This window comes from Micromonospora sp. NPDC049204, from assembly GCF_040647935.1.
GTDB lineage: Bacteria > Actinomycetota > Actinomycetes > Mycobacteriales > Micromonosporaceae > Micromonospora.
This window is the reverse complement of record NZ_JBEZDC010000027.1, coordinates 1-57,162: the sequence shown is the minus strand read 5'-3', so window position 1 is coordinate 57,162 and position 57,162 is coordinate 1. Positions and strand designations below refer to the sequence as shown.

Sequence of the window (57,162 nt, the reverse complement as noted above, 5' to 3'; positions counted from 1 at the left end):
CCGACGCCCGCCGAGCACCGGGCGCCACAGCCGTCGCCGGAGACGTCCGGGGCTCCACCGCGCCGCTTCGGGGAGCCACCGCAGCACTGGCTGGACCTGGTCGCCGCCCACGCGCCCGGCCTGCTGCACGACCTGGACCTCGACCGGCCCGCCGCCGCACCGACGGAGGGGCGCGATGACCCGACCGGCGGCTCCGGCTCCGGCTCCGGCTCCGACTCCGGCTTCGGCTTCGGCGATCGAGTCGATAGCGGCGGACCGGACCGGTGGACCGCGGTGACGCGACCACCTCGGGCCGCCGGGGAGGATGCCTGGTTGCCTGATGACCCGGCGGGTCGTCGTGCCCCTGGCATGGTGGACCGTCATGCGCCCGGCACGGGTGGTGGGCACGGCCGCGGAGCCAGCGTGAGCGGCCCGGACCCGGACGCGCACTCCTACCGGCGTGACCGCCCGGCGTTTGCCACACCGGGCACGGTGGGTGACGACGGCACGGTCGGGCACGACGGCACGGTGGACGTGGCGTACGGCGTCAACGGGCCGGAGGCGGTGAGCGGGGTGGCAAGGCCGGACGGGTCGCGGTCGACGGGCGCGACCGGGTCGACGGGCGCGTCGAGGGCAGACGACAGGTCCGGCGGCCCACGGATGGGTGGCACCAGGCCCCGGGGCGGCAACGATGCCTCCGCCGTCGCAGTGATCGCCAACGCGCCCCTCACACCGGGTGCGGGCCGACGTTCGCCAGGCCGGCTGCTGGACGCTTGGCGCCTGCGCACAGCCCGACGGGGCGCGGCGCCAGGACCGGCGCCGGATGACATTCCGGCCACCGACACGAAGGAGCGGCCCCGACTCGGAGAGCCAACCACCCCGGCCAATCCTCGCCTCCGCACCTACCCTGCCGAGATCTTGGAAGATTTCGGCCCCTCCAGGGGCACTTTCCTTCCAAGGTCTACAACCGACTCCGCCGATGTCGGCGGGGCGAGGCCGGACCGGGCGGCAGCTCGGGACGGGCGATCAGCCGTCGGCGGGACGGCTGACGGTGGGGCGGTAGCCCACGGTGGGGCGGCAGCCAGCGGTGGGACGACGGCTGGCGGCGGTCTCTGGCCGGCCCTGCCCGACGAGCGGGCACGGTCGGGGCAGCAGGTTGGTGATCGGGATGGTCAGCGCTCCGTAGCCCGCTACGGTCCGGCCGCCGGTGTGGCCTGGATCGGCTCGGCGCGCCGCGATCCGGGTGCGCAAGGGCTGGAGAGCGCCGCCGACGCGACGGCGTTCGACAGGTGGCCGGCGCTGCCCGACGACACCGCGCTGTGGACGGTCGCCGGTACGGCGCTGGACAACGCTCAGCTGACCCGGCTGGACCGGGAACAGGCGGGTGGCTGATGGAACGCGTCGCCTTCCTCATCGACTCCTCCGGCGAGCGCGTCGACTGCCTGCTGAATCCGGAGACGGTGCAGGTGACCCGGCTCGCCGGCGTACGCCAGCGGGGTGCCGGCGACGGGCAGCTCACCGGGTCCGGGCTGGCCGACGACCCGCTGGTCTTCACCGGCGGCGGCCGGACCGAACTGGTGCTCGACCTGCTCTTCGACGTCGACTTCGTCCAGGCGCCGACCCGTCCGGCCGACGTACGGGTGCTCACCCGTCCCCTGTGGATGCTCGCGGAGAACTCGGCCGCCGAGCATGGCTGGCTGCGTCCGCCGCTGGTCCGGCTGGTGTGGGGAAAGACCTGGAACGTGCCCGGTGTGATCATCGCGGTGGCGGAGCGGTTCGACGCGTTCACCGGCACCGGCTCGCCCCGGCGTTCCTGGCTGCGGCTGAAGCTGGTCCGCGCCGCCGAGACGGCCGACCAGGCCGAGGCGGGATTCGCCGAGGAGTTGGCCGCGGCCAGCACCCCGACCGCCGCGCCGGGCAGCGCGGTGATCGCCGCCGGCGACGGCGCGGCCGAGCCGGGCCGTTCCGGTGTGCGCTTCGACCTGCTGGCCAACGACGCGCTCGGCTCGCCGCTGCGCTGGCGCCTGCTGGCCGAGCACAACCGGATCACCGACCCCCTCGCCGTACCGGCCGGCACCACGCTCGCCGTGCCCCCCGCGGCCGGCGTCCGCGCCGGCGGCGTCCCGGGAAGCGGATCGACGGTCGCCGGTGTGCTGGCCGGGATGGCGCAGGCGGTGGCCGGCGCGCTGAGCACCGGCCCCGGCAGCACCGCAGCTGTCGCCTCCGACGGGCGCGGCAACCCCGGGGGTACGCCGTGACAAGCGTCGCGCCCCGGGCCTTGCTCGTCCTGCTCGACGGCGCCGAGCTGACCGGCGCGGTTCGTCAGCGGATCCGCTCGCTGCGGGTGGCGGCACGGCTGGACCAGCCCACGCAGGCGGAGCTCGTGCTCGCCACCTCCGTCGGCGTCGGCGCGTTCGACCCGGCGGTACGCCCCGGCACGGCGCTCGACATCCGACTCGCCGACCACGCCGACGCCCTGTTCAGCGGGGAGGTCACCGCCGTGGAGGTCGAGTACGCCGCCGACGGTACGGCGGTGCTGCGGCTGCGGGCGTACGACCGGCTGCACCGGCTGCGCAAGCGGCAGGGGTTGCGGGTGTTCACCTCGGTGACCGCCGTCGACCTGGCCCGGGAACTGTGCGGCGCGGTGGGGCTCGAGGTGACCGCCGAGGTCGACGGGCCCCGGTTGGACCGGCTGTCGCAGCACCGGCACAGTGATCTGGAGTTGCTGTGCGAGGTGGCCGGCCGGGCCGGGCTGCACCTGGCCGCCGACGGTGACGGGGTCCGGTTGGTCACCCTCGCGGGCTACGGGGAGCCGGTCGCGCTGACCCTCGGCGCGGACGTGCACACCCTGCGCCTGTCCACGAACGCCGACCAGGCCAGCGGTGCCAGTGCCGCGTTGGGCTGGCACCCGCAGCGGGCCGAGGTGATCAGCCAGCAGGCCGACGAGGCACGGTGTGGCCGGCCGGCGTACGACCGACCGGACCCGGCCGACGTGGGTGCCGACGGGGTTCGCACCGCCGTCGACCAGCCGGGGCGCAGCGACGACGAGTTGGCGGCGCTGGCCCAGGCGCGACTGGACACCCGCGGGGCCACGCTGGTCACCGCCGAGGGGGTGGCCGAGGGTGATCCGGCGCTGCGACCGGGCCGACGGATCGACCTGAGCGGTGTGCCCGAGCCGGTCGCCGGGGCGTACGTGCTGACCGAGGTGGTGCACACCGTGGACGGCAACGGACACCTGACCCGGTTCTCCACCGTGCCGCCGGTCGCCCCACCGACCCCGGCCGGCGGTGCGGTCGTCACCCTGGGCACGGTCACCGACGTCGCCGACCCCGACGGGTTGGGCCGGGTCCGGCTGACCCTGCCGGCGTACGGGGACCTGGACGCCGGCTGGCTCGCCGTGCTCTGCCCCGGCGCGGGGCGGGGCAAGGGACTGGTGGCGCTGCCGGATCCGGACGACAGCGTGCTGGTGGTGCTGCCCGGTGGCGAGCCGGCCTCGGGGATCGTGCTCGGTTCGCTGTTCGGCGCCGTCGAGCCGTACGACGCGGGCATCGACGACGGGAAGGCGCGGCGCTGGACGCTGCGCACCGCCGGCGGGCAGTCGATCGTCGTCGACGACGTGCGGCGCAGCCTGCGGCTGGGCACCGAGGACGGCAGCTATCTGGAACTGACCCCCGACCTGGCCACGCTGCACGCGGCATCCGACCTGGTGATCTCCGCGCCCGGCCGGGCCATGGTGGTCCGCGCCCGCAGCGTGGACTTCCTGCGCGCCGAGTCGACCGAGGACCCGACCACCGCGGCGCGGCAGGCCCGAACGCTTGCCCGCGCCCACCACGAAGGAGGCGGCTGATGCGCTGGATCCACCGTGACTCCGTGATCACCTGCGATCACGACGGCCGCGTCGAGAACCGACCCTCGCAGCAGTGGGTGACCGTCACCGGCGTACCTGTGCTTGTCGACGACGACCCGCAGGGGCGCGACATCACGGCCTGTCCCAACTACGGCCCGACGATCAAGCCGTGCGGCAAGACCCTCAGCGTGCGGGTCGGCTACAGCGACTGGCTGCGGGTCGACGGGCACCGGGTGGTGCTGTCGCACCTGGAGGGGTTCACCGACGGCACCCCACCGGGGCTGGTCCACCACACGGTGCGTGACCCGGGTCAGGGGTTCCTCGGGGCGGACCGGTGAGGGCCTTCCGCTTCGTCGGGGCCGGCTTCGACGCCGGGCGCGGAGGCGGCCTGGCACTCACCGCGGCCGGCGGCCTGGCGATGACCGAGGGCGACGAGAGCGTACGGCAGGCGCTGTTCCTGCTCCTGTCGACCACGCCGGGCGAGCGGCTGATGCGACCCGGGTACGGGTCCCGGTTGCACCGACTCGTCTTCGCGCCCAACGACGACACCACGGCCGGCCTGGCCATCCACTACGTCCGGCAGGCCATCGCCCGGTGGGAGCCACGGGTCGAGGTGATCGACGTGGACGCCGGGCCGGATCCGGACGACGCGTGGCGGCTGGTGATCCGGCTGGACTACCGGGTGCGCGCCAGCCTGACGCCCGGGCAGCTGGTCCTGTCCGTGGACCTGCTTCCCGCCGACGAACCCGCGCAGGGAGGACCGTCATGACGTTGCCCGTGCCGCACCTGGACGATCGCGGTTTCCTCGACCTCGTCACCGAGGCCCGGGAACGGATCCGGCAGTCCTGCCCGGCGTGGACCGACCTGTCGGCGCACGACCCCGGGATGGCCCTGGTGGAGGCGTTCGCCCACCTGACCGAGGTGATGATCTACCGGTTGAACCAGTTGCCGGACAAGGCGTACGTCTCGTTTCTGAACCTGCTCGGGGTCACCCGGCACGCACCCACCGCGGCCTGGGCGGACGTCCGGTTCACCCGCAGCGGCAGCGACCGGGCGGCCATCCGGATCCCGGCGGGTCTGCGGGTCGCGGCGGCGCGCGGCGCGGATCCCCGGCCGGTCGTCTTCGTCACCACCGAGCCGACGCTGCTGCCCGCCGACGAGACGTCGGTGACGGTGCGGATGCACCACTGCGAACTCGTCGAGGCGGAGTTGCTCGGCGTGGGCACCGGCCAGCCGGGGCAGGTGCTGCGGGCCGCGCACGCGCCGTTGGCGCACACCGCCGAGACGCTGGACCTGCTGCTCGGCGTGGAGGTGCCGGCCGGCACCGTGGAGTTGGGCGCGGCGGCCCGGGAGCACGACGGCCGTACGTTCGAGATCTGGCGGCCGGTGGACAGCTTCGCCGGGCTCGGCCCGCAGGCCAAGGCGTACCTGGTGGACCGTTGCTCGGGCACCGTCACCTTCGCCCCGGCCCTGGACCTGCGACCGCCGGCCGCGCCCGGCGACCCCGCACCACCCGGCCCGGCGCCGGTGACGGTGGCGGCGGTGCCGCCGGCCGGGCGGCAGGTCCGGCTCTGGTACCGCGCCGGCGGCGGCCCCACCGGCAACGTGGCGGCGGGCACGCTGACCAGCCTGCGCGACCCGCTGCCCGGGGTACGCGTGGACAACCCCGCCCCGGCGGCCGGCGGCCGGGAGGTGGAGGCGTTGGAGTCGGTGCTGCTGCGCGGCCCGTACGAGTTCTTCGCCCAGCAACGGGCGGTCACCGCCCGCGACTTCGAGGTCCTCGCCACCAGCTCCGGGGCGGTGGCACGGGCGCGGGCGTTCACCCGCGCGGCGGTGTACAGCTTCGCCCGGCCCGGTGAGGTCGAGGTGGTGCTGGTGCCGTACGTGCCGCCGACGGCCCGCCCCGGTGGCCGGTTGCCGGTGACCGTGCTGCGCGAGCACGAGGTGCCCGAGGCGCGTCGCCGGGTGGAGGCGGACCTGGAGGAACGCCGGATGGTCGGCATCCGGTCCCGGGCCACCTGGGCCCGGTTCAAGGCGGTGTCGGTCCGGGCCCGGGTGGTGGTCCGCCGGGAGGAGGACGTGGACGCGGTACGCCGCCGGATCCACGACCGGCTGCACCAGACGTTGAGTCCGCTGCCGACCCCGCTCAACCCGACCGGCTGGCCGTTCGGTGAGCCGCTGCGGGCGTCGAACGTGTACCGACTGCTGGAGCACGCCGAGCCCGGTGTGCGCTACGTCGAGTCGGTCCGGTTCGTGGTCGACGAGGCCCCCGACGCGGGGGTACGCGCCCTCGCCGTCGACCAGTACCAGCCGCGCACCTGGTACGCCGGGCGCGGCCCGGTGCTGTTCCGCTCCAGCAACGGCGGCGCGGGCTGGGAGCCGGCCGGCCGGTTCGACGACGAGACGGTGCTGCGGGTGGCGCCCGCTCCCGCGCCGGTGCGGCCGGGCATCGTCGCGCGCCCCGGCTCGGTGGCCGTGGTGACGCTGCGGTCGTCCGGCGGCTCCCGGGTGCACCTGAGCACCGACCTGGGCGAGACCTGGTCGCTGCTCACCGACCTGGACGCGCGGATCTCCGACGTGGCCTGGCTGGACCGCGACGGCGCGGGCGCGCTCCTGGTGGCCACCGACACCGGCCTGTACGAGGTGTCGTTGCTGCCCGGGGCGGTGCCGTTGCAGATCCTGGTCGACCCGTCCGACGCCGACCGGGGGTTCTACGCGGTGCGCGCGTTCGTCTCGGAGCGGGGCGCGCCGGGGGTGGCGGTGGCCGCGCAGGCCAGCTTCGGGGTGTACCTGTCGACCGCCGGCGGCCGACCGGGCAGCTTCACGCACGTGGGCCTGGCCAACGTGGACAACCGGGTGCTCGCCGTGCAGTACGACGGCCCGGCGACCCTGCTGTGGAGCGGCGCGGGCGAGCCGGACCCGAAGAAGCCGGGACAGGGTTGCCACCGCACCCGGTTGTTCGAGTCCGACGTGAAGTGGCAGCCGGTGCAGTCCGGCTGGGTCGGCGGCACGTGCCGCGACCTGGCGTTCGCCGGCCAGCTCGCGGTTGCGGCGACGCAGAGCGGCGGGGTGCTGCGGCTGGACACCCTGGGCGCGCAGCCGCAGTGGCAGTCGGTGTCGGTCAACTGCGGGTTGCCGCTGCGCGACCGGACCCGGTTCGTGCCGGTGGACGCCATCGCGGTGGGCGGTGCGACGGGCGGCGGCCCCGCCGGCGGCGGAGCGGGCGGCCCGGCGGAGCGGCTGCTCCTGGCCGGCGGCGAACGCGGCGTGCACCGCAGCGCCAACGCGGTGGACTGGACGCCCAGCGCCAACCAGGCCACCGCCGACGTGGTGACCGTCCCGGATACCTGGCTGCTCTGCTCCGGCGAGCACGACATCGAGGTGGTGCGCCAGGATGCGACGTTCGGCGATTGAACGGCTGCTGCCCGCCGCCTACCAGCGGGCCTGTGTGCCCGGCAGTGTGCTCTGGGCGCTGCTGGACGTGATGGAGGGGCTGCACGCCCCGGACGAGGCGATCCTCGCCGAGGTGGACGCCCTGTTCGACCCGTACCGGGCGCCGGACGGGCTGGTCGTGCGGTTGACCCGCTGGGTGGCGATGGACCACGTGGTCGCCTCACCCCGGCCGGACGCGCCCCTGCCGCTGCCGGTGGGACGACTGCGCGACCTGGTGGCCAACGCCGCCCTGCTGGCCCGGTGGCGCGGCACCCCGTACGGCATGCGGCGGGCCCTGGAGCTGGCCACCGGTCTGCCGGGCTTCGCGATCGACGAGCCGACCGAACGGCCCTTCCACGTCGTGGTGCGGGTCCCGGCCGCCGCCGCCGGCCAACTCGCCGTGATCACCCGCATCGTCGAGGCGGAGAAACCCGCCTCGACCACCGTCGAGATCGTCCTGGAAGAGGAGTCGTCATGACCACCGAATGGGCGGTCGTCGCCGCCGCCGAGCAGTTCACCCTCGACCCGCGCAACAGCGGCGAGCTGACCTTCACCGTCTCCAACCCGGGCGCCGCACCGGACACGGTGGTGTTCGACGTGGCGCCCGGTGACGGCTCCCAGCGGGCGTGGTTCACCGTCGCCGAGCCACAGCGGGTGGTGCAGGGGCAGGGCTCGGTGTCGTTCCTGGTCACCCTCGCCGTGCCCGCGGGCACCCCACCTCGACGCTACGACATGACCGGGTTCGCGTACTCGGCGAACACCGCGCCGGAGGAGAGCTCCCGGTCCAGCGGTCGGGTCACCTACGAGGTACGGGCGGTCGCGCCACCTCGGCGTACTCCCTGGTTGTGGATCGCCGCAGCGGCGGCGTTGGTGCTGGTGGTGGTGGCCGTGGGGGTGGTCCTGCTGACCCGCGACGGCGCGCCGGATCCCGGCGAGCCGCGGGTGGTCACCGTCGAGGCGGAGAGCCTGGTGGACGCCGCGGTCATCACGTCGCCGCAGAAGACCAAGGCGGCCGTGGGCGCGCAGCCCAACTGCTGCGCGGTGACCTGGTCCGGGGACAAGCAGCTCTTCTTCACCGGGTTGGCGATCGGCGATCAGGTCACCGTGACGGTGCAGATCCCGGCCGACGGCACCTGGCGCTTCGCGACGGTGCGCACCACCTCGTTCGACTACGCCAACACCGTCTTCACCATCGACGGCAACCAGGTCGGCGGCACGTTCCTCGGCTTCACGCCGACGACGCAGAAGACGGAGTTCCTGGACGTCGGCACCGTCCAGCTCAGCAAGGGGGCACACCAGGTCACGCTGCTGGTGGTGGGCAAGACGCAGGGCACCAACCGCTACTTCGCGGGTGTCGACCTGATCCGGTTCAGCGAGGTCGTCGCACCGGCCGCCGCGCGATGAGTGGCCGGCAGAAGGCGCTGCTGGGGCTGCTCGCCGTGCTGCTCGTGGCGCTGTTCGTGGTCGCGGTCGGCGTGGGCGGCGACGACCGGGGTGATCCGGGTGCCCGGCACGGGTTGGTCGACCGGCTGGGCGTGCTGGGCGGGGAGCGCGCGGCGGTGGATCCGGCCACGGTCGACGCCGACTGCGCCGACCAGACGGGCCGGTTGACGTTCTCCGGCAGGTGCGTGGTGCGGGTCGCCGATCCGGGTGGGCTGCGCACCCTGGTGCTGCGCAGCGCGGCACGGTTCACGGTCGTCGCGCCGGCGCCCGGCGACGCCGACCTCACCATCCGCGACGAGGTCGAGCCGGCGCCCGACGGCACCGGCGCGGTGGCGAAGGTCGCTGTCGACGAGGCCACCGAGGTGGGCCTGATCTGCCCCGGCCTCGGTGGTTGCACGGTCGTCGTGGCCACGTCCTGACCCGGATCGTCCCGGTCGGGTCCTGACCCTGATCGTCGCGGCCACTGTTGATCCTGATCGTCGCGGCCACGTGTTGAGCTGAGAGGAAGGTGCCGCCGTGGGTGACCTGCGCAAGCCGTTCCTGCTGCTGGCGATGCTCGCCATCGTCCTGGCGATCGGTGTGGAGCTGGGCGCCGGGCTGCTGCTGGGCGGCGCCGACGCCGGCGCGGCCCTCGCCGACAGCGCCGGCGCGCTGGAGGTGGATCTCGACGACGTGTCCGGGGTCAGTGAGCCATCCGGCCGGGGCACCGGCTATCTGGCGTTGATCGACGCGGTGGCGGTCTGGAGCACCGGGCTGTTCTGCCTGGGCATGCTGCTGCCCGAACGCGTCCAGGGCCGGGTGCAGGGCGTCGCCAGCCTGATCTTCTCGATCATCCTGATCATCGTCGGACTGGTCGCGCTGGTCATCGCGTTCGTGGAGCTGTCCATCATGGTGTCGCTGTTTCTGGCGGTCCCGTTCGGGACGATCGCGTACCTGGCGCTGTGGGGGTTCTTCCCGGTCGGCGAGGCGGCGCTGCTGCTGGGGCTGGTGCTGCTGCTCAAGCTGGTGTGGGCCGGGCTGTTGGTGCTGGCCCAGCCGCGCTTCCTGCAGAACAAGGGCCTCGTCCTGCTGATCTTCACCACCCTGCTGTGCACTGTCGTCCTGGAGTTCCTGCACCACCTGGTGCCGGTGATCCTGGTCAGCATCGTCGACGACGTGGCGGCACTGGTCTTCGCGGTGATCGCGATCATCTGGGGGCTGGTGCTGCTGATCGGGTCGATCCCGGCGATCGTGAAGGCCATCCGGGTGACGGCCGCCCTGCCGGCCCGACGCCCACCCCGGTGATCCCAACGCCCACCCCGGCGTGTCGTGCCGCCAACTCCATGATCGACGAGGTGGCGCGGCGGCCGGTCACTCCACCTTGGTCAGGAGGGGCTTGCCCTTCTCCACCACGTAGGTGGCCAGCTCCACAGCGATGCCGTCGCCCACGTTGCGGGCCTGGTGGTGGACGCCGTACGGCACGGTCAGCGCATCACCGGCGTTGCACACCACCGGCGGCTGGCCTTCGAGCGTGTACTCCAGAGACCCCTGAAGAACGCAGATGATCTCCTCGCCGGGATGGAAGTGCTTGAACGGCGGCGAGTCCGGCGTGAACTCCACCCGACTCTGGACGACCTCCCGTCCGGGGATGCTGAGATCGTGTTTCTGCAGATCGACGCGCCACAGTCCGGGCGCCCCCTGCACCGCCGTCGGACTGATGCCCTCCGGTCGATCCTCTCCGCTCATCACGGCCCCCTGTACGCCGTCGTACCGACGGCACCCGCTCCGGTTGGCATGTCGGCTCGAGGATAAGGGGCCGCCGACAGGTCGGGGGCGAGGATGCCGAACGAGGGAGCTTCAGTGCGGTGAGCTGGGGTGATCCGTCGCGCCGGTCGGGATGCGCTGACCTGCGGGGCAGTGCGGGTCCGGGCCGTCCGGTACGGCCAGGGAACGTGCGGATCGGGCGTACGGCCCCGGACCGGTCGAGTCGCGGATGACCAGGTCGGTCGGGAGCATGACCCGCGCGGTGGTACGACGGACGCCGAGCGCCGGGCCGGCACCGGGTCCCCGCGCGCCGCGTGGTGACTCGACGCCCTGTTGCAACAGCATGTCGACGGCCGTCCGGCCGGCGGCCCCGGTGGGTGTGGCCACCGTCGTCAGTTTGGGGCGGGTGAGCCGGCTCAGGGTGATGTCGTCGACCCCGACGACGCTCACCTCCTGCGGCACCCGCACCCCGAGCGCGTCCAGCCCTTCGATGAGGCCGATCGCCATCAGGTCGTTGTAGGCGAGCACGGCCGACACTCCGCTGCGTCGCACCTGCTCGGCGACGGCGGCGCCGCCGACCTCGGTGGGCGCGTTCGGGCCGAGCACGGTCAGCTCCGCGCCGCCGGCGCGGGCGGCCGTACCGGCGGCGCGGCGCATCTCCCGGTTGGTCCACGAGTTGCGCGGGCCGCCGAGCAGCGCGATGCCGCGGTGCCCCAGGCCGACCAGGTGCTCGATCGCCGAGCGGGCGCCCTGCCCGATGTCCATCAGCACGCAGGGCAGGCCGGTCACCTGGCGGTTCACCACCACCATCGGCACCTCGCGGCTGAGCTGCTCGATCAGGCTGTTGCTCATCCGCGGGCTGCACAGCAGCACCCCGTCCACCTGCTTGGCCAGCGCGTGGACCAACTCCTCCTCGGCGGTCGGGTCCTCGTTGGTGTCGGCCACGAAGACGTGGTAGTCGCGGTGTCGGGCCTGAGACTCCGCCGCCTTGATCAGCGGCGGGAAGTACGGGTTCGCGATGTCCGCGATGATCAGCCCGAGGTTGTGCGTCCGCCCGGTGATCAGGGCTCGGGCGGCGCGGTTCGGCCGGTAACCCAGGTCCTCCGCGCAGGTCAGCACACGGACCCGGGTGTCCGGGTTGACCAGGTGCGGGGCGGAGAAGGTGCGGGACACGGTGGAGATGTGCACACCGGACGCCCGGGCGACGTCCCGGATGGTGACGGGCACGGCTGACCCTTCGTCCGAGGTGGCGGCGGTGCCGTGGGTGTGGCCATTAATGCAAACGGTTGCAGCATTGTCAATTGTCGATAGTCGCGGGGGTTGCGCAGCACGGACACGCCGATCCGTGATCCGCGGCCGTACGAAATCGGTGATCGCCGTCGGTTGACGCAGTCGCATTGATCGTGATTACTTCATTGCAAACCTTTGCAGGATCACCGGGAGGCGACCGCAGGTCACCGAGAGCCGGCGGCCGGGTGACCCGTCGCGTTCGACCACGCCAACCGGTCCAGGTCGCCGACCTGCTCACTCCCGCTGACCAGGAGACGAGGAGCCCCTCCCCGTGCCGACGTTCGACCACACCGACCTGCTCCTGCCGCCCGAACCGGGCCAACGCGCGCTGGCCCGGGAGCTGTACGTCCTGGCGGCGGAGCAGCCCATCATCTCGCCGCACGGGCACGTCGACCCGGCCCTGCTCGCCGAGGATCGGCCCTTCCCGGACCCGGCGCGGTTGCTCATCGTGCCCGACCACTACCTGACGAGGATGCTGCTCAGTCAGGGCGTCCCCCCGTCCGACCTGGGTGTGCCCACCCGCGACGGCAGCCCGGTGGAGACCGACGGGCGGGTGATCTGGCGGCGCTTCGCCGCACACTGGCACCTGTTCCGGGGCACCCCGTCGCGGCTCTGGTTGGAGCAGACCTTCCGCACCGTGTTCGGGGTGCACACCGCGTTCGGCCCGGCCACCGCCGACGAGATCTACGACGAGATCGCGGCCCGGCTCGCCGAGCCGGACTTCCGGCCCCGGGCGCTGTTCGAGCGGTTCGGCATCGAGGTCCTCGCCACCACCGAGTCGCCACTTGACGACCTGAGCCAGCACGCCACACTCGCCGCCGACGGCTGGGGCGGGCCGGGCGGCCGGGTGGTCACCACCTTCCGCCCGGACGACGTGGTGGACATGGAGTACGACGGCTGGGCGACGAACGTGGACCGGCTCGGCGAGCGGGCCGGCGAGGACACCGGCACGTACGCCGGCTACCTGGCCGCCCTGCGGACCCGACGGGCCGCGTTCATCGCCGCCGGGGCGACTTCCACCGACCACGGCCATCCCACCGCGCGCACCCTGAACCTGACGCCGACCGAGGCCGAGCGGCTCTACGACCGGGGCCGGCGCGGCGAGGCGAACGCCGCCAACGCGGAGGCGTTCCGGGCGCACATGCTGATGGAGTTCGCCCGGATGTCGCTCGACGATGGCCTGGTCATGCAGCTGCACCCCGGCGCGGTGCGCAACCACAACAGGTGGCTGCACGCCCGGCACGGTCGTGACGTGGGCGGCGACATCCCGCAGGCCACCGAGTACGTGCACGCGCTCGCCCCGCTGCTGGAGCGCTACGGCAACGACCCGCGGCTGCGGCTGGTGCTCTACACCCTCGACGAGGACACCTTCACCCGCGAGTTGGCGCCCCTCGCGGGCGGGTACGCCGCGGTGCTGCTCGGCGCGCCCTGGTGGTTCCTGGACTCCCCCGAGGTGCTGCGCCGGTTCCGGGAGACGGTCACCGAGACCGCCGGCTTCTACAACACCACCGGGTTCGTCGACGACACCCGGGCGTTCTGCTCCATCCCGGTCCGTCACGACGTGGCCCGTCGGGTGGACGCCGGCTTCCTGGCCCGGCTGGTCGCCGAGCACCGGCTGCCGATGGACGAGGCCGCCGAGACCATCGTCGACCTGGCGTACCGGCTGCCCAAGCGGGTCTTCAACTTCGGAAAGGTGGAGCGGTGAGCATCACCATCACCTCCGTCGAGGTGCACGACGTGCGGTTCCCGACCGCCGCGCGGGGCGACGGCTCCGACGCGGTCAACCGGGGCGACTACTCCGCGACGTACGTGGAGTTGGGCACCGACGCCGGCCCGACCGGCGCGGGGTTCACCTTCACCAACGGCCGGGGCAACGAGATCACCTGCGCGGCGGTCCGCGCCCTTGCCCACCACGTCCAGGGCCGCACCATCGAGGAGATCACGGCCGAGCCGGTCGCGTTCTGGCGCTCGCTCAGCGCCGACGTGCAACTGCGGTGGCTCGGTCCCGAGAAGGGCGTCATCCACATGGCGACCGGCGCGCTTGTCAACGCGGTGTGGGACCTGCGGGCCACCCTCGCCGGCAAGCCGATGTGGCGGTTCCTCGCCGAGCTGCCCACCGACGACCTCGTGGCCAGCGTCGACTTCAAGCACATCACCGACGCGCTCACCCCGGACGAGGCGGCCGCCATCCTGGACGAAGGACGCGACGGGCTGGCCGACCGGTTGGCCACCCTCGAACGCGACGGCTTCGCGTCGTACACCACCTCGGTCGGCTGGCTCGGCTACGCGGACGACAAGGTGCGGGCGCTGACCCGGCAGGCGTACGCCGACGGCTGGCGGGCGATGAAGATGAAGGTCGGCGGCCCGCTCGCCGACGACCTGCGGCGGGCCCGGATCATCCGGGAGGAGATCGGCCCGGACGCGCTGCTGATGATGGACGCCAACCAGGTCTGGGACGTGGACGAGGCGATCACCGCGATGGCCACCCTCGCGGAGGTGGATCCGTACTGGATCGAGGAGCCGACCCACGCCGACGACATCCTCGGCCACGCCCGGATCGCCCGCGCGGTCACCGAGCTGACCGGTGGCCGGTGCCGGGTCGCCACCGGCGAGGTGGCTGCCAACCGGGTGATCTTCAAGCAGTTGCTCCAGGCGGAGGCGATCGGCGTGATGCAGGTCGACGCCTGCCGGGTCGGCGGCGTCGACGAGGTCCTCGCCGAGTTGCTGCTGGCGGCGAAGTTCGGGGTGCCGGTCTGCCCGCACGCCGGTGGGGTCGGCCTCTGCGAGTACGTCCAACACCTGGCGATCTTCGACTACCTGCGGGTGGGCACCGGCCTGGAGGGGCGGATGATCGAGTACGTCGACCACCTGCACGAGCACTTCGTCGACCCGGTCCGCACCCGCGGTGGCCGCTATCTGCTGCCCGAGCGGCCCGGTTACAGCGCCACCATGAAGCCGGCGTCGATCGCCGAGTTCCGCTTCCCGGACGGCCCGGAATGGCGATGACCGTCGGCGCCCGACTCGGCCTGGGCGTGCTGCGCCGACTGCCCGCCGAGGCCCGCCCGCTGATTCGGCCGGGCACGGTCCCGACCGGCGTCGTCCACCTGGGTGTGGGCGCGTTCCACCGGGCGCACCAGGCCGTCTTCACCGAGGCGGCGGTCGGCGCGGCCGGCGGTGACTGGGGCATCGTGGCCGTCGCTCCGCGCAGCACCGCCGTGGTCGAGGCGCTCGCCGCGCAGGACAACCTGTTCAGTGTCAGCACCCTCTCCGCCGCGGGCAGCGGCACCCGGGTGGTGGGCGCTCTCAGCGGCGTACTCCACGCTCCCCGCGACCCGCAGGCGGTGGTCGCGCTGCTCGCCGACCCGGCGGTGCGGGTGGTGACGCTGACCGTCACCGAGAAGGCGTACCAGCTCGACCCGGTGACCGGCCAACTGTCCCCGGACGCGGCGCTCGCCGCCGACCTGGCCGGCGGCCGACCGCCGACCACCGTGCCGGGGTTGCTGCTGCGCGGGCTGGCCGCGCGGGCCGCCGCGGACGCCGGACCGGTGGCCCTGGTCAGCTGCGACAACCTGCCGGCCAACGGCCGACGCCTGCGCGGCATGCTCGACCAGACGGTCGGCCGAGCCGCTCAGGTGCCCGCCGGGCTGGTCGAGTGGGTGGCCGGCAACGTCACCTGCCCGGGCACCATGGTGGACCGGATCGTGCCGGCCAGCACGCCGGAGACGATCGAGGCGGCCCGCCGGGCGCTCGGCGTGACCGACCTGGCCGCGGTCGCCGCCGAGCCGTACGCGCAGTGGGTGATCGAGGACGACTTCCCCGGCGGTCGGCCGGGCTGGGAGCAGGCCGGCGCGGTCCTCACCGACGACGCCGGCTCGTGGGAGCGGCTGAAGCTGCGCACCCTCAACGGTGTGCACTCGGCCATCGCGTACCTGGGTGCGCTGGCCGGGCGGGAAACCATCGCCGACGCGCTGGAGATCCCGCACCTGGCCGACGTGCTGCGCCGGCTGATCGCCGAGGACGTCGCGGCCAGCCTCACCCCACCGGACGGCGTCCGGGTGGTCGACTACGGCGAGCAGGTCCTCGCCCGGTTCGGTAACCCGGCGATCCACCACCGCACCCTCCAGGTCGCGGTGGACGGCTCGCAGAAGCTGCCGCAACGGGTCCTGCACACCATCGCCGACCTGCGCGCGGCCGGCCGGTCCGCGCGCTGGAGCGCGCTGGTCGTGGCGTCCTGGTTGCGCTTCGCGCTGGGGTACGCCGACGACGGCCGACCGTTGCCGTTGCAGGACCCGCTGGCCGGGCCGATCCGGGCCGCCCTGGACGCCGGCGCGCACACCCCGGCCGGCGCGGTGGACGCCGTCTTCGCGCTCCGCGAGATCTTGCCAGCGGAGGTGGCCGACGACGACGAGGTCCGCGCCGAGGTGATCGCCTGGCTGACCGCGCTGGGACGCCACGGTGTCGAGGCGACCCTGGCCGGCGCCCGGTGAGGTGGCCGGTCGGCGAGCGCGCGCCAACCGGCCGTGGCGTTGTCGCGAGATGTCGGGTCGGGTCGGCGACGTACGGGCTCATCGACGTGGGGAAGATCGGCTATAAGTGACGCATGGACTTCCCGCCGCACCTGGGCAGCATGCCGATGCACGCGATCACCGAGATCCACGGCGAACCGGGCCTGCTGGAGCGCTTCCGGTTGGAGGTCCAGCAGTTCGACGACGCCGCCCGCGAGCGGTTGACCGCCGCGCTCGACCTCGCCGCCGAGTTGCACCGCGACGACCGGCGCGTCCGGGAGCCGTACCTCAACCACCTGCTGCGGGTGGCGATCCGGTTGATGCACCACTACCAGGTGCGCGACGTGGACGTGATCGTCGCCGGTCTGCTGCACGACGCGGTCGAGGACCATCCGGTCGAGCTGGCCGGCGGCGACGCGGGCGCCGACCCGACCGCGGCCGCGCTGGCCGCGCTCGCCGCGCGGTTCGGGACGCGCGTCGCGACGCTCGTCGCCGCCGTCACCAACCCGGTGTACGACCCCGAGCGGGACCGCAACACGCAGTACCGGGAGCACCTGGCGGTCAGCCTGGACCGCGAGCCCTGGGCCCGGGTGATCAAGGTGTCGGACTTCACCGACAACGGCGTCGGGGTGATCCACACGGTCGGGCCGAAGGTCGTGTCGTCGGCCCGGAAGTACCGGCCGCTGGTGCCGCTCTTCCGGGACCTGATCGGCCGGCCGGACACACCGTTGTCGGCGGTGGTGAAGAGGCACATCTTCGGCCAGCTCGACCTCGCCGAGGAGCGGTTCAGCGCCATCCTGGACCAGCCCGCGCGCCCCAACTGAGCTGCCGCTTCCTCACCCGACCGGGTTCTGTGACAACTTCTCGGATCTTTACCGCCGCCTGCGGCATTACGGTGGTTTTGCGTCAGTTGAGAGGCAAAAGTCCTCTCGATCGAAGTTCTGGCGTAACCCCGATCGAGAGGACTCGGACCATGCGCGACCTTTCTCGTCGCGACCTGCTCAAGGCGACGGCCGTCGGCGCCGGAGCGGTCGCCATCCCCGGAGTGATTGCCGGCAGTTCGGCGTTGGCGGCGGCGGACGGCCCGTCCTTTGGCGGGGAGAAGTTCCCGCCCGCCACGTTGACCGGCCGGATCGTCCGTCCCCAGAGCCCCAACTACGCGGAGGCGAGCCTCGGCTGGGACGAGTTGTTCGTGCGCTACCCGCTGGTGATCGTCTTCGCCCAGGAGACCCAGGACGTCGTCAACGCCCTCACCTGGGCCCGGCAGCACGACGTCGCGCTGCGGGTGCGCAGCGGCCGGCACAGCCTGGAAGGCTGGTCGAACGTCGACAACGGCATCGTGATCGACGTCAGTGAGCTGAAGGACGTCGACATCAACACCGCCAGCCGCACGGCGAAGCTCGGCGCGGGGCTCACCCAGTCCGAGGCGGTCGCCGCACTCGGGGAGTACGACCTCGCGGCGACGACCGGAGGCGAGGGGACCGTCGGCCTGTCCGGTGCGACCCTCGGGGGCGGTCTCGGTTTCCTCACCCGCTACATCGGCATGGCCTGCGACAACCTGATCGGCGTGGAGATCGTCGTCGCGGCGGGGGCCGACGGCGCGAAGGTGCTCCACGTGGACCCGTGGAACCACGCGGACCTGCTCTGGGCGCTGCGCGGCGCCGGAAACGGCAACTTCGGAATCGTCACGTCCCTGACCTACCAGGTGGCTCCGCTGGAGAGCGTCGCCTACCTGCAGGTGACCTGGCCGGGCCTCGACAACCTGCACGACGTCTTCGACACCTGGCAGCACACCGGACCGTTCGCCGACCCTCGTCTCGGCACCCAGGTCGAGGTCCACCCGGACGAGATCCTGCTGTTCGCGGTGCTCGCCGAGGGGTCGGAGACCGAGGCGAGAAGACTGCTCGAGCCGCTCCTCTCGATCGGCAACCCCGAGGTCGTCGTGCGAATCGGCGGCTGGGCCGAGACGTACGCCGGGTTCCAGATCCCGACCGACGAAGATCCGGCGAAGTGGAAGTTCTACTCGCAGTTCACCAGGGAGTTCTTCCCGGCGGAGGCGATCAGCATCGTCCGCCGGTTCATGGAGAAGGCCCCGTCGCCGGACAGCAACTTCTTCGCCCAGGCCTTCGGCCGGGGAGCCCAACGACAGGAGCCCTTCGGCGGCGCGGCGTTCCCGCACCGCGACGCGCTCTTCTACTCCGAGCCCGGCGCGGGCTGGGGCACTCGCGGCGAGCCGGACAGCGACGACGCCGTCACCCCGATCGCCCAGGCCTGGATCGCCGAGTTCAGCCTGGCGATGCGGCCCTACGTGGACGGCGCCTACGTCAACGTGCCGAACATCGGCATGGCGGAGTGGGAGGAGGCCTACTGGGGTCGCAACTTCCCGCGGCTGCGCAAGATCAAGGCAAAGTACGACCCGCACAACGTCTTCCAGTACGAGCAGAGCATCCCGCCCGCGACCCACTGACCTGGACGGCCGGCGGCGAGGGTGACCCCCACCCGCGCCGCCGGCCGCTTCCAACCGCGCCCAGCCCCACGTCGGGATGCGAGTTCCCACCGGTCAAGGGGACTAGGCATGACGCAGGACGACGCGCAGCGGGTGCGGGGCGGTGGTGGCCAGGTCGCCCAACACGGCGAGCAGCAGGACGTACTGACCAGCCGGCTCGTCGGCGAGCAACTCACCGGCGTCGTCGATCAGCAGGGTGAGCGGACCGGCGTCCAGCCGGTCCCGAAGCACGTCGGCGAGGGCGTCCCAGGTGCCACCCAGGTGAGCGGGCAGGGTCAGCGCGTCGGCCAACGCGGCGAAGAGCGCGGGCCTGGTCCGGGTCGTCGCGCCGGCCAGCACCGACGCGCCGCGCACCTCCGGGCACCCGTCCCGGCACACGGTCAACCACCGGTCGTCGTCCGGAGCGACCATCACGTACCTCCCTCGTCTCACCGGTGCCGGCCGGGTCGGACCGGCCGGCACCGGGGGCTGTCAGAGCCGGTAGAAGTCGCTGTAGTGGTTCGGCGAGAACCAGGTGACCCCGGTGCTGCGGTTCACCACGATCCGGTACGCGTCCCGCGCGGCGCCCTGAGTGCGGGGGTAGACGTCGTACTCGTGGTAGGTGGCGTTGGTGGGCAGTTGACCCTCGTAGTTGTAGAACCGGCCGCCGGCGAAGTTGGAGGTGCCACCGCTCCAGGAATACCAGCCACGGCTGGTCGGAAAACCCTTGGCGGACCAGCCGGAGCGGGCGGTGCGGGCGTCCGCGCAGCGGCTGATGGTGCAGGAGCTGTAGACCGCCGCCGAGGCGGAGTCGGTCAACCGGGGGGTGACCACGGACGGACCGACCAGCGCGGCGGCGACCATGGCGAGGAGCAGGGTGAGTGTGGTGGTACGCCGGCGGATCGCGCCGAGCGTGGCCAGCGGGGACACGGGGGTGGACACAGGCTGCCTCCAGACCATCCAGTCCATCGATCCACATGATTGTCGGATCGGGTCCAGTCTCGCCGCTACCGTCCGGCGGTAACACCCCTGGGCACCTCAACTGCTCCACAATGCTCGGTGAACGCCGGATGATCCTCTCCCCGCGGCACCCACGGCGCTTCCCGACGGTGCCGGCCACCGAGGTCGAAAGCCCGGCAGTGACGCGTGGCGTGCCAGCGGGACGGTCCGGTTCGCACCGGTATGCGACGGCGTGGCGACGGGCAAATCCGTCACCGGTTGTTAGCGTGAAACGCGGAACCGTGACCGTGGAGGGGTGCCATGACGGACGCCCCGGACGGGAGGCCAAGGCCGGCGGACCAGTGGCGGCACCGGGGCGTTCGAGGGCTGACCATCGCCCGCGACGCGAGTGTCCGCGGTTGGCGGTGGTGGGCACGAAGCTGGGATCGACTGGTCGCGGCGCTCCAGGACGAGGCGCCCGTCGGATCTGGCGCCGCACCCGCGCCGTCCGGCCCGCTCGTCGAACAACGCGACGTGCCCCGGCTGATCGCGGTCCCGGCCCGCGGGTACGTGTACTCGTTCTACATCCGCGCCACCTTCGCCTGGTCGTCACCGGCGAGCATGCGGGCCGAGGTGCTGAGCTGGTACGTGCAGTACTTCCAGCCCAACGCCATCCAGCGGCTGACCCGGCTCGCCTCCGACGCCGCCCGGGACCTCCCGCCGCACCGGGCCGGGGACCTGGAGTTGGCGTTGCAAGAGGCGCTCGCCGAGGATCCCCAGTGGCACTACCAGCGGGGTGACATCGTCATCACCTGCCGCCCCGACGCCGCCGTCCGGCTCGACGAGCGCATCATGCCGGCGCTCCAGCCGCACGTCGACCGGCTGGTGGAGCTGGAGTACCAGTTCGACGAGCAGCTCCGCAAAGCCCGGTACGCCGAGGAGGTGAGCCGCCAGTGGGCGACGCTCCTGAGCGACCACGCCGAAGACCAGGACATCGCCGACGCCCGCGACCACATGCTCACCGCGCAGAGGGATGCCGCCCGCTGGATCACCGAACTCCTCCGCCGCCACTCCGAGCACCCGACAGACTCGATGAGCGCGCCCCCGATCCCGCCGCAACAGAGCCGCCCCACCGAGCCCTAGCAGCGGCCCTCCGCCCCCGGAGAAAGAGCACGAGTGAGGAAATACCCCCGATCTCCCGGGCGCGGGTCCGCTACCCACAGGTGATTGGCAAGGTGCAGACGGGCGAGGTCGAGGGACTTCCGCCGATTCTTGGCGTTGAATCTCGGCGCGCCATAGACCGGCGTACGCGCCGCCTGCATCGACTGATGGTGTCGGACTTCTGATGGACGTGGCCGAAACGATCTGCGCGTTCTCTCTGGGTCTAACCGCCGAAGCTCAGCGCCTGCCGCAGACCCACGTCCAGGCTGTCGTTGTACTGCGGATCGGGCTCAGCCGCGGAAGCACTGAGGACGGTGCTGAAGAAGCATCTGGCGCCGACGGCGAGGATCACGCGGAAGATCTCCGTGTCATCGAGACCGTGACTGCGCAGACCCACGACGTCGGCCTCGGTGACGGAGTTCGCGTCTGCCGCGACCTTTCCGGCGAAGTTGACGACTGCGACCTCCTGCGGGGAGAGACCGGCGCTGCCGTGGTCCGACGCGATGGCGGCGACGGTCGGCGCGTCGAAGAACTTGTCGCGTAGGACCTTTCCGTGTGCCAGGCCGCAGTAGGAGGATCTCAGGGCCCGAGCCGCGGCGAGGGTCACCAACTCATAGCGGCGCAGCTCCATCTCTGCCTTCACCGCACCGTTGAGCTGCTGCCATGCCAGGTACGCCGCCGGGCTGTGCGCGAACAACCTGGTGTAGTTGGGCAGGTAGCCCATCGCCTTCGTGTCCGTGTCGAACATCCGCTCGGTGTCCGGCGACTGCTCTGCCTGCTGCAGAAGACTCATCCGACTCCCCCCGTGGTTAACGCGGACGGTACGCGGTCGGGACTGCGGACGCTGTCGGGAAATCGGCCGTGCACGGGGGCCGCTACGTGGCCTCCCGTCAACCCAGTCGACCGGGGCAACCGGTCAGACGGCTGCCGCTGCGCTGCGGTGGGCGTTGACGACCCAGGCATCCGGCAAGGCGATCCACTCGTTGTCTCCCACCCGCACCACCGCGCCGTCCAACTTGGGCAGCAACGCCGGATCCTCCATCGGGCAGAACAGCCACACGTCTCCCGCCCCGCCGCGCGCCGCATCGACCAGCTCGTGCAGCCGCTCCATCGCCCGGTATGGCACCAGCACCGCCGCGTCGTGCAGGAGCACCGGCCCGTCGGCGGACGAGAGCGAGACGCGCAGGGCCGGCGCGGTCATCTGCCACGCCTGCTCGACGTACTGCCCCAGCTTGATCGCCGCCCGCGACCTCTCCTCGGCGACGTCCGCGCCGAAGCCGGCCGTTCAGGCTCTTGATCTCAATGAGGTAGAGGCCGCGGGGGCGGCAACCAACAGATCGACCTCGTAGGGATGGCCATCGTCTCCCGGCGCACCTCGTCGATCTCGTGTACCAGTCGACGGTGGGCGAACCGGACCACCACGATTCCGATGGTTGCGAGCAGCGCATCCCGGCGCAGGTCGATCTCCCGCTGACGCGGGTCGCCGTGGCTGGTCGCACCGTCGAGTTCGAGGTTGACCCGTTCCCGCTCGGCGAACATGTCGAGGTAGATCGTCCGCCCGACGCTCACCGGCACCTGCCGGCGGAACGCCGGCATGCCGGGGCCGGTGAAGACGTGCTCGTGTCCCCAGATCTCCAGCGGGCTGCGGCAGCCGTCGGCGAGCTTGGTCAGCAGTGTTCGGAGCACCGCCCGCCCGACGAGCTTCGGCACGGTGTCCAGGGCCGCTGTGAGCCGTTGGGGTGTGGTCAGCCAGTTGTTCACCGCTCGGATCACCGGCGCCCGCCGCTCGGCGGGTGGCAGCATCGGCCAGGAGTCGACAAGTGCCCGCTCGATACGCATGACCGGCAGGTCCCGCCGGACGACGACGTGCGGTGGTCCCATGCTCAGGCCGCAGCGTCGATGTACGACAAGTCCGGGTCGGGTGCGCAGGCTGGCGCTCGCCGGTGTGCTGAGGTGCACCGGTTCACCGGGCGCCGACGGGCGCAACCCCCACAGATCGAGCGCGCTGAGGTGACTGAGCGCGCCGCAGCCGTCTGCCCAGGCGAGAGCCGCTCGATGACCCAGGGCCGGGCCGAGCCGACTGACGGCAGGGGTGCCGGGTCGATTGTCGAGCAGGTAAGCCGCCGCGAAGACCTCGGGCAGCACCACCCCGACCTTCGGCAACCACACCCGCGGCTGCCCTGTGGAAACCCAACCGCCTGTGGACAACGCCCCGCCCAGCTCGACGTCTGTTAGCCGTACTGATCGTTGGCTGCCCAGCAGGGCGGGTACCAGCGTGTCGAGTCGCTCAGCTGCCAACGATCAGGGGGACGCGTGTGCAACTGGGAGAACGGGGTGCCTTTGCTGAGGCTGTCATCTCGCCACCTGATTGGTCTCGCCGTACTCGCCACGGATCGGTAGGTAGTAGGCGGGGAGGAAGCCGGCGATGATGGCAACGCCCGCGATCGGCACGAACCCGCCGACGAGGATGCCGGAGCCGATCCAGAGCAGCGCGAGCGCGAATCGGCGACCGATGGCCCGGACGCCGAACGCGCCGAGGGTGGGGTCGAGCAGTTTGGCGCGGCGGAGGTAGAACCAGATGACGTTGAACAGGGCCGCCGCCATCCACAGTGTGCTGCCGTAGACGAGGACCGCGGTGCGCAGTCCCTGCTCCGCACGGAGCGCCCCGGCGAGGAGCGAGGTGGAGAACGGCAGGAACGCGATGACCATCAGGAGCAACGTGTTGAGGAACAGGATTCCCCGGTTGACGTGTCGGACGCGGTCGTACATGACGTGGTGGTTGACCCACACCTGCCCGATGAGCAGGAAGCTCAGCGCGTAGGCCAGGTACGACGACCAGAGCGCCCCGAGGCCCCGCAGGAGGTGCCCGAAGTCTCGCGGCGGTTGGATCTCCAGCACGAGCAGCGTCACGGCGATGGCGAAGACACCGTCACTGAAGGACACCAGCCGACCCGGTTGACGGGTCAGTGGCGGCGTATCCTTCTGGGCGTTCATGCACCAATCATGCTATATGCCGTTTTGGCCCGTGGCTGGGAACCGGCTCAGGCGGCCAGGGTGGCGTAGCGGCCGTTGCGGTTCAGCAGGCTGTCGTGGGTGCCGGCCTCCACGATCCGGCCGTGGTCGAGCACCGCGATCTGGTCGGCGTCGCGCACTGTGGACAGCCGGTGGGCGATGGTGATCGTGGTACGCCCCTCGGCGAGCACGTCGAACGCCCGCTGCACGGCCCGCTCGGTCTCGGTGTCCAGCGCGCTGGTGGCCTCGTCGAGGACCAGGATGCGCGGGTCGCGCAGCAGCGTACGGGCGATGGCGAGCCGCTGCTTCTCACCGCCGGAGAACCGGTGGCCGCGGGAGCCGACCATGGTGTCGTACCCGTCGGGCAGCCCGGCGATCAGGTCGTGGATCTGGGCGGCGCGGGCGGCGTCCTCGATCTCGGTGTCGGTGGCCTCCGGTCGGGCGTAGCGCAGGTTCTCCCGGACGGTGGTGTGCAGCAGGTACGTCTCCTGGCTGACCACGCCGACGATCGCGGCCAGGTCGGCCAGGCGCAGGTCGCGCAGGTCGACGCCGTCGACGGTGAGCCGGCCGGCGGTCGGGTCGTGCAGGCGGCTGACCAGGCCGGCGAGGGTGCTCTTGCCGGAGCCGGTCTCGCCGACCAGGGCGAGGCTGGTGCCGGCGGGCACGTCCAGGGTGATCCCGGCGAGGGCGGCGGTGTCGCTGCCCGGGTAGCCGAAGGTGACGTCCTCCAGGCGCAGGTGTCCGCGTACCCGGGCGGGGTCGAGGCGGACCGGCTCGGCGGGGTCGGCCACGTCGACCGGCAGGTCGAGGTACTCGAAGATCCGGGCGAAGAGCGCCAGTGACGCGGTGAGCGAGACGCCCACGTTGAGCAGGCCCATCAGCGGTCGGAACAGGCCGCCCTGCAGGGCGGTGAACGCGACGAGGGTGCCGATGCTCAGCGTGCCGGCGGTGCCCGGCAGTCCGGCGGCGAGGTAGATGACCGCCGGTACGGCGGCGAAGATGATGCTCATCGAGGCCATCCGCCAGCGGCCGGCCAGCTCGCTGCGCAGTTCCAGGTCGACGAGTCGCTCCGAGGAGGCGGTGAACCTGTCGATCAGCGCGGGGCCGGTGCCGAGGGTCTTGGCGAGCTGCACGCCGCTGATCGACAGGCCCTCCTCGACCGTGACGTTGAGGTCGGCGAGTTCGCGTTGCCGCTGGGCGGTGATCTCGCGGCGCATCCGAGCGACGCGGCGAGTCAGCCAGATCGCCGGCGGCAGCACCACGAGCGAGACGAGGGAGAGCTGCCAGGAGAGCGCGACCATGGCCACGGCGGTGGCGACCACCGTGGTGAGGTTGGCCGCGACGGCGGTGGCGGTCGAGGTGACGACCGACTGCATGCCGCCGATGTCGTTGGTGATCCGCGACTGCACCTCGCCGGTGCGCGTGCGGGTGAAGAAGCCCAGCGACTGGCGCTGGAGGTGGCTGAAGACGTCGGTGCGCAGCCGGTGCATCACCCGCTGCCCGACCTGGGTGGAGATCCAGGTCTGCACGACGCCGAGGGCGGAGGTCACGGCCGCGACGGCGACCATGCCGAGGACCAGCCAGACCAGCAGGGTCACGTCACCCTGCGGCAGGGCGCGGTCGATCACGGTACGCAGGAGGAAGGGAGTAGCCATCGCGATGATCGAGGAGAGCACGATGATCACGGTGACCACTGCCAGGGCGGGCCGGTGGGGAGTGAACAGGCGGCCGATGCGGCGTAGTGACACCTGGCGGGCCTGCGTCTTCTCTTCGGCGCTGAGGGTGCGGCGGCCGCGGTCGCGGCCCATGGGGGTGGGTTCCAAGGGGCACTGCCTTTCCGTCGGATATGCTGAGGTTACCTCAACATGAGGTAGCAACCGCATTGGCTGCTACGGTATTCCGGTGACCGAGGACACCACCGGGACTGGCGACGACGACAGCCTGGCCGAGACGTTCTGGGCCGTGGCGTCCCGTTTGCGACGGCAGACGCGGGAGTCGTTGGCCCCCTGGGACATCACCCCCAGCCAGTCCCGAGCCCTCGGTGTGCTGGGCCGCCACGGTGAGGTACGCCCCGGCACGCTCGCCGAGCACCTGCGCATCGCGGCCCGCTCGGCAACCGAGGTCGTCGACGACCTGCAGACCCGGGGGCTGGTCGAACGCCGACCCGACCCGGCCGACCGGCGGGCGACCCTGGTCGCGCTCACCGAGGAGGGCAAGCGCCTCGGCACCGCCATCCGCACCGCCCGCCGCGCCGAGGCCGATCGCTTCTTCGGCCACCTCAACGACACCGACCGCGCCGAGTTGGCCCGCATCCTGCGCACGCTGCGCGCATAACGACCGCCCGCCCGGGTAGCCAGCGGCCCCCGTCTGGTCGGCGGGACCGGCCAGCAAGGGCCGGGGCGACGGTGACGGGAGGCCCGGCTGATGTGCGGGATCAGCGGGGAGGCGCGCTTCGACGGCCGGTCGCCCGACGCGGCGGCGGTCACCCGGATGACCGAGGCGATGCGCTCACGCGGCCCCGACGACGAGGGCCTGCTCGCCGACGGCTGGGTGACCCTCGGGCACCGCCGGCTGACCATCATCGACCTGTCCGACGCGGGCGGACAGCCGATGGTCCGCGACGACCTGGGCCTGGCGCTGGTCTTCAACGGCTGTATCTACAACTACCCGGAGCTGCGCGAGGAGTTGCAGAACGCCGGGTACGCCTTCGAATCCACAAGCGACACCGAGGTGATCCTGGTCGCGTACGCGCACTGGGGTGAACGCTTCGTCGACCACCTGGTCGGCATGTTCGCGATCGGGCTGGTCGACCGGGTGCGGCGACGGCTGGTCCTGGCCCGCGACCGGCTCGGCATCAAACCGCTCTACCTCGCCGAGACACCTGGGCGGCTCCGGTTCGCCTCCACCCTGCCCGCGCTGCTGCGGGCCGGCGACGTCGACACCGGCATCGACCCGGTGGCGCTGCACCACTACCTGTCCTGGCACTCCATCGTTCCCGCGCCGCGCACCGTGCTGCGCGGTGTGCGCAAGCTGCCACCGGCCACCCTGCGGGTGATCGAGGCGGACGGCCGCAGCCGCGAGGAGGTGTACTGGCGGCCCGACTACGTGCGGGAGCCCGCCGACGCGGGGATGGACGCCGCCGACTGGCGGGCCGCCGTCGGGGACGCGCTGCGCACAGCGGTACGCCGACGGCTGGTCGCCGACGTGCCGGTCGGTGTGCTGCTCTCCGGTGGGCTGGACTCCAGCCTCATCGTGGCGCTGCTCGCCGAGGCCGGCCAGCAGCACCTGCGCACGTTCAGCATCGGCTTCGACAGCCGCGACGGCGAGTCCGGCGACGAGTTCCACTACTCCGACCTGGTGGCCCGCGCGTACGACACCGACCACCACCGGATCCGGCTGGCCGACGACGACCTGGTGCCCGCGGTCCGGCGTGCCGTGCTGGCGATGACCGAGCCGATGGGCAGTCACGACGTGGTCGCCTTCCACCTGCTGTCCGAGCAGGTGGCGCGGCATGTGAAGGTGGCGCAGTCCGGGCAGGGCGCCGACGAGGTGTTCGCCGGCTACGGCTACCACCAGCCCCTCACCGAGGCACCCCGACACAGTGCCGCCGAGACGTTCGCGGCCGCGTTCTTCGACCGCGACCACGACGAGCTGCGCACCATCGTCGGCCCGGCGTACGCGCTGGAGCACGACGCCAGCCGGGAGCTGCTCACCGAACACCTCGCCGCGCCCGGGGCGCAGACCGCGCTGGACGCCGTGCTGCGCCTGGACACCCACCTGATGCTGCCCGACGACCCGGTCAAGCGGGTGGACAGCATGAGCATGGCGTGGGGCCTGGAGGTGCGCACGCCGTTCCTCGACCAGGACCTGGTCACCCTCGCCGCGCACTGCCCCCCGCAGCACAAGGCCGCCCAGAGCGGCAAGGGCGTGCTCAAGGAGGTCGCCCGGGAGGTGCTGCCCGCCGAGGTGATCGACCGTCCCAAGGGCTACTTCCCGGTGCCGGCACTACGCAACGTGGACGGCCCGGTGCGCGAGATGGTCGCCGAGGCGTTGCAGGCGCCGGCCGCGCGCGAGCGGGGACTGTTCCGCCCGGAGTACGTGGCACGCCTGCTCGCCGAGCCGGACCGGGCCGAGGCGGCGGCCGGCAGCAACAAGCTGTGGCAGCTCGGACTGCTGGAGCTGTGGCTCCAGACCCACGACATCCGCTGAGCGCCGCCGATCACCAGGCCGTGGTGCGGGCGGCCAGGTCGTCGAGGACGGCGCGCACCTCACCGGTACGCTCCAGCACCCGCCGCTGCCGGGCGGCGCCGGTGCCGTCGCGGCGCAGCCGGGCCAGCTGTGCCAACACGTACCCCAGGTCGCCGTGGCGCAACAGGGCCGGCGCGATCACCGCCATCAACTCGTCGACGAGCGCCCAGGCTGGCCGGGTGCCGCCGGCGCGCAGGTCGATCAGCTCGCCGTCGAGGCCGTCGTGGGCGGCCCGCCAGTGCGCGGCGGCCACCAGACAGTCACGGATGGGCGGCGCGGTCACCCCGGCACGGACATCGTCGGCGAGGGTGGCGACAAGTGAGCGGACCAGGGCGGCGACCAGCACCGCGTCGTCCACCTCGGTGCACACGTCGCCCACCCGGATCTCGACCGTCGGGTAGGCCGACGACGGTCGGGCGTACCAGTAGACCATCGCGGCGTCGAGCATGATGCCGGCGGCGATCAGCTCGTCGACGGTCCGGTCGTAGTCGGCCACCGAGTCGAAGTACGGCGTCGGGCCGATGCTGGGCCACCGCTCCAGTTGCATCGACCGCCAACTGGCGTGCCCGGTGTCGTGGCCGTCCTGCAACGGCGAGTTCGTCGTGATCGCCTGCACCACCGGCAGCCACGCCCGCAGGTGATTGCAGACCTGCACGGCCAACTCCCGGTCGGGCAGCCCGACGTGGATGTGGCAGCCGCACACCGCCGGGTCGTGCGCCACCGGCCCGTACCGGCGCGACATCGCGTGGTAGCGCGGCTCGTCGGGGACCGTCCGGTGCGGCTCGGCCACCGGCGTGGCGCCGATCGCCACGAGCCGCGCCCCGGCCGCCGTGGCGGCCTCGGCGGCGGAGTGGCGCAGCGCCACCAGGTGCGCGCGCAGCTCGCCGAGGTCGGCGCAGACCGGGGTGACCATCTCCACCATGCTGTGCCGGAACTCCTGCCGGCTCTGGTCCCGGGCCGGTCCACGCAGCGCGGCCAGCACCTGGTCGGCCACCGGCAGATTGCGCCCGCTGTCCGGGTCGAGCAGCAGGAACTCCTCCTCGACGCCCAGCGTGAGGGTGGACAGGTCGGGCACGATGCCGGCGGTCGCCGAACGGTATGCCATGACACCTCCCCCACTGCTGCGGCCGGCGCCTCGGTTTCCCGGGCCACCCCGGTGACAAACGCGCGCTCAGGAGAGCAGTGTGCGGGGATGCCGTAGTTGATGCCGTTCGGAGGAGGTTCGGTGAGTCATGGGCCAGGCGGTTGCGGGTAAGCAGAGCGCCGTGACCGACGGCATCCGGGTGGTCGTGGTCGGCGCCGGTTTCTCCGGTCTCGCCGCCGCGCTGGCGCTCAGCCGCGCCGGCGCCCAGGTGCGGGTGTTGGAGGCCCGCGACCGGGTGGGCGGTCGGGTGTTGACCCGTTGGCTGCCCGAGGTCACGCAGCTCGACCTGGGGGCGCAGTGGATCGGCCCGACCCAGGACCGGATGTACGCGCTGGTCGCCGAGCATGGCCTGGCCACCTTCGCGTCGGCGGCCCTCGGCGCGCCCACCCTGCTCTGGGCCGGCCAGCGCCGGGCCGAGCCACCGGCGGACGTCGGCCGGGTGCTCGGCCTGCTCGACGGGTACGCCGCCCGCCTGGACCCGGCCGCGCCCTGGCAGGCGCCGGAGGCCGCGCAGTGGGATCGGACGAACCTCGGCGGCTGGCTGCGCGCGACGGCCGGGGACGACGACACCGCCGACTACCTGGGGCGGCTGCTCGCCGGCGGGCTGCTGGCCACCGGCGCGGACGAGCTGTCCCTGTTGCATCTGCTGTTCTACCTGCGCAGCGCCGGTGGGACCGGTCCGTTGCTGGGGATGGCCGGCGGCGCACAGCAGGACCGGATCGTGGGTGGGCCGCCGGCGCTCGCCGAACGGATGGCCGCCGCCCTGCCCCCGGGAACGCTGACGTTTGCCACCCCGGTGCGGTCGATCCAACAGAGCATCGACGGGGTGACGGCGTGGACCGACACCGGCCGCGTCGCCGCCGACGCCGTGGTGGTCGCGCTGCCCCCGGCACTGGCCGGCCGGATCCGGTACGACCCGCCGCTGCCCGTGCTGCGCGACGGGCTGACCCAGCGGATGCCGATGGGTTCGGCGTTGAAGGTGCACGCGGTCTACGCGGAGCCGTTCTGGCGTGCCGACGGGCTGTCCGGGGTGTCCACCAGCAGCGCCGGCCCGCTCACCGAGACGGTGGACAACTCCACGCCGACCTCGCCGCTCGGCGTGCTGACCGGGTTCAGCTACGCCGGGGAGGCCGCCGCGCTGCGGGGCATGTCCCCCGCGCGGCGTCGGCAGTGCCTGCTGGAGGCGTTCGCCAGCGTGGTCGGGCCGCGCGCCGAAGAGCCGGTGGACCTCGTCGAGTACGACTGGTCGGCCGACGAGTGGACCCGGGGCTGCTTCTGCGGCGCGCTCACGCCGGGCACCTGGCAGACGTACGGTCCGCACCTGCGGGCGCCGGTGGGGCGGGTGCACTGGGCGGGCACCGAGACGGCGACCCGCTGGACCGGCTACCTGGAAGGCGCGGTGCGGGCTGGTGAGCGGGCGGCGGCGGAGGTGCTGGCGGGTTGAGCGGGCACGACCGAGGCCGGCCCGGTCTCGGCGGGACCGGGCCGGCTCGGCCCACGGTGGCGACCCGCGCCAACCCGGCAACCACCGGGCCGGCGCGGGCGCACCGGTCAGGGGTAGGTGGTCAGGTACACCTGCTGGTTGGCCGCGTTCGCGGTGCCACCGGCGTTGTTGATCACCCGGTTGATGGTGCCGACGCCACCGAGCGAGACGGTGACCATGTTGGTGAAGCGCACGTTCGGGTTGGTGGGCACCTCGAAGGCCCGTTCCTCCACGACGGCGGGGTTGACGTTGAAGTAGCTGTAGCTGCCCAGCCCGAACGCCTGGTGGCTGGTCACCGAGTCGGCGACCTTGTACGCGGCGTAGCCCCGGGTCGACCCGTTCATCCAGGCCGCCTGGTTGGGCGGGTCGTACGGCAGTTCGTTCTGGTAGAAGTACGTCCGACCGCCGTTGCCGTTCCAGATGGTCTGGTACTTCTGGTAGTGCTCGACGAAGAGGCCGTACATGGTGACGTTGTCGCCGTTGACGGTGAGCCCGGTGTCGGCGGTGTTCAACGTCCACCCGGTCGGTACGCCGCTGGCGGCGTGGTCGGCCCGCCACAGCCACATGTGGTCACCGATCACGTTGTCGCTGTTGACGGTCAACGTGTTGGTGGCCTTGCCGACGTGTGGCCCGCCGATGCGGAAGAACACGTCGTGCAGGGAGGTCGGGTTGCTGGCGTGGTTCGCCGACGATCCGGACGGCCCGACCTCCATCAGTACCGGCGAGTTGGTCGTGCCGGCCTCGAACATCAGGCCGGCGACCTTGACGCCGTCGACGTCGGCCACCCGCATCCCGACGCTGCCGTTGTCGGCCTGGATGGTGGCCAGGCCGAGACCGAGGATCACCGTGTCGGCCCGGTTGACCTGGATCGGCTCGGTGACGTGGTGCACGCCCGGGGTGAAGAGCAGGTGCTTGCCCTGGGCGAGGGCCGCGTTGATGGTGGCGGCGCTGGTGCCGGCCTGGACGACGAAGAACTGCGACAGCGAGATGGACGAGCCGGCCGGGGTCTTGTTGTACCAGCTGGTGCCCGTCGAGTTGGTGCGCAGCGCCGGCACGAAGACCCGGTACTCGCCGGTGCCGTCGACGTAGAGGAACGGCTTCTCGCGGACCTGTGGGGTCTGCGCGATGACGGTGTGCGACGGGTTGGGGAAGCTCGGCGCGGGAGCGCCGTTGACGCCCTGGAAGACCATGTTCCACACCGAGCCGGTCCAGCCGTTGCCGAACTCGCTGTTGCGGGAGTACCACTGCTGCTGCGAGCCGGAGACGACCAGGCCGTCGACGCGGGTGTCGGCCATCAGGCCGCCGCTGGACCAGCCGTCGCCGCCGTTCCAGAGCTGGATCTGGTTCTGCGCGCCGCGCAGGTGCATCCGCCGGTACGGCGCGGCCTGGGACACCGCCCAGCGCTCCACGGTCTGCCCGGCGGGCAGGGTGACCGAGAGGTTCTCGGCGGCCCGCCAGAAGTTCTGGGTGGCGTTGCCGCCGAACCAGAACGCCTCGGTGCGGACGTGACCGTTGAGGTTGACGTCGTCCGGGCTCATGCCGAGGCCGGCGACCTGGGTGAAGAAGCCGAGGTTGACGTCGGCGGTGTAGGTGCCGGGCTTGAACAGCACCGCGTAGCGCTGCGGGCCGAACTGGTTGGTCTCCTGCTGGGTGAACAGGGTGTTCAGTCGACTCTGGATGGTCGACGTCGGGGTGCTCGGGTCGAAGACGAACGTGTTCGGGCCGAGGTTCGGGTTGCGCGGGTCGGTCGTGTCGACCGGGGGCTCGCTGGTCCCGCCGCCGGTGGTGTTCACTGCCAGCTCCCACAGCGAGTAGCCGTAGGCGGTGCCCCGCGCGGTGCCGTACATCCGCAGGTAGCGGCCGCTGCCGCTGACGGTGAGGGACTGCGTGCCGCCGGTGCCGGTGGTGGTCGAGTAGATCGACGTCCACGTGGACCCGTCGGTCGAGGTCTGGAGCTGGAAGGCCCGGGCGTACGCGGCCTCCCAGGTGAGCACCACCCGGCAGATCGTGCGGGTGCTGCCCAGGTCGACGCGCAGCCACTGCGGGTCGCTGGCGGTGCTGGCCCAGCGGGTGCCGGTGTTGCCGTCGACGGCGGCGGACGCCGCGAGGCCGGCGTCCTGGGTGGACGAGGCGGTCGCCGGGCTGCCCTGGGCGACGTTGGTGCTGCCGCAGGTGGGCGTGGTGCCCCCGGTCTCGCCGTAGACCTGGAACTCCCAGAGCGAGTAGCCGTAGGCGGTGCCCCGGGCGGTGCCGTTCATCCGGACGTAGCGGCCGGCGCCGGTGACGGTGAGGTTCTGGGTGCCGCCGGTGCCGGTGGTGGTCGAGTAGATCGTGGTCCAGGTGGCACCGTCGTCGGAGGTCTGGAGCTGGAAGGCCCGCCCGTAGGCGCCCTCCCAGAGCAGGTTCACCTGGCTGATGGTGGCCCGGGCACCCAGGTCGACCTGGAGCCACTGCGGGTCGCTGAACGCGCTGGCCCAGCGGGTGCCGGTGTTGCCGTCCACGGCGGCGCTGGCGGGGGTGCCGGCGTTCTCGGTGGACGAGGCGGTGGCGGGGCGGCCCTGCGAGAGCAGGGTGGGCGCGGCCTGCGCGGGGGTGGTGGCACCGGCGGGCGTGAGCGCCGCGACCAGGGTCACGGCGAGCCCGACGAGCAGGTGTCGAACGGCCCGTCGGGGACGCGGGCGTACGGATGTTGCACGAGATGTCATGACATCGCCTGTCGATAGGGGGTTACGGATGCCGCGAGGGTGGGATCGGGCTCGCCCCGTGGTGCCGTGGGTGGTGCCGCCGACGCGACGCCGCGGGTCGGAGAGCGCTCTCGTAGGAGTGTTGCGGCGAGATTGCGGCGGCGTCAAGACATCGATCTATAAGTTCGTTATTTATCCCGAGGATTCTTTTTGTGTAATTCGCCGCAGCCGCCGCCGGTCGTGTTCACCCGGTGATCAAGAGGTTCGCGTCATCCCAGGCGTGATTCCTGACGCAAACCTCTTGATCAACAAGGGAGAGGGGGGGGTGGGGCTCAGCGGCGGACGCCGCCCTCGGTGAGGAAGCGGGCGATCGGCAGCGTGGCGGCGCCCAACGCCACCGCGTCCACGCCGAGGCGGCACAGCTCGATCGACGCCTGCTCGAACGGTTGACGCAGGGCCTGCCGACCGGCGGCCTCGCGGACGGCCGGCAGCAGGTCGCCCAGCGCCATCGCCGCCCAGCCGCCGAGCACCACCCGCTCCGGGTTGAACAGGTTGATCAGGTTGGCCACGCCCGCACCGAGGTAGCCGGCGGTCTCGTCCAGCACCCGCCGGGCGGTGACCGAGGTGTCGGCGGCGGCGACGAGCGCGGCGAGCTGGGACTCCTCGTCCTCGCCCGGCACCTGTCGACCTCGGCGCGCCTCCCGGTAGCGGTCGATGATCGCCTCCGCGCCCACGTACGCCTCCAGGCAGCCGCGCGCGCCGCACCGGCAGGCCCGGCCGCCGTACACCAGGGTGGTGTGCCCCCACTCCCCCGCGCTGCTGGACGCGCCCCGGTAGGTGGCACCGCCGGTCACCACCGACGCGCCCACGCCGGAGCCGACGAGCGCGAAGACGGCGTGCCGGGCGCCTCGGCCGGCGCCGAACCACATCTCGGCCTGGCCGAGGGTCTTCGCGCCGTTGTCGATGTGCAGGGGCAGGTCGGTGCCCGCGCTGATCAGCCGTTCCAGCGGCACCCGGTCCCAGCCGAGGGCCTGGGCGTGCACGACGGCCTCGACGCCCTGCTCGACGACTCCCGAGACGCCGATGCCGACGCCGAGCACGTCGCCGGGGGCCACCTGCGCCTGACCGGTCACCGCGTCGATGCCGGCCAGCACGTGCCCGGCCACCAGGTCCGGCTCGGTGCGGGCCGGGTCGAGCGGATACTCGACGCTGGCCAGCAGGGTCATCGCGAAGTCGAACAGCTCCACCCGGACCCGGGTCTCACCGACGTCCACGCCCACCAGGAACGCGAAGCGGGGCGCGATCCGCAGCAGCATGCTGGGCCGCCCACCGTCGGACTCGGCGGCCCCGGCCTCGGCGACCAGCCCCTCGTCGATCAGGTCGGCCACCACGTTGCTGACCGCCGGCTGGCTCAGCCCGGTGCTGCGCACCAGGTCCTGTCGGGTGAGCGGGCCGTCGAGGAAGAGCTTGGTCAGCAGGGCGGACCGGTTGCGCAGCCGCACACTGCGGTTGGTGGCACGCGCCAGCTCCACTCGACACCTCGTTCCCGTCGGTCGTTCGAGGCGACTGTAACCGCCTCGTGCTTGACGACCCACCGGCCAACCACTTTAATGACGACATAAATTAAGCCGTGATGTAACTCCCGGGAAACGCCGACGGACCCCGACGGCGCACCCCCGAACCCTGTCCCGCAGCCGGCCACCCGTCGCCCGACCCCTATCGGCGACGGAGGTCGGCGGACCCCCACCACGCACCGGAAGGGCTGACCCGTGTCGAGACGACACCTCGGGATATTCACCGCCGCCGTACTGGCCGCCGCCTCGCTGACCGCCTGCGGCGGCTCCGGCGACGACTCCGCCGCATCGCCCAAGACGCTTACCTACTGGGCCAGCAACCAGGGCGCCAGCCTGGAGGCCGACAAGACGACCCTCCAGCCCGAGCTGGACAAGTTCGAGAAGCAGACCGGGATCAAGGTCACCGTCGAGGTGGTCCCCTGGTCGGACCTGCTCAACCGGCTGCTCGCCGCCGCCGCCTCGGGCAAGGGCCCGGACGTGGTCAACATCGGCAACACCTGGTCGGCGTCGTTGCAGGCCACCGGCGCGCTCGTCGAGTTCGACGACGCCACCCTGCAGGCCGTCGGCGGCAAGGACCGGATCGTGCCCGCCGCGCTCGCCGCCGCCGGCGCCCCCGGCAAGCCGCCGGCCGCCGTGCCGCTCTACAGCATGGCGTACAGCCTGTACTACAACAAGAAGTCGTTCGCCGACGCCGGCATCACCGCGCCGCCGACCACCTGGGAGCAGCTCGCCGAGTACGGCAAGAAGCTGAGCACCGGCGGCAAGTGGGGCCTGGCCATCGAGGGCGCCAACCCGTCGGAGAACGCCCACCACGCGTTCACCTTCAGCCAGCAGTACGGCGGCGAGTGGTTCGACTCGGCCGGCAAGCCGACCTTCGACACCCCGCAGAACGTCTCGGCGATCAAGCGGTACATCGACTTCATGGCCGCCGACAAGATCACCAACCCGAGCAACGCCGAGTACGCGCAGAACCAGTCGGTCTCCGACTTCGCCAACGGCAAGGCCGCCATGCTGCTGTGGCAGTCCGCCGGCTCGAACCTGAAGACGCAGAACATGCCCGCCGACGCGTACGGGGTGGCCCCGGTGCCGTTCCTGGCCAGCCCGCCGGCCGGCGGCAAGAAGGTCAACAGCATGGTCGCCGGCATCAACATGGCCGTCTTCAAGCACACCAAGAACAAGGACGGCGCGCTGAGCTTCGTGAAGTTCATGACCAGCGACGAGGAGCAGACGATCCTCAACAAGACGTACGGTTCGCTGCCGGCGGTGAAGACCGCGGGTTCCGACCCGGCGTTCAGCGCCACCGAGCAGAAGACCATCCAGGAGACCCTGGTCACCACGGCGGCCCCGCTGCCGCAGGTGCCCGAGGAGAGCACCTTCGAGACCCTGGTCGGCACCGCGATGAAGGAGCTGTTCGCGGACGCGGCCAGCGGCAAGCCGGTCACCGAGGCCTCGGTGAAGGCGAAGCTGACCGACGCGCAGCAGAAGATGCGCTGACCCAGGCGTCACCGGTGGCCGTGGTCAGGCGCTGAGCCTGGCCACGGCCACCGCCTCCGAGAGGACCCCGATGGCAACCAGCACCACCGCGCCGGACGCCGACCGGCGCGAACCCCGGGCCGGGTCACCGGCCCGGGAGCCGGCCCGCCGGCCCCGCGGCCCCCGCCGCTCCCTCCTGCCGTACCTGCTGCTCGCCCCGGCCATCGTGCTGGAACTCGCCATCCACGTGATCCCGATGGTGGTCGGGGTCTGGATGAGCCTGCTGGAGCTGACCCAGTTCCACATTCGCAACTGGTCCACCGCGCCCTTCGTCGGACTGGAGAACTACCGGGCGACGCTGGATCTGAACAGCGCCGCCGGCAAGGAACTGCTGCACTCGTTCTGGATCACCCTGGCCTACAGCGTGCTCTCGGTCGGGTTCGCCTGGCTGCTCGGCATCTCGGCGGCGGTCGTCCTGCAGAAGCCGTTCCGTGGGCGGGCGATCCTGCGGGCGCTCTTCCTCACCCCGTACGCCCTGCCGGTCTACGCCGCGGTGATCACCTGGAGCTTCCTGCTGCAACGCGACACCGGCCTGGTCAACCACGTGCTGGTCGACCAGCTCGGGCTGCTCAACGAGCGGCCGTTCTGGCTGATCGGCGACAACAGCTTCTGGTCGCTGCTGGTGGTGTCGGTGTGGCGCAACTGGCCGTTCGCGTTCCTCTGCCTGATGGCCGGCCTGCAGAACGTGCCCGGCGAGATGTACGAGGCCGCCGCGATCGACGGCGCCGGGTTCTGGCGTCGCCTGCGCTCGGTCACCCTGCCGATGCTGCGGCCGGTGAACCTGGTGCTGCTGCTGGTGCTGTTCCTGTGGACCTTCAACGACTTCAACACCCCGTTCGTGCTCTTCGGCGGCTCCGCCCCCGAGCAGGCCGACCTCATCTCCATCCACATCTACCGCAGTTCCTTCAAGACCTGGGACTTCGGCTCCGGCTCGGCCATGTCGGTGGCGCTGCTGCTGTTCCTGATGATCGTCTCGGCCGCCTACCTGCTGATCACCAACCGTCGGAGGGACGACCATGCGTGAGACCGCCGGTGAGCGCTGGGGCCGGCGCATCGTGCTGACCCTGCTCACCCTCTTCGTCGTCATCCCGCTCTACGTGATGGTGACCTCCGCGGCGAAGCCGTTGCAGGACGTGCAGAACGGCTTCACCTGGTGGCCCAGCCGGCCCACGCTGCAACCGTTCATCGACATGTGGAGCACCGTGCCACTGGCCCGGTACCTGGTGAACAGCCTGGTGGTGTCGAGCATCGCGGCGATCTGCTCGGTCGTGGTGGCCATCTTCGCCGCGTTCGCGGTCAGCAGGTACCGGTTCCGCGGCCGGGGCGTCTTCACGGTGACGGTGCTGTCCACCCAGATGTTCCCGGGCATCCTGTTCCTGCTGCCGCTGTTCCTCATCTACGTCAACCTCGGCAACGCCACCGGCATCGAGTTGTACGCCAGCCGTACCGGTCTGGTCATCACGTACCTGACCTTCTCGCTGCCGTTCTCGATCTGGATGCTCGTCGGTTACTTCGACTCGATCCCCCGGGGCCTGGACGAGGCGGCGCAGGTCGACGGCGCCGGGCCACTGCGCACCCTGTTCCAGGTCATCCTGCCGGCCGCCGTGCCGGGCGTCGTGGCGGTCACCGTGTACGCGTTCATGACCGCCTGGGGCGAGGTGCTCTTCGCGTCGGTGATGACCGACGAGGGCAGCCGCACCCTGGCCGTCGGCCTACAGGGCTACTCCACCCAGTTCAACGTCTACTGGAACCAGATCATGGCCGCCTCGCTCGTGGTCAGCGTCCCGGTCGTCGTCGGGTTCCTGGCCCTGCAGCGGTACTTCGTCGCCGGGCTCACCGCCGGCGCGGTCAAGTGAGTCAGTCAATCCCAGAGGAGACCCGTCCCGTGCCCGACCTGTCCAAGCTGCCATCCGACTTCCTCTGGGGTGTCGCCACGGCGGCGTACCAGATCGAGGGGGCCGTCGACGTCGACGGCCGGGCGCCGTCCATCTGGGACACCTTCTCGGCGACCCCCGGCAAGGTCGAGAACGGCGACACCGGCGCGGTGGCCTGCGACCACTACCACCGGTGGCCCGAGGACTTCGCGTTGCTGCGTCGGCTCGGCGTGGACGCGTACCGTTTCTCGGTGGCCTGGCCCCGGGTGATGCCCGACGGCGTCGGTCGGGTCAACCCCGCCGGGCTGGACTTCTACGACCGGCTCGTCGACACGCTGCTCACCGACGGGATCCGGCCGTTCGTCACGCTCTACCACTGGGATCTGCCGCAGACGTTGCAGGATCGCGGCGGCTGGCCAGAGCGCGCGACCGCCGAGGCGTTCGCCGACTACGCGGCGGTGGTCGCCGCCCGCCTCGGTGACCGGGTCGGCGACTGGAACACGGTCAACGAGCCGCTGTGCGTGTGCTGGATCGGGCACCTGGACGGCACCATGGCCCCCGGCGAGCGGGACCTCACCCGCGCGGTGCACGCCTCACACCACGTGCTGCTCGGGCACGGCCTGGCCACCCAGGCGATCCGCGCCAACGCCACCCGGCCGGCCTCGGTGGGTCTGGTGCTCAACCTCAGCCCGATCGAGGCGGCCACCGACCGACCCGAGGACGTGGCGGCGGCCCGCCGGGCCGACGGGCACGTCAACAGGTGGTGGCTGGACCCGATCCACGGGCGCGGCTACCCCGCCGACATGATCGCCACCTACGGTGTCGAGCCACCGGTACGCGGTGACGACCTCACGGTGATCGCCACGCCCACCGACTTCCTCGGAGTGAACTACTACTTCCGCCAACTGGTGGTCGACGACCCGACCGGCCCGGCCCCGTACGCCCGGCAGGTGCCGGTGCCCGGCTCGGTGGAGACCGCGATGGGCTGGGAGATGTACCCGGCGGGACTGGAACGGCTGCTCGTCGACGTGCACGAGGAGTACCGGCCCGGCCGGATCATCGTCACCGAGAGCGGCTCCGCCTGGCCGGACGAGGTCACCGCGGACGGCCGGGTGGAGGACAAGGAGCGCACCGACCACCTGGAGCAGCACCTGGCCGCGTGCGCGTCGGCGGTGGCCCGGGGGGTTCCGCTGGACGGCTACTTCGTCTGGTCGCTGCTGGACAACTTCGAGTGGGCGTACGGCTACGACAAGCGCTTCGGGCTGGTGCACGTCGACTACGCCACCCAGCGTCGGACGGTGAAGGCGAGCGGCCTGCGCTACGCCGAGCTGATCCGCGCGCACCAACGGCTCGTCCGGACCACCGGCACCGCGACGCCGGTGGCCTGAACGGGGGCGGCGCGAACGGCCGCCCGGGGTGTCGACCCCGGGCGGCCGTTCCCGTCTCCGTTCGGACGACCCGCCCGCTGGCTCACCCGTCGATGAGGGTGCGCAGCCGCAGCAGGTCGGCCGGGGTGTCCACGTCCAGCGGGGACCCGACGTCGTCACAGGGCACCTCGACCACCAGGTCCGGCCGGTCGCGCAGCAGGTCGCGGGCACCCCGGTCGCCGAGGGCGTAGTAGTCCAGCAGCGGCCAGGTCTCCCGACCCAGCAGCACCGGGTGCCCCGGCCGGCCGGCGTAGGTAGCGACCGCGACGACCGCGCCGTCGGCGTACGCGGCCCGGACCCGGTGGACCGCGACCGGGCTGAGCAGCGGCTGGTCGACGAGGACCACGACCACGGCCGGCACGTGGGCCGGCAGGGAGGCCAGGCCCCGGCGCAGCGACGAGCCCAGCCCTTCGGACCAGCGGTCGTGCCGGACCGACACCGCGCCGGGCAGGGCGGGCATCTCGTCGGCGCCCGCGCCGAGCACCACGTGCACGGGTGCGCAGCCGCCGTCGCCGAGCAGCCGGACCCCGCGCCGCACCAGCGGCTCACCATCAAGCTCGACAAGCGCCTTCGGGAGGCCGTACCGCCGCCCGGCGCCGGCGGCCAGCAGCAGCCCGGCGGTCACCGATGGGTCCGGCACCCGGTCACCTCCTGTGTTATTCGCCCTTATTTGTACCGGTAAAGCTAGTCTGGGCCGGTGCCGGACCGAGCAGAGAACGCGACGACCACCGACGAGCGCCACTCGTCCCGGGTGACGGTCGAGGTCAACGGCGCGACCCGCGCGGTGACCCTGGACAACCGCACCACCCTGCTCGACACGCTGCGCGAGCACCTCGACCTGACCGGGGCGAAGAAGGGCTGCGACCACGGCCAGTGCGGCTCCTGCACGGTGCTGCTCGACGGCCGGCGGGTGAAGAGCTGTCTGGTCTTCGCGGTCACCGTGGACGGCCGGTCGGTGGTGACCGTCGAAGGGCTGGCCGGGCCGGACGAGCTGTCCCCGTTGCAGGCCGCGTTCATCGCGCACGACGCGTTCCAGTGCGGCTACTGCACCCCCGGGCAGCTCTGCTCCGCCCGCGGCATGCTCGACGAGGTCGCCCGGGGTTGGCCCAGCGCGGTCACCGACGACCTGAACACGTCCGCCGAGTTGACCGACGCGGAGATCCGCGAGCGGATGGCCGGCAACCTGTGCCGCTGCGCCGCGTACCCGCACATCGTGGCGGCCGTCCGCGAGACGGCCGCGACGCGATGAGGGCGTTCCGCTACCACCGGCCGGTCGACGTGGCCGACGCGGTCGCCGTGCTCGGCGCGGAACCGCACGCGGCCTACCTCGGCGGCGGCACCAACCTGGTGGACCTGATGAAACTCGGCGTGCAGCGCCCCGACGTGCTGGTGGACGTGACCGGGCTCCCCCTGGACACCGTCGAGGAGTTGCCCGACGGCGGGCTGCGGATCGGCGCGACCGTGCGCAACAGCGACCTCGCGGCCCACCCCGTGGTCCGCCGGGACTACCCGGTGCTGGCCCGCGCCCTGCTCGCCGCCGCCTCCGGACAGCTGCGCAACATGGCCACCACCGGCGGCAATTTGTTGCAGCGCACCCGCTGCGTCTACTTCCAGGACACCGGCAAGGCGTGCAACAAGCGGGAGCCGGGCAGCGGGTGCGCCGCCCTGCACGGCCAGAACCGCGACCTGGCGGTGCTGGACTGGTCCGAACAGTGCGTGGCCACCCATCCGTCCGACCTGGCCGTGGCGTTGACCGCCCTCGACGCGGTGGTGCAGGTGCACGAGACCGACGGCCCCCGCGACCTCCCGATCACCGCGCTGTACCGCGCCCCCGGCACGCACCCGGAACGGGAGACCACCCTGGCCCGGGGCGCGCTGATCACCGCCGTGCGGTTGCCACCGCTGCCGGCCGCGCGCCACTCGACGTACCTCAAGGTGCGCGACCGCGCCTCGTTCGCCTTCGCCGCCGGGTCGGTGGCCGCCGTGCTGGACCTCGACGGCGACGTGGTCCGCGACGTGCGGCTGGCGTACGGGGCGGTGGCGCACCGGCCGTGGCGGGCGTACCGGGCCGAGGAGGAGCTGCGGGGTCGACAGTTCAGCCCGGAGCTGGCCGGGCGGGCCGCCGACGCGGAGCTGGCCGAGGCCCGCCCGTTGCGGCACAACGGCTTCAAGGTGCCGCTGACCCGGGCCATCACCGTGCGGGCGCTCAGCGAGCTGGCGGCGTCGTGAGCACCGACGCGGTCGGCCACGCGTACCCCCGGCTGGAGTGCCGCGCGAAGGTCACCGGCACCGCCCGGTACGCGGTGGAGTACCCGGTGGACGGCATCACCTACGGCTGGGCGGTGCCGTCCGCGGTGGTGCGCGGCCGGATCACCCGGATCGACACCACGGAGGCGCTGGCGTCGCCCGGTGTGCTGGCCGTGGTGCACCACGGCAACGCGCCCCGGATGGCACCCGGCCCGCAGCCGGAGCTGTGGCTGTTGCAGGAGCCGGCGGTGCACTACCGGGGGCAGTACGTCGCCGTGGTGGTGGCCACCAGCCTGGAGGCGGCCCGGGAGGGTGCCCGGCTGGTCCGCATCGACTACGACGCCGGCCCGCACAGCACCGTGCTCACCGACGACCACCCCGGCCTGTACCAGCCGGACCACGTCAACCCCAGCTACCCGACGGACACCGCCGAGGGTGACTTCGACGCCGGGTACGCGGCGGCACCGGTGCGGGTGGACGCCACGTACCGCACGCCGGCGTACCACAACAACCCGATGGAGCCGCACGCCACGACGGCACAGTGGCGCGACGGCCGGCTGTTGGTGCACGACTCCACCCAGGGCGCGTCACCGGTGCGGGCCACCCTCGCCGAGATGTTCGAGCTGCCCCCGGAGTCGATCCGGGTGGTCGCCGAGCACGTCGGCGGCGGCTTCGGCAGCAAGGGGTACGCCAAGTCCTCGGTGGTGCTGGCCGCCCTCGCGGCCCGGCACGTGGACCGGCCGGTGAAGCTGGCGCTGACCCGCCAGCAACTGTTCGGGCCGGTCGGCTACCGCACCCCCACCATCCAGCGGGTCCGCCTCGCCGCCGACACCGACGGGCGACTCACCGCCATCTGCCACGACGCGATCAGCCAGACCTCGACCGTCCGGGAGTTCGCCGAGCAGACCGCCGTCTACACCCGCAGCATGTACGCCGCACCGCACCGCCGCACCACGCACCGGCTGGTCCGCCTCGACGTGCCGACCCCGTTCTGGATGCGCGCCCCCGGCGAGTGCCCCGGCGCGTACGCCCTGGAGTCGGCGATGGACGAGCTGGCCATCGCCGTCGGCGTCGACCCGGTGGAGCTGCGCATCCGCAACGACACCGCGGTCGACCCGGACCAGGGGCGGCCGTTCACCAGCCGCAACCTGGTGTCCTGTCTGCGCGAGGGTGCGCAGCGGTTCGGCTGGACCGACCGGGACCCGACGCCCCGCGCCCGGCGCGACGGGCGCTGGCTGATCGGCACCGGGATGGCCGGGTCGAGCTACCCGGCCCGGGCCCGGCCGTCGTCGGCCACGGCCACCGCCCGACCGGACGGGAGCTTCCTGGTCCGGATCGACGCCACCGACATCGGCACCGGCGCCCGGACGGCGATCTGGCAGGTGGCCGCCGACGCCCTCGGGGTGCCGCCGGAACGGGTGGAGATCCACATCGGGGACAGCGCCCTGCCGACCGCGCCGTTGGCCGGCGGCTCGATGGGCACCGCCAGTTGGAGTTGGGCGGTGATCCGCGCCGCGCAGGCGCTGCGCGACAAGCTGCGCGACGGCGGGCCGCCGACCGGCGAGGTCACCGCCGAGGCGGACACCACCGAGGAGGTGGGCGGGCAGCCCGCCCTGCCCCGGTACGCCTACGGGGCGCAGTTCGTCGAGGTGCGGGTCGACGCGGACACCGGCGAGGTACGGCTGAACCGGATGCTCGGCGTGTTCGCGGCCGGCCGGGTGGTGAACCCGACGACGGCCCGCAGCCAGCTCATCGGCGGCATGACGATGGGGCTGTCGATGGCCCTGCACGAGGAGGGCCTGCTCGACGAGCGGTACGGCGACTGGGTCAACCACGACCTGGCCACCTATCACATCACCGGCTGCGCGGACGTCGAGTCCATCGAGGCGTACTGGCTGGACGAGCGCGACGACGAGCTGAACCCGGCCGGGGTGAAGGGCATCGGCGAGATCGGCATCGTCGGCGCGGCGGCGGCGGTCGCCAACGCGGTGCACCATGCCACCGGCGTGCGGATCCGGGACCTGCCGATCCGACTGGACAAGCTGATCGGGTTATCACACTTGGCTTAAATAAGCCGCTGCTGATATAACTGTCGCGTGCACGCCTTCGACGTGCTGGGCGATCCGGTCCGGCGCCGCATCCTGGAGCTGCTCGCCACCGGCGAGCAGACCGCCGGCGCGGTCAGCGCGGTGATCCGCGACGAGTTCGGCATCTCCCAGCCCGCCGTGTCCCAACACCTCAAGGTGTTACGGGACAACGGTTTCGCCACGGTGCGGCCGGAGGGCACCCGGCGGCTGTACGCGGTCGACCCACGGCCACTGCGTGAGGTCGACGGCTGGCTGGAGCACTTCCGCCGGTTCTGGACCCCGCCCCTGGCGGCACTCGCCACCGAACTGGCCCGGGGCCGACGCGAGCGCCGGCTGCGCGAGGCAGCCGACCCACCCGACGAGAGGAACACCTGATGTTCGACGCCACCGAGCAGATCAACGCCGTGCGGCGCACGGTCGGCAGCCGCACCCTGGAGGCCGGTGAGGCTCGGGTGACCACGATCAGCCAGACCTACCAGGCGACGGCCGAGGATCTGTGGGACGCCTGCACCAACGCCGAGCGCATCCCCCGCTGGTTCCTGCCGATCTCCGGCGACCTGCGGCTGCACGGCAAGTACGAGCTGCAGGGCAACGCCCACGGCGTCGTCGAGAGCTGCGAGCCGCCGCACCGCTTCACCGCCACCTGGGAAATGGGCGGCGAGGTGAGCTGGATCGAGGTGCGGATCACCCCGGTCGACGACGAGCGGGCACGCCTCGACCTGGACCACATCGCGCACGTCGACCAGGACCGGTGGGCCCAGTTCGGGCCGGGCGCCGTCGGTGTCGGCTGGGACCTCGGGTTCCTCGGTCTCGCCACCCACCTGGCCGGCGACGGCAGCGGGGTCACCCCGGAGCAGGCTGCCGAGTGGAGCGCCTCGCCCGAGGGCCGACGGGCCGTCGAGCTGAGCAGCCGACTGTGGGGTGCGGCGAGCATCGCCGCCGGCACCGACCCCAACGAGGCGAACGCCGCCGCCGCGCGTACCACCGCCTTCTACACCGGCGCCCCGGAGGCCTGAGCCTGAGCGCGGGCGGCGGCGCGGCAGAGTGGGCGGCGGCGGGGGGGTAACGTGCTGCGGATGACCGGCACGCCGTACTCGCACTGCTCCTACTGCGGCGCCGCCTACCCGCCGGCCGCCGGATGGCCGCGGGTCTGCGCGGCCTGCGGCGAGACCGTCTGGCGCAACCCGCTGCCCGTGGCGGTCGCGGTGCTGCCGGTCCGCACGGCCGACGGCCTGGGTGTCGTGGTGGTCCGCCGGGACATCGAGCCGGCCCGCGGGCTGCTCGCGCTGCCGGGCGGCTTCGTCGAGTACGGCGAGGAGTGGTCCGACGCCCTCGTTCGTGAGCTGCGGGAGGAGACCGGCCTGGTCGCGGCCGCCGAGGACGCCCGACTGCTCGCGGTGCGCGGCGCCCCGCACGGCGGCACGATGATGATCTTCGGAGTGCTGCCCGAGCGAGCGGCCGAGGACCTGCCACCGTCGACGCCGACGGAGGAGGCCACCGAGTGGCTCGTGCTCTCCGACCCGGTCGAGTTGGCGTTCTCCACCCACACGCGGGTCCTGGCCGAGTTCCTGACCGCCACCTCCTGACGTCTCCAGCATCGGATACGGCACCTGCCCACGCGGCCACGGCAAAGAGCCTCGATCCATTCTGGTGGCCCGACGACCTCTGACCGTGGCCGTTGCCGCCATCAAGGGTTCCGTCGATCCGCAGTATCATGCGAGCGCCGCCGCGCCGCTAGGCTGCGGCCTCGACATCGCATGGCTGGTAAGAGGAGACGGACATGTCGCAGGACCACGCTGAGCAGCCGGCCGGAGGTTCGGCCGCCAAGCTGGACACGACGGTGCCGCACTCGGCACGGGTGTGGAACTACTGGCTCGGCGGTAAGGACAACTTCGCCCCGGATCGCGAGGTCGGCCAACAGGTACGGGCCGTCTTCCCGGAAATCGTCGAGGCGGCACGGTATTCGCGCGCGTTCCTCGGACGAGCCGTGACGTATCTCGCCGCGGAGGCGGGGATCCGCCAGTTCCTCGACGTCGGTACCGGCCTGCCCACGGCCGACAACACCCACGAGGTCGCCCAACGGATCACGCCGCAGGCGCGCGTCGTCTACGTCGACAACGACCCGATGGTTCTCGCGCACGCCCGGATGCTGCTGACCAGCAGCCAGGAGGGTGCCACCCAGTACGTCGACGCCGACCTGCGCGACCCGGAGAAGATCGTCCAGGACGCCCGCGACACACTGGACTTCGGTGCGCCGATCGCGCTGATGCTGCTGGGCGTCATGGGTCACGTCGAGAAGCCGGCCGAGGCCCAGGCCATCGTCAACGCTCTGGTCTCGTCCCTACCGTCGGGCAGCTTCCTGGCGATGTCCGACGGTACGGCTACCAGCGAGCGGGTCATCGAGTCGCATCGGCAGTACAACGAAAGCGGTGCTCTGCCGTACCACCTGCGGGAGGTCGCGGACTTCACGGCGTTCTTCGACGGCCTCGACCTGGTCGAGCCGGGCGTCGTGCCGCTGGGGCACTGGCGGACCGACAGCAGGCCCCCGGCCCCGGTCGATGGCTACTGCGGGGTCGCCCGCGTGCTCTGACGCCCCGGCATAGACTCCGTCGATGCGTGAGGTGTCGGGGGACTTCGAAATCCACATCACTGTCCAAGATCACGAGGCGAACCTGCTGTCTGCCTTCACGGCCCGGCACGGGATGAAGTTCGTGCACATCGTGCTCGACCGGGGCACGTTCGCCTACCAGCCGATGCTCACCCTGACCGGGCGAGGCACGCTGGCCGAGCAGCGGGCCGCGGCGCTGCGCTGGGAACGCGAGGTGCGGGCCGCCGGTATGCAGGTGCGCCGCACGAAGATCGAAGCGGCACCGTGGTGCGTCGGCGTGCCGCAGTCGGACGAGCAGGCGGCGACGGAGCCGAAGGGCCGGTACTTCGAGCATCACCTCAAGCTGCTGCTGACCGGCCCGGCGGTGGCGCAGGTACTGGCGCTGACCGATCTGGTCGTGCCGCACGGGGCGCGGCTGTCCCGCAACGCCCGCCGGGAACGCGCTGACGGTGTGCAGGAACGGTTCGTCAACCAGCGCTGCCACGGCGTCGGGCTCACCACCGCCAAGCAGCGCCTGGACGACCTCGTCGCGGCCCTGGCCGCCGCCGGGCATGAGCCCGTCGCCGTCGAGCAGGAGTACGTCGTGTTCGACGGCAACCCGGCACACGACGACCGCTGGATGGACGTGCCCGAAGGCCGCGTGAACGAGTGGCAGGCGACGCGCGAGAACACCGTGAGGTCCGCACCGGAGGGCATGCCGGGCTTTCCGCCGACCTACCGACCACTGCCCGCCGACGTACCCGTCCGCCAGCGGGCGGCGTTCGATCCGGCGCTCAGGCAGTATTCGAACGCGTACCGGGCTGGTGAGCCCGACTTCCTCGTGGCCGCCACCGGTGAGCGGTGGACCACCGCCCGGCGCGCCGCGATGCGACAGATCCTGGCGGTCATCGCGGCGATCCCCGAGAGCCGCCATCTGGTGCTGCGCGGGAGTGTCCTCCTGCCGGCCCAGGTCGGTGACGGCGCCCGCGAGCCGGGCGACCTCGACTTCGTCGTCGTCCCACACACGATCACCAGCGACAGTGCCGACGCCCGTGCGCTACTCGACGCCGTCAAGGCCGCCGTCCGGGCCACCCCGGATGCCGGCCTGCAACCGGACCGGATCAGCGAGGCCGTCATCTGGACGTACGACCGGGCCGACGGCCGCCGCCTCGTCGTCCCGTTCAGCACGGCCGGGGCGCCGGACGGCCACGTACAGATCGACATCGTCTTCGGCGAACAGCTCCCCCTCCCACCGGAAACGGTCATGCTGCCGGGTGTCGCGGAGCCGATGCTGGCCGCACCCGCCGCGCTGGCGCTGGCGTGGAAGCTGCTGTGGCTGGCCACCGACTCGTATCCGCAGGGCAAGGATCTCTACGACGCAGTTCTCCTCGCCGAAACCACAACCGTCGACCTGGACCTGGTCCGCCGGCTCATGCGACCGGACCTCGCCGTCGAAGCCGACCGCTTCGACGCCGAGACCGTGCTGACCTGGGGCGTCGACTGGGCCAACTTCACCGACGAGTACCCGGGTATCGAGGGCACCGTCGAGCAGTGGACACAGCGGCTCGCGCTGGCCCTCGACCGCGCCTGGGCATAGGGCCTGTGTCAAAGTCCTCGGTGCAGCCGAGCCGTCTGGGGCCGTCGCAGGCCGGCCAGGGACTTTGACACCGGGCCCTGGCCGCCGCGTCGGTCCGCGGCAGCCTCCTCGGCTGGGCTCGGCGCGATCTGGTCAGCGGGTGTCGGCGGGGCGGCGTTCGTCGGTGCCGGTCAGGTAGCCGCTGGCCTGCAGGTCGAACAGCTCACGGTAGAGGCCGCCGGCGGTCATCAGTTCGTCGTGGCTGCCGTGCTGGACGAGTCGACCCCGTTCCAGCACGAAGATCCGGTCGGCGTGCCGGACGTTTGCCAGCCGGTGGGTGATCAGCACGACCGCCCGGTCGGGGCGGCGGCGCAGGTGCTGGAACAGGGCGTGTTCGGCACGCGCGTCCAGGGCGGCGGAGGGTTCGTCACAGATCAGCAGGGCGGCGTCGCGGTAGAGGCCGCGAGCCGCGACGAGCCGCTGCCACTGCCCACCGGACAGCTCGTGACCGTCCTTGAACTCCCGGTCGAGCAGCGTGTCGTAGCCGCGCGGCAGGCCGACGATCATGTCGTGCGCGGCGGCCGCACGAGCCGCCTCCTGCACACTCGGGCCGGACCGGTCCGGTGGGCGGTCGTGCCGGCCGACGCGGATGTTCTGCCCGGCGGTGAACGGGAACTTCCACCACTCCTGGGTCATCACGGCCACCTCGGCGCCCAGGGCGCGCGGGTCCAACTCCGCCGCGTCGACGCCGTCCCAACGGATCACCCCGCCGGTCGGCTGATAGAGGCCCGCGATCAGTTTGGCCAGGGTGGTCTTGCCGGAGCCGTTCTCGCCGACAAGCGCGATCACCTCGCCCCGGCGGACGGTCAGGCTGACCCGGTCCACCGCCGGGGCGTCGGTGTCCGGGTAGCGCAGGCTCACGTCGTCCACCTCGATCACGTCGACACCGTCGGTCACCCGGTTGCCGCCGATCGGCACCCGGGCGTGGGCGCGGGCCAGGAAGTCCTGGTAGTCCTGGTAGTAGAGGGCGTCCTCGTACAGCGAGTTGGTGGCGACGACGGCCACGCCCAGGCTGGTCCGCGCGGACTGCAACGCGAGCAGGGCGGTGGCCGCGGCGGCGAGGGCCACCATCCCACTGAGCAGCAGGCCGCCGAGGACCGCGTACACGCCGAAGGTGGCCAGCCCCGCCACCGTGGCACCGATGACCCGGGTGCCGGTCTGGGAGCGGACCAGCCGCAGCTCGGCGCGGGTCTCGACCGCCATCACCCCGCGATACTCGGCGAGCAGGAAGTCGCGCATCTGGTACGCGCGTACCTCGGCGGCGGTGTGCCGGTTGGCCATCAGGTGGGCCAGCATCCACATCCGGCGTCGCCTGGTGATCCGGGCCAGCATCGCCAGGTACTCCCGGCGGGCCATCCGCACCGCGGTGACCGCCTGGGGCACCGCGGCCAGCAGCAGGCAGGGCAGCAGCAGCGGTTGGATGACGGTCACCGCGACGGCGGTGGCGAGCATCCCCACCACGCCGGTGACCAGGTTGACGGTGTGGTCGACGATGTACGCGGCCTCCGCCATCCCCCGGTCGCGCGCCCGGTCCATCTCCTCGGCGAAGCCGGCGTCGTCGAACGCGGCGAGGTCCACCGCCGTGGTGGCCTCGAACAGCCGCAGCTCCACCTGATAGTTGATCTGCGGGATCAGCCGGGCCTGCGCCCAACCCGCCGCGATGGTCAGGCCGCCGCGCGCCGACACCGCCGCCGCGGCCACGATCAGCGCCGGCAGGGCCGAGCGGACCCGGTCCGGGGTGGGACCGACGGCGAACAACTCGCGCAGCACGCTTGTCGTCGCGAGCAGGCCGAACGTGGTCATCACCCCGGCGGCGATGTTCAGGCCGATGGAGGCGACCGTGTCCCGGCGGTTGGTGGACCAGGCCAGGCCGACCGCCGCCCGGACCAACCGGGGCAGCCGGCGGGCCACCGCCCAGAAGCTGGTGTGCGCGAACTCCTGTGCGTGGTGCAGCCACTCACGATCCTCCAGCTCCGGCAACATCGTGTCCGGTGGATCATCCGGCTGGTCGTTCTCCACGGTGGTGCGCTGGCGTGCCATCGACTCCACGGGACCCTCCTCGGGGGCGGGATCACGAAACGCCGCCCGAGACTACTGCCCGCTACCGCCCGCTGTCTCTAGGTAGCCGGCGCGTCGCCGGGCACCTCCGGTGCGCCCTCCGTGATCGGCAGCAGCACCCGGAACGTGGTCCGTCCCGGCTCGGTCTCCACCCGGATGTCACCGTGGTGCTTGTGCACCACGATCCGGTACGAGATGTCCAGCCCCAGGCCGGTGCCCGCGCCGACCGGCTTGGTGGTGAAGAACGGTTCGAAGATGCGTGGACGCACCTCGGGCGGGATACCCGGGCCGGTGTCGGTGACCTCGACCGCCAACTGGTCACCGACGCGGCCGGTGTGGACGGTCAGCACCCCCTTCTCCCCCATCGCGCCCAACGCGTTGTCGATCAGGTTGGTCCACACCTGGTTCAGCTCGGCCGCGTACGCCGGGACCGGCGGGATGCTGCGGTCGTACTCGCGGACCAGCTTCACCTCGGCGGGGATCTTCCCCTTGAACATCACGAGCGTGGCGTCGAGCAGGTCGTGCACGTCCACCACCCGGTGCGGCGCGCGGTCCAGCTGCGAATACTGCTTGGCGGCGTCCACCAGACCGGAGATCCGGGTGACCGCGTCGCCGATCTCCCGCATCAGCAGCTCGGTGTCGACCGTGTAGGTGAGCCAGCGCACCGCCGCCTCCAGGTCCGCCGCGCCGACAGCGGCCTTGACCTGCGCCAACCAGGCCGCGTCGAGCCCGCCTCCTACCAGGATCGGTGCCAGGTCCCAGGCGCCGCCGACGCCGTGCTCCTCCAGCCAGTCGGTGAGGGTGTCCTCGGCATCGGCGGTGGCCATCGGGGTCAACTTCGGCGCGGTGGCCACCCGAGCGACAGCCTCCTCCTGCAACGCGACAAGGCCGTGCAGGGCGGTGCCGTCGAGCCGACCATCGGCGACCATGGCGAGCTTGTGCCGCATCCCGGCGACCCGGTCCCGCAGCACCGAGGTGGCCCGCACCGCCGCCGCGGCCGGATTGTTCAGCTCGTGGGTCAGCCCCGCCGACAGCGAGCCGAGGGCCAGCAGTCGCTCCCGCTCGCCGACGATGGTCTGGCTGTTCCGCAGGCCGAGGAACAACCCCTCCAACAGGTGCATCGGCATCGGGAACCAGGACCGCAGGGCGTGCGCGAAGTCCTCCGCCGGCAGCACGAAGAAGTCCGAGTCGACAAGCGCCCGCATGGTGTTGCGGTAGATCTGGTCGACCTGGTCACCCAGGTACGCCTGGACCGCCCCGCCGTACACGCCGCGCTGGTCGGTGCGGCTGACCTCGATGTCGTCGCCGCGCACCTGGCGGCTCAGCGCCACCGCGCCGCGCACCAGCACGAAGAAGCAGGTCCCGGGCTCCCCCTCGGCGTACACGAGGGTGCCGCCGGCGCGCTGCTCGACCCGGCCGCGTTCGGCCAGCCAGTCGAGCTGCCCCTCGTCGAGGGACTCGAACAGGAACAGGGTACGCAACTGCGCGGGTGTCAGCCGATCAGACGCGGTGGTCACTGGATCTCCTTCGTTCGCGACTGCGGGGCCTCGCTGAACCGGCTCATTGGGCTTCCAAATAGCGGTGCACGAGCGAGACGGCCATCGCGCCCTCGCCGACGGCCGAGGCGACCCGCTTGACCGACTCGGCTCGCACGTCCCCGGCCGCGAACACCCCCGGAACGCTGGTCTCCAGGTGGTACGGGTCGCGCGACAGCGACCAGCCGGCCGGCCGGCGTCCCCCGGCCAACAGGTCCGGGCCGGTGACGATGAAGCCGCGTCCGTCCCGGACCACCACCCCGTCCAACCAGTCGGTACGGGGCTCCGCGCCGATGAAGATGAACAGCCAGGAGGTGTCGACCGAGCGGGCCTCCCCGGTACGGGTGTCGCAGAGGGTGAGCCGTTGCAGGTGGTCCTCACCCGCACCGCCGACCACGGCCGTGTGCGGGTGCACGGTGATCCGGTCGATCCGCTCCAACTGGTCGATCAGGTAACGCGACATCGAGGCGGTCAGGTCCGCGCCCCGGATCAGCAGGTGCACCCTCGACGCGTACCGGGAGAAGTGCACCGCAGCCTGGCCGGCGGAGTTGGCCCCGCCGACGATGTAGACGTCCTGCTCGACGCAGCTCGGCGCCTCGGTGGCGGCCGCACCGTAGAACACCCCCCGACCGGTGAGGTCGGCCAGCCCGGGAGCGTCCAGCACCCGGTACGACACGCCGGTGGCCAGCACCACGGTGTGCGCCGCGATCTCGGAGCCGTCGCCGAAGCGCAACAGCCGGGCGCCGCCGGCCTCACTCAGACCGACCACCTCCCGGGCACTGAGCAACTCGGCGCCGAACTTGACCGCCTGCCGCCGGGCCCGATCGGTCAACTGCGCGCCCGAGACGCCGTCGGGGAAACCCAGGTAGTTCTCGATCCGGCTGCTCTGCCCGGCCTGCCCGCCGGTCGCCCGCCGCTCGACGAGCACGGTGCGCAGCCCCTCCGACGCGCCGTAGACAGCGGAACCGAGGCCGGCCGGGCCGCCACCGATCACCACCAGGTCGTAGAAGTCCGACGCGGGCACCACGGTGAGCCCTGCCAACGCGGCCAACTCGGCCTCGTTCGGGGCGATCAACGCCTTACCGTCGGCCGTCACCACCAGCGGCACGTCCGCCTCGGTGGCCCCGGCCGCGTCGAGCAGGCGGGCGCCCTCCGGGTCGTCGGAGAGCATCCACCGGTACGGCACCAGGTTGCGGGCCAGGAAGTCACGGACCTTGAACGACGGCGCCGACCAGCGGTGCCCTACGACCCGGATCTCGGCGCTCACCGCGTCCGGGGTGACCGACCATGCCTCCAGCAGCCCGTCGACCACCGGGTACAGCTTCTCCTCCGGCGGATGCCAGGGCTTGAGTAGGTAGTGGTCCAGGTCCACCACGTTGATCGCCTCGATCGCGGCATCGGTGTCCGCGTAGGCGGTGAGCAGCACCCGGCGGGCAGCCGGGAAGATGTCCATCGCCGCTTCCAGGAACTCCACGCCGGTCATCTCCGGCATCCGGTGGTCGGCCAGGAGCAGCGCCACCTGCTCGCCGCGCAGCTTGACCTCCCGCAGCGCGTCCAGCGCCTCCGGTCCGGAGGACGCCCGCAGCACCCGGTAGCGGTCGCCGTAGCGGCGGCGGATGTCCCGGGCCACCGCGCGGGACACCACGGGGTCGTCGTCGACGGTCAGGATCACCGGATTCGCCATGGCGCCATGAAATCACCTGTTGACGGTCGGCCGCACCACGGCCCGGGCTCGGCGGATGGTTGACCGGGTTCGGGATGGGTAAGCCGGGGAGCCGCGTAGGTGGTCGTACGTCGACGACCCGCCCGGCTGCCGCGCACACCTCGGGGGGCCCATGGCGGACGTGTCGCCGACCGGACCGACCACGTCGGGCGGGATCGTGGAACTGCGGGTGCACGGTGTCTCCGGCGCGGGGGCGGATCAGGTGCTGGGCCGGCCGTACGTGCACCAGGTCGCCGGGGACCGCAGCGGCGGGTTCTACCGACCGCGCCCCGGCTACCCGGACTCGACCGGGACGGACGGGGTGACGCTGGAGGCGTACCGGTGGAGTGACCTGCCGTCCGGCACGGCCGTGCGGACGCTGTCGCTGGTGTTCCTGTTGCCCTTCATGCTCTGCAACGTGGCGCTGTGGATGCGCCCGGCGAACACCGCGTCGAAGTTGGGTTTCATGGCGCTGTGCCGGGTGCTCGCCCTCACCCTCACCATGCTCTACGTGCTCTCCATCGTCGGGGTGGCGTTGGACCTGGTCGCCTGGCGCTGCATGGACACCCCGTCGTGCCTGGCCGGGCGGAGCTGGCTGTCCTGGCTCGGCGGACGCCCGCCCGGGCTCCGCCTGGGTGTGCTGGCGTTGGTGCCGGTCGCCGCCCTCGGGTTGGTCTGGTGGCTCGGCGCCCGCCCGGGCCACTCGTTCGACGCGTTCCGCAGCCCGTCGACCCCGACCTCGAAACACCGGTTGAGCGCGGTCGGCCAGTGGGACGGCGAGCCACTCGTGGGTCGGCTGCGCTCGGTCCACGTCGCGGCGGGATTCGCCACCCTCGACGGCAGCCTGCTGGCCGCCCGCGCCAGCCAACACCGCTCGTGGGTGATGGTGCTCCTGCTGGCGGCCACCGGGGCGGTGCTGCTGGCCTGCCTGGTCCTGCTCACGGTGGTGCCGAGCATCGACCGGACCGACCCGGCGCCCCGGGTGGACGCCCTCTTCCGCGGGCTGCGCACGATCGCCTGCGGCGTGACGATGCTGGTGATCGTGCACGTCGTCATCAGCCCGGCCCCGTGGCCGCGGGGCGGCGCACTGCCCGGCTACGGAGCGATCGTGGCCTGGCTGTTCGTCAGCCAGATGATGCTGATAACCATCCTCGCCGCGCTGGTGATCTGGCGGCGGGGCGGCGGGCAGCGCGGGGGGCCGCTGCGCGCGTTGGGAGCGCCGGTCTTCGTCACGATCGCGGCCGGTCTCGCCGTGGCGTTCTCCGCCGAGCTGGTCTACCGCGTGGCGGACGTGCTCGATCGCGAGGGCACGACCGCGGACGGGCTGGAGACCAGCCCGCCCCTGGCGTACAAGTGGGCGATCTTCGGGTTTTTCCTGGCGGTGCTGACCGCTCTGCTGGTGGCCGCCCTGGTCACCAGGCTGACCCGGCGCGGGCGGCGGCGGGTAGCCCGGGCGATCGTGACCGCCGACTTCCCGCACGCTCCTCCGGCGGCGGCGGACCGGGTGCGGCGGGTCGAGCGGGCGATCGCCCGGGCCCGGTTCACCGAGCGGCTGGAACCGCTCTCCGTGGTGTACGCCGGGCTGGCGGCGCTCGGCCTGTCCACCAGCGTGCTCGGCCTGCTCCAGCTCCTGCCGGGTGAGCTGGCGCAGCGCTACGTCGGGGTGCCCGAAAGCATGGTCAACTTCCTGATCGGGTCGGGCAGCTACGCGATCGCCCTGATCCTGCTCGGCCTGGTGGTGGGCGGCATCTTCGCGTACCGGACGGCGCAGTTCCGTCGCTACGTCGGTGTGCTCTGGGACCTGGGCACGTTCTGGCCCCGGGCGGCGCACCCGTTCGCGCCGCCCTGCTACGCCGAGCGGGCCGTGCCCGAGTTGGCCAAGCGGATCACCTACCTGGTGGAACAGGGGCAGGGCGTGCTGCTGGCCGGGCACAGCCACGGCTCGGTGCTGCTCGCCGCGACGGTGCTGCAACTGCCCACCCGGATCACCGACCGGGTCGCGCTGCTGACCTACGGATCGCCACTGGGTCGGTTGTACTCGCGGCTGTTCCCGGCCTACGCCGACGAGCCGGCGCTGCGGGAGATCGGCGAGCGGGTCGGCTGGCGCTGGATCAACCTGTGGCGCGACACCGACCCGATCGGTGGTTGGATCTTCGCCGCCCACCGACCCGGGACGGCCGAGACGCTGACCGGTCCGGCGGCGATGGTGGACCGCCGGTTGGTCGACCCGCAGGATGTGGTGCCGGCGCCCAGCGACAGCGTTCCCCCGCCGATCCTCGGGCACTGGCCGTGCGAGTCGCAGGACGAGTTCGCCGAGGCGGTACGGGAGCTGACCGGGCGACTGCTCCCCGAACGCCGGACGACCGGCTGAGACGGCGGCCGGATATCGTCGCGGGGTGAGCCCGTCCAAGCAGCCCGAACGCCGGTTGATCGCCTCGAACAAGAAGGCCCGGCACGAGTACACCGTGCTGCGCACGTACGAGGCGGGCATCGTGCTGGTCGGGACCGAGGTGAAGTCGCTGCGCGAGGGGCGGGCCTCGCTGGTGGACGCGTTCGCGCACGAGCGCGACGGTGAGATCGTGCTGTACGGCCTGCACATCGCCGAGTACACCTACGGCACGTGGACCAACCACGCCCCGCGCCGCAACCGCAAGCTGCTGCTGCACCGGGCCGAGATCGACCGGATCCTGGACAAGGTCCGCGAGGGCGGGGTGACCATGGTCCCGCTGTCGATGTACTTCGAGAACGGCTATGCCAAGGTCGAGCTGGCGCTGGCCAAGGGCAAGCGCTCCTACGACAAGCGGCAGACGCTCGCCGAGCGCGACGCGAACCGCGAGATCGCCCGCGAGCTGGGACGACACCTCAAGGGCCACCCCCGCCGGCCCTGATCTGCTGCCACTTCCGGTTTCTGTTCGCGGCGCGCCCGCGGGGTCGTTGACGTCCCTTCATCGACGTGGTCTGCTCAGTCGACGCCGTTAATGAAAACGGTAATCGTTACTCGATGCGGAGGAGAACCATGTCGCTCACCGTCCCGCCCGCCCTGCTCGACGCCGCCGAACGAGGCCCGATCGACGACGAGGCCTTCATCGCCTGCGTCCGCGACTCACTCCCGTACGCCTGGGCCACCGTGAGCCGGGTGGTCGCCGAACTCGAAGCCGGAGACGACGACCTGGCCGACAACGTCGTCCCGCCGCCCACCGACGCCGACCGGGGGCAACTGCTCCGGGCCCTGGCCAGCGACGCGATCCGCGCCGGCCTGGAACGGCACTTCGGCGTACGCCTGGCATTCCAGAACTGCCACCGCGTCGCCGCGTTCCGCCCGTCCGCCGTCGACGGGGAACGCTACCGCCGCTTCGTGTCGACCCGTGGCCAACTGCTCAACCAGTCCCCCGAACTCCGCAACTGCTGAGGATCCCCCTCGGGGCGGGCGGACCCCGCGGCCCGCCCGCCCCCGGGGACCCTGCCGCCCGACGCGCCGCCCCGCGCCCCGCGCCCCGCGCGCCCCGC

General features: G+C 72.2%; 50 protein-coding genes (1 of these 50 only partly in view). 34 read left to right on the top strand and 16 right to left on the bottom strand.

What is annotated here, in order from left to right; translation table 11 throughout:
• The 10 genes from AB0A90_RS33220 to AB0A90_RS33175 all read left to right on the top strand — a co-directional run.
• Positions 1-1,371, top strand: the 3' portion of a protein-coding gene (locus tag AB0A90_RS33220; RefSeq protein ID WP_357255681.1) for a hypothetical protein. The gene continues 138 nt to the left of window position 1, outside the view; 1,371 of the gene's 1,509 nt are visible here — the last part of the coding sequence; its start codon lies beyond the left edge, outside the window; its stop codon occupies positions 1,369-1,371.
• On the top strand, positions 1,371-2,237 hold the full coding sequence (locus tag AB0A90_RS33215) for a hypothetical protein (RefSeq protein ID WP_357255680.1): 867 nt from the start codon (positions 1,371-1,373) through the stop codon (positions 2,235-2,237). Before AB0A90_RS33220 ends, AB0A90_RS33215 begins: the two co-directional genes overlap by 1 nt.
• Positions 2,234-3,826 carry a phage baseplate assembly protein V gene (locus AB0A90_RS33210; RefSeq protein ID WP_357255678.1) on the top strand — a complete coding sequence of 531 codons (1,593 nt, stop codon included), beginning with the start codon at positions 2,234-2,236 and terminating at the stop codon, positions 3,824-3,826. The genes AB0A90_RS33215 and AB0A90_RS33210 overlap by 4 nt, the downstream gene beginning before the upstream one ends.
• Positions 3,826-4,164, top strand: a complete 339-nt coding sequence (locus AB0A90_RS33205; protein WP_357255676.1) for a hypothetical protein — start codon at positions 3,826-3,828, stop codon at positions 4,162-4,164. The genes AB0A90_RS33210 and AB0A90_RS33205 overlap by 1 nt, the downstream gene beginning before the upstream one ends.
• Complete coding sequence (locus AB0A90_RS33200; RefSeq protein ID WP_357255674.1) at positions 4,161-4,595, top strand: GPW/gp25 family protein; 435 nt, start codon at positions 4,161-4,163, stop codon at positions 4,593-4,595. Before AB0A90_RS33205 ends, AB0A90_RS33200 begins: the two co-directional genes overlap by 4 nt.
• Positions 4,592-7,240 (top strand): putative baseplate assembly protein, encoded by a 2,649-nt coding sequence (locus AB0A90_RS33195; RefSeq protein WP_357255672.1) that lies wholly within the window; start codon positions 4,592-4,594, stop codon positions 7,238-7,240. Before AB0A90_RS33200 ends, AB0A90_RS33195 begins: the two co-directional genes overlap by 4 nt.
• Positions 7,221-7,736 (top strand): phage tail protein, encoded by a 516-nt coding sequence (locus AB0A90_RS33190; RefSeq protein WP_357255670.1) that lies wholly within the window; start codon positions 7,221-7,223, stop codon positions 7,734-7,736. The genes AB0A90_RS33195 and AB0A90_RS33190 overlap by 20 nt, the downstream gene beginning before the upstream one ends.
• Positions 7,733-8,662: a hypothetical protein gene (locus AB0A90_RS33185; protein ID WP_357255668.1), complete on the top strand. Its 930-nt coding sequence runs from the start codon at positions 7,733-7,735 to the stop codon at positions 8,660-8,662. The genes AB0A90_RS33190 and AB0A90_RS33185 overlap by 4 nt, the downstream gene beginning before the upstream one ends.
• The gene (locus tag AB0A90_RS33180) at positions 8,659-9,120 is read left to right on the top strand and encodes a hypothetical protein (protein ID WP_357255667.1); all 462 of its coding nucleotides are present in this window, start codon (positions 8,659-8,661) and stop codon (positions 9,118-9,120) included. The genes AB0A90_RS33185 and AB0A90_RS33180 overlap by 4 nt, the downstream gene beginning before the upstream one ends.
• Positions 9,121-9,217: 97 nt before the next feature.
• The gene (locus AB0A90_RS33175) at positions 9,218-9,985 is read left to right on the top strand and encodes a hypothetical protein (protein ID WP_357255666.1); all 768 of its coding nucleotides are present in this window, start codon (positions 9,218-9,220) and stop codon (positions 9,983-9,985) included.
• A gap of 66 nt (positions 9,986-10,051) precedes the next feature.
• Here AB0A90_RS33175 and AB0A90_RS33170 read toward each other — a convergent pair whose 3' ends face one another.
• Positions 10,052-10,426 carry a cupin domain-containing protein gene (locus AB0A90_RS33170; RefSeq protein ID WP_357255664.1) on the bottom strand — a complete coding sequence of 125 codons (375 nt, stop codon included), beginning with the start codon at positions 10,424-10,426 and terminating at the stop codon, positions 10,052-10,054.
• A 111-nt stretch (positions 10,427-10,537) separates the two neighbouring features.
• A complete protein-coding gene (locus AB0A90_RS33165) occupies positions 10,538-11,671 on the bottom strand; it encodes a LacI family DNA-binding transcriptional regulator (protein WP_357255662.1) in 1,134 nt (377 codons plus the stop codon).
• 334 nt (positions 11,672-12,005) lie between these two features.
• Between AB0A90_RS33165 and uxaC the strand changes: the two genes are divergently transcribed.
• The 5 genes from uxaC (at position 12,006) to AB0A90_RS33140 (ending at position 18,706) form a co-directional block, all read left to right on the top strand.
• Positions 12,006-13,439: a glucuronate isomerase gene (gene uxaC / locus AB0A90_RS33160; RefSeq protein WP_357255660.1), complete on the top strand. Its 1,434-nt coding sequence runs from the start codon at positions 12,006-12,008 to the stop codon at positions 13,437-13,439.
• Positions 13,436-14,740: an enolase C-terminal domain-like protein gene (locus AB0A90_RS33155; protein ID WP_357255657.1), complete on the top strand. Its 1,305-nt coding sequence runs from the start codon at positions 13,436-13,438 to the stop codon at positions 14,738-14,740. The genes uxaC and AB0A90_RS33155 overlap by 4 nt, the downstream gene beginning before the upstream one ends.
• Positions 14,731-16,221: a mannitol dehydrogenase family protein gene (locus AB0A90_RS33150; RefSeq protein ID WP_357255656.1), complete on the top strand. Its 1,491-nt coding sequence runs from the start codon at positions 14,731-14,733 to the stop codon at positions 16,219-16,221. The genes AB0A90_RS33155 and AB0A90_RS33150 overlap by 10 nt, the downstream gene beginning before the upstream one ends.
• 113 nt (positions 16,222-16,334) lie before the next feature.
• On the top strand, positions 16,335-17,063 hold the full coding sequence (locus tag AB0A90_RS33145; protein WP_357255654.1) for an HD domain-containing protein: 729 nt from the start codon (positions 16,335-16,337) through the stop codon (positions 17,061-17,063).
• Positions 17,064-17,212: 149 nt separating this feature from the next.
• On the top strand, positions 17,213-18,706 hold the full coding sequence (locus AB0A90_RS33140) for an FAD-binding oxidoreductase (RefSeq protein WP_357255652.1): 1,494 nt from the start codon (positions 17,213-17,215) through the stop codon (positions 18,704-18,706).
• Positions 18,707-18,808: 102 nt separating this feature from the next.
• Here AB0A90_RS33140 and AB0A90_RS33135 read toward each other — a convergent pair whose 3' ends face one another.
• Positions 18,809-19,156: a barstar family protein gene (locus AB0A90_RS33135; protein WP_357255650.1), complete on the bottom strand. Its 348-nt coding sequence runs from the start codon at positions 19,154-19,156 to the stop codon at positions 18,809-18,811.
• A gap of 60 nt (positions 19,157-19,216) precedes the next feature.
• Entirely contained in the window at positions 19,217-19,588 is a 372-nt protein-coding gene (locus tag AB0A90_RS33130) for a ribonuclease domain-containing protein (RefSeq protein ID WP_357255697.1), read from the bottom strand.
• Positions 19,589-19,984: 396 nt separating this feature from the next.
• Here AB0A90_RS33130 and AB0A90_RS33125 point away from each other — a divergent pair, with 396 nt between their 5' ends.
• Entirely contained in the window at positions 19,985-20,806 is an 822-nt protein-coding gene (locus tag AB0A90_RS33125) for a hypothetical protein (RefSeq protein WP_357255648.1), read from the top strand.
• 241 nt (positions 20,807-21,047) lie between these two features.
• Here AB0A90_RS33125 and AB0A90_RS33120 read toward each other — a convergent pair whose 3' ends face one another.
• The 5 genes from AB0A90_RS33120 to AB0A90_RS33100 all read right to left on the bottom strand — a co-directional run bounded on the left by AB0A90_RS33120 (position 21,048) and on the right by AB0A90_RS33100 (position 25,644).
• Positions 21,048-21,617, bottom strand: coding sequence for a peroxidase (locus AB0A90_RS33120; protein ID WP_357255646.1), 570 nt, complete (start codon positions 21,615-21,617; stop codon positions 21,048-21,050).
• Between the two features lie 123 nt (positions 21,618-21,740).
• Positions 21,741-22,025 (bottom strand): hypothetical protein, encoded by a 285-nt coding sequence (locus AB0A90_RS33115; protein ID WP_357255644.1) that lies wholly within the window; start codon positions 22,023-22,025, stop codon positions 21,741-21,743.
• 98 nt (positions 22,026-22,123) lie between these two features.
• On the bottom strand, positions 22,124-22,993 hold the full coding sequence (locus AB0A90_RS33110; RefSeq protein ID WP_357255642.1) for a DUF559 domain-containing protein: 870 nt from the start codon (positions 22,991-22,993) through the stop codon (positions 22,124-22,126).
• A 183-nt stretch (positions 22,994-23,176) separates the two neighbouring features.
• Positions 23,177-23,818, bottom strand: a complete 642-nt coding sequence (locus AB0A90_RS33105) for a TMEM175 family protein (protein WP_357255640.1) — start codon at positions 23,816-23,818, stop codon at positions 23,177-23,179.
• Between the two features lie 47 nt (positions 23,819-23,865).
• On the bottom strand, positions 23,866-25,644 hold the full coding sequence (locus AB0A90_RS33100) for an ABC transporter ATP-binding protein (protein WP_357255695.1): 1,779 nt from the start codon (positions 25,642-25,644) through the stop codon (positions 23,866-23,868).
• 94 nt (positions 25,645-25,738) lie between these two features.
• On the opposite strand from AB0A90_RS33100, the gene AB0A90_RS33095 reads away from it, so the two are divergent.
• Both AB0A90_RS33095 and AB0A90_RS33090 read left to right on the top strand, forming a co-directional pair.
• Positions 25,739-26,170, top strand: a complete 432-nt coding sequence (locus tag AB0A90_RS33095) for a MarR family transcriptional regulator (protein WP_357255638.1) — start codon at positions 25,739-25,741, stop codon at positions 26,168-26,170.
• 90 nt (positions 26,171-26,260) lie between these two features.
• Complete coding sequence (locus AB0A90_RS33090; protein ID WP_357255636.1) at positions 26,261-28,045, top strand: N-acetylglutaminylglutamine amidotransferase; 1,785 nt, start codon at positions 26,261-26,263, stop codon at positions 28,043-28,045.
• 10 nt (positions 28,046-28,055) lie between these two features.
• On the opposite strand, the gene AB0A90_RS33085 is transcribed toward AB0A90_RS33090, so the two are convergent.
• A complete protein-coding gene (locus AB0A90_RS33085) occupies positions 28,056-29,189 on the bottom strand; it encodes a glutamate--cysteine ligase (protein WP_357255634.1) in 1,134 nt (377 codons plus the stop codon).
• A 127-nt stretch (positions 29,190-29,316) separates the two neighbouring features.
• On the opposite strand from AB0A90_RS33085, the gene AB0A90_RS33080 reads away from it, so the two are divergent.
• Complete coding sequence (locus tag AB0A90_RS33080) at positions 29,317-30,672, top strand: FAD-dependent oxidoreductase (protein WP_357255632.1); 1,356 nt, start codon at positions 29,317-29,319, stop codon at positions 30,670-30,672.
• 107 nt (positions 30,673-30,779) lie between these two features.
• On the opposite strand, the gene AB0A90_RS33075 is transcribed toward AB0A90_RS33080, so the two are convergent.
• Together AB0A90_RS33075 and AB0A90_RS33070 are read right to left on the bottom strand one after the other, a co-directional pair.
• On the bottom strand, positions 30,780-33,416 hold the full coding sequence (locus tag AB0A90_RS33075; RefSeq protein WP_357255630.1) for a discoidin domain-containing protein: 2,637 nt from the start codon (positions 33,414-33,416) through the stop codon (positions 30,780-30,782).
• Between the two features lie 311 nt (positions 33,417-33,727).
• A complete protein-coding gene (locus AB0A90_RS33070; RefSeq protein ID WP_357255628.1) occupies positions 33,728-34,927 on the bottom strand; it encodes an ROK family transcriptional regulator in 1,200 nt (399 codons plus the stop codon).
• 237 nt (positions 34,928-35,164) lie between these two features.
• Between AB0A90_RS33070 and AB0A90_RS33065 the strand changes: the two genes are divergently transcribed.
• The 4 genes from AB0A90_RS33065 (at position 35,165) to AB0A90_RS33050 (ending at position 39,764) form a co-directional block, all read left to right on the top strand.
• Positions 35,165-36,463 carry a sugar ABC transporter substrate-binding protein gene (locus tag AB0A90_RS33065; RefSeq protein ID WP_357255627.1) on the top strand — a complete coding sequence of 433 codons (1,299 nt, stop codon included), beginning with the start codon at positions 35,165-35,167 and terminating at the stop codon, positions 36,461-36,463.
• A gap of 70 nt (positions 36,464-36,533) precedes the next feature.
• Positions 36,534-37,526, top strand: coding sequence for a sugar ABC transporter permease (locus AB0A90_RS33060; RefSeq protein WP_357255625.1), 993 nt, complete (start codon positions 36,534-36,536; stop codon positions 37,524-37,526).
• The gene (locus AB0A90_RS33055) at positions 37,519-38,358 is read left to right on the top strand and encodes a carbohydrate ABC transporter permease (RefSeq protein ID WP_357255623.1); all 840 of its coding nucleotides are present in this window, start codon (positions 37,519-37,521) and stop codon (positions 38,356-38,358) included. Before AB0A90_RS33060 ends, AB0A90_RS33055 begins: the two co-directional genes overlap by 8 nt.
• Before the next feature lie 29 nt (positions 38,359-38,387).
• A complete protein-coding gene (locus AB0A90_RS33050; protein ID WP_357255621.1) occupies positions 38,388-39,764 on the top strand; it encodes a GH1 family beta-glucosidase in 1,377 nt (458 codons plus the stop codon).
• Between the two features lie 82 nt (positions 39,765-39,846).
• Here the strand turns inward: AB0A90_RS33050 and AB0A90_RS33045 are convergent, their stop codons facing one another.
• Entirely contained in the window at positions 39,847-40,443 is a 597-nt protein-coding gene (locus AB0A90_RS33045) for a nucleotidyltransferase family protein (RefSeq protein ID WP_357255619.1), read from the bottom strand.
• A gap of 111 nt (positions 40,444-40,554) precedes the next feature.
• On the opposite strand from AB0A90_RS33045, the gene AB0A90_RS33040 reads away from it, so the two are divergent.
• From AB0A90_RS33040 to AB0A90_RS33005, 8 genes are all read left to right on the top strand, one after another.
• Complete coding sequence (locus tag AB0A90_RS33040; RefSeq protein ID WP_357255694.1) at positions 40,555-41,052, top strand: 2Fe-2S iron-sulfur cluster-binding protein; 498 nt, start codon at positions 40,555-40,557, stop codon at positions 41,050-41,052.
• Positions 41,049-42,032: a xanthine dehydrogenase family protein subunit M gene (locus tag AB0A90_RS33035; protein WP_357255618.1), complete on the top strand. Its 984-nt coding sequence runs from the start codon at positions 41,049-41,051 to the stop codon at positions 42,030-42,032. The genes AB0A90_RS33040 and AB0A90_RS33035 overlap by 4 nt, the downstream gene beginning before the upstream one ends.
• On the top strand, positions 42,029-44,119 hold the full coding sequence (locus tag AB0A90_RS33030) for a xanthine dehydrogenase family protein molybdopterin-binding subunit (RefSeq protein WP_357255616.1): 2,091 nt from the start codon (positions 42,029-42,031) through the stop codon (positions 44,117-44,119). Before AB0A90_RS33035 ends, AB0A90_RS33030 begins: the two co-directional genes overlap by 4 nt.
• 27 nt (positions 44,120-44,146) lie before the next feature.
• Positions 44,147-44,512 carry a metalloregulator ArsR/SmtB family transcription factor gene (locus AB0A90_RS33025; RefSeq protein ID WP_357255614.1) on the top strand — a complete coding sequence of 122 codons (366 nt, stop codon included), beginning with the start codon at positions 44,147-44,149 and terminating at the stop codon, positions 44,510-44,512.
• Positions 44,512-45,153: an SRPBCC family protein gene (locus AB0A90_RS33020; RefSeq protein WP_357255611.1), complete on the top strand. Its 642-nt coding sequence runs from the start codon at positions 44,512-44,514 to the stop codon at positions 45,151-45,153. The genes AB0A90_RS33025 and AB0A90_RS33020 overlap by 1 nt, the downstream gene beginning before the upstream one ends.
• Positions 45,154-45,213: 60 nt before the next feature.
• Positions 45,214-45,723 carry an NUDIX domain-containing protein gene (locus AB0A90_RS33015; protein ID WP_357255609.1) on the top strand — a complete coding sequence of 170 codons (510 nt, stop codon included), beginning with the start codon at positions 45,214-45,216 and terminating at the stop codon, positions 45,721-45,723.
• Positions 45,724-45,917: 194 nt separating this feature from the next.
• Positions 45,918-46,727, top strand: a complete 810-nt coding sequence (locus AB0A90_RS33010) for an SAM-dependent methyltransferase (RefSeq protein WP_357255607.1) — start codon at positions 45,918-45,920, stop codon at positions 46,725-46,727.
• A gap of 22 nt (positions 46,728-46,749) precedes the next feature.
• Positions 46,750-48,321 carry a nucleotidyl transferase AbiEii/AbiGii toxin family protein gene (locus AB0A90_RS33005; protein ID WP_357255605.1) on the top strand — a complete coding sequence of 524 codons (1,572 nt, stop codon included), beginning with the start codon at positions 46,750-46,752 and terminating at the stop codon, positions 48,319-48,321.
• Positions 48,322-48,453: 132 nt separating this feature from the next.
• On the opposite strand, the gene AB0A90_RS33000 is transcribed toward AB0A90_RS33005, so the two are convergent.
• From AB0A90_RS33000 to AB0A90_RS32990, 3 genes are all read right to left on the bottom strand, one after another.
• A complete protein-coding gene (locus tag AB0A90_RS33000) occupies positions 48,454-50,400 on the bottom strand; it encodes an ABC transporter ATP-binding protein (RefSeq protein WP_357255693.1) in 1,947 nt (648 codons plus the stop codon).
• A gap of 77 nt (positions 50,401-50,477) precedes the next feature.
• On the bottom strand, positions 50,478-51,935 hold the full coding sequence (locus AB0A90_RS32995) for an ATP-binding protein (protein ID WP_357255603.1): 1,458 nt from the start codon (positions 51,933-51,935) through the stop codon (positions 50,478-50,480).
• A gap of 43 nt (positions 51,936-51,978) precedes the next feature.
• On the bottom strand, positions 51,979-53,637 hold the full coding sequence (locus AB0A90_RS32990) for an FAD-dependent oxidoreductase (RefSeq protein ID WP_357255601.1): 1,659 nt from the start codon (positions 53,635-53,637) through the stop codon (positions 51,979-51,981).
• A 151-nt stretch (positions 53,638-53,788) separates the two neighbouring features.
• Here AB0A90_RS32990 and AB0A90_RS32985 point away from each other — a divergent pair, with 151 nt between their 5' ends.
• From AB0A90_RS32985 to AB0A90_RS32975, 3 genes are all read left to right on the top strand, one after another.
• On the top strand, positions 53,789-56,026 hold the full coding sequence (locus tag AB0A90_RS32985; RefSeq protein ID WP_357255599.1) for a hypothetical protein: 2,238 nt from the start codon (positions 53,789-53,791) through the stop codon (positions 56,024-56,026).
• Between the two features lie 25 nt (positions 56,027-56,051).
• A complete protein-coding gene (gene smpB / locus AB0A90_RS32980) occupies positions 56,052-56,543 on the top strand; it encodes an SsrA-binding protein SmpB (RefSeq protein ID WP_088948483.1) in 492 nt (163 codons plus the stop codon).
• 128 nt (positions 56,544-56,671) lie between these two features.
• Positions 56,672-57,064, top strand: coding sequence for an SCO5389 family protein (locus AB0A90_RS32975; protein WP_179783419.1), 393 nt, complete (start codon positions 56,672-56,674; stop codon positions 57,062-57,064).
• The last annotated feature ends 98 nt before the right edge of the window (positions 57,065-57,162 follow it).

Coding starts and splice junctions, on each gene's coding strand:
- AB0A90_RS33170 (WP_357255664.1), bottom strand. CDS start 10,426: ATGAGCGGAGAGGATCGACCGGAGGGCATCAGTCCGACGGCGGTGCAG.
- AB0A90_RS33185 (WP_357255668.1), top strand. CDS start 7,733: ATGACCACCGAATGGGCGGTCGTCGCCGCCGCCGAGCAGTTCACCCTC.
- AB0A90_RS33105 (WP_357255640.1), bottom strand. CDS start 23,818: ATGAACGCCCAGAAGGATACGCCGCCACTGACCCGTCAACCGGGTCGG.
- AB0A90_RS33020 (WP_357255611.1), top strand. CDS start 44,512: ATGTTCGACGCCACCGAGCAGATCAACGCCGTGCGGCGCACGGTCGGC.
- AB0A90_RS33035 (WP_357255618.1), top strand. CDS start 41,049: ATGAGGGCGTTCCGCTACCACCGGCCGGTCGACGTGGCCGACGCGGTC.
- AB0A90_RS33055 (WP_357255623.1), top strand. CDS start 37,519: ATGCGTGAGACCGCCGGTGAGCGCTGGGGCCGGCGCATCGTGCTGACC.
- AB0A90_RS33140 (WP_357255652.1), top strand. CDS start 17,213: ATGCGCGACCTTTCTCGTCGCGACCTGCTCAAGGCGACGGCCGTCGGC.
- AB0A90_RS33215 (WP_357255680.1), top strand. CDS start 1,371: ATGGAACGCGTCGCCTTCCTCATCGACTCCTCCGGCGAGCGCGTCGAC.
- AB0A90_RS33080 (WP_357255632.1), top strand. CDS start 29,317: ATGGGCCAGGCGGTTGCGGGTAAGCAGAGCGCCGTGACCGACGGCATC.
- AB0A90_RS33205 (WP_357255676.1), top strand. CDS start 3,826: ATGCGCTGGATCCACCGTGACTCCGTGATCACCTGCGATCACGACGGC.
- AB0A90_RS33120 (WP_357255646.1), bottom strand. CDS start 21,617: ATGAGTCTTCTGCAGCAGGCAGAGCAGTCGCCGGACACCGAGCGGATG.
- AB0A90_RS33015 (WP_357255609.1), top strand. CDS start 45,214: ATGACCGGCACGCCGTACTCGCACTGCTCCTACTGCGGCGCCGCCTAC.
- AB0A90_RS33130 (WP_357255697.1), bottom strand. CDS start 19,588: ATGGTCGCCGCCGCGCTGGTCGGTCCGTCCGTGGTCACCCCCCGGTTG.
- AB0A90_RS32975 (WP_179783419.1), top strand. CDS start 56,672: ATGTCGCTCACCGTCCCGCCCGCCCTGCTCGACGCCGCCGAACGAGGC.
- AB0A90_RS33005 (WP_357255605.1), top strand. CDS start 46,750: ATGCGTGAGGTGTCGGGGGACTTCGAAATCCACATCACTGTCCAAGAT.
- AB0A90_RS33075 (WP_357255630.1), bottom strand. CDS start 33,416: ATGACATCTCGTGCAACATCCGTACGCCCGCGTCCCCGACGGGCCGTT.
- AB0A90_RS33150 (WP_357255656.1), top strand. CDS start 14,731: ATGGCGATGACCGTCGGCGCCCGACTCGGCCTGGGCGTGCTGCGCCGA.
- AB0A90_RS33060 (WP_357255625.1), top strand. CDS start 36,534: ATGGCAACCAGCACCACCGCGCCGGACGCCGACCGGCGCGAACCCCGG.
- AB0A90_RS33115 (WP_357255644.1), bottom strand. CDS start 22,025: ATGACCGCGCCGGCCCTGCGCGTCTCGCTCTCGTCCGCCGACGGGCCG.
- AB0A90_RS33085 (WP_357255634.1), bottom strand. CDS start 29,189: ATGGCATACCGTTCGGCGACCGCCGGCATCGTGCCCGACCTGTCCACC.
- AB0A90_RS32985 (WP_357255599.1), top strand. CDS start 53,789: ATGGCGGACGTGTCGCCGACCGGACCGACCACGTCGGGCGGGATCGTG.
- AB0A90_RS33125 (WP_357255648.1), top strand. CDS start 19,985: ATGACGGACGCCCCGGACGGGAGGCCAAGGCCGGCGGACCAGTGGCGG.
- AB0A90_RS33145 (WP_357255654.1), top strand. CDS start 16,335: ATGGACTTCCCGCCGCACCTGGGCAGCATGCCGATGCACGCGATCACC.
- AB0A90_RS33180 (WP_357255667.1), top strand. CDS start 8,659: ATGAGTGGCCGGCAGAAGGCGCTGCTGGGGCTGCTCGCCGTGCTGCTC.
- AB0A90_RS33190 (WP_357255670.1), top strand. CDS start 7,221: ATGCGACGTTCGGCGATTGAACGGCTGCTGCCCGCCGCCTACCAGCGG.
- AB0A90_RS33010 (WP_357255607.1), top strand. CDS start 45,918: ATGTCGCAGGACCACGCTGAGCAGCCGGCCGGAGGTTCGGCCGCCAAG.
- AB0A90_RS33135 (WP_357255650.1), bottom strand. CDS start 19,156: ATGGTCGCTCCGGACGACGACCGGTGGTTGACCGTGTGCCGGGACGGG.
- AB0A90_RS33195 (WP_357255672.1), top strand. CDS start 4,592: ATGACGTTGCCCGTGCCGCACCTGGACGATCGCGGTTTCCTCGACCTC.
- AB0A90_RS32990 (WP_357255601.1), bottom strand. CDS start 53,637: ATGGCGAATCCGGTGATCCTGACCGTCGACGACGACCCCGTGGTGTCC.
- AB0A90_RS33000 (WP_357255693.1), bottom strand. CDS start 50,400: ATGGCACGCCAGCGCACCACCGTGGAGAACGACCAGCCGGATGATCCA.
- AB0A90_RS33090 (WP_357255636.1), top strand. CDS start 26,261: ATGTGCGGGATCAGCGGGGAGGCGCGCTTCGACGGCCGGTCGCCCGAC.
- AB0A90_RS33100 (WP_357255695.1), bottom strand. CDS start 25,644: ATGGGCCGCGACCGCGGCCGCCGCACCCTCAGCGCCGAAGAGAAGACG.